Source organism: Paracholeplasma morum (assembly GCF_016907055.1).
GTDB lineage: Bacteria > Bacillota_I > Bacilli_A > Acholeplasmatales > UBA5453 > Paracholeplasma > Paracholeplasma morum.
In genome coordinates this window covers 1-57671 of the sequence record NZ_JAFBBG010000002.1, presented here as the reverse complement: position 1 = coordinate 57671, position 57671 = coordinate 1, and the positions used below count along the sequence as shown (strand labels likewise).

The window sequence follows — 57671 nt, the reverse complement described above, 5'->3', positions numbered from 1 at the left end:
GACTTGTTCAGTAATCTATGGGGTAAAGAACGAAGAATTACCGCAGATGGTATCGAACAGATATACTTCACAGACTTTGAGTCGAAGAAAGAAGCTAGAGAAAATGGTGAAGTCATCAATGAACTCATCAATGAAGAGGGCATTGTACTTCTAAAAAATGAAGGACAATCCTTACCGTTACCAGCTGGCTCCAAACTAAGTGTATTTGGGAAAAACTCAGTAGATGTTGTCTATGGAGGTTCAGGGTCTGCTCAAGGCTCTGGGGAATATACTAAGACCCTTTTTGAAAGCTTAGAAAGTGCAGGATTTCTATATAATCCCACCCTTAAGAGTTTTTATGAAAGTAGTGATTCAGGTAGCGGAAGACCATCGAATCCTAAAATGGAAAATGATGGAACAATCTCACTTTCAACCGGTGAAACCCCTTGGAATAGCTATTCAAGTGATGTAAAGGCATCTTTTGAGTCATACAACGATGCTGCAATCATTTTCTTATCTCGAATTGGTGGTGAAGGATGGGACCTTCCAAGAACCATGGTTAATAAAGATGGTAACTTGGTATCAGGTGCTAGAAGCGAAACTGATCACTATTTACAACTAGATCAAAACGAAACAGACTTAATCCATGAAGTAGCAAACATTTTTGATAAAGTCATTATCGTAATCAATAGTAGTGCAACCATCGAAACAGGATTCTTAGATGATCCAACTCATTATGCGTATCATGCAAACATAGATTCAGCATTATGGATAGGGGCGCCTGGGGATACAGGAATAATGGCTCTAGGTAGAATACTAAAAGGGGAAGTCAATCCTTCTGGAAGAACTGTGGATACCTATGTTAGAAACTACAAAAACGATCCTACATGGCAAAACTTCGGTAACTATCTTGAAAAAAATGGTCAAAACTATACATCCATTACAGATAAAATCTCAAACTATGCCTATGCATTCGTAGACTATGAAGAAGGCATTTATGTTGGATATAGATATTACGAAACACGCGGTTACACTGATGGAGAAGCTTGGTATGATCAACAAGTAGTATACCCATTTGGATATGGGTTAAGTTATACAACTTTTGATCAAGAGTTGACGAATAAAACTCAACTTGATGGCACAAGTATTTCTAAAGACAAAAAGATTACTGTATCAGTAAAAGTCACCAATACCGGAACTCAAGCTGGTAAAGAAGCTGTCCAAATATATGTAACAGCCCCTTATACTGAAGGCGGTATAGAAAAATCACACGTGGTTTTAGCAGGATTTGCGAAAACCAAAACGATCTTACCTAACCAAAGCCAGACAGTCTCAATCACACTTACCCCTTATGATTTTGCTTCATATGATCATAAAGATTTAAACGCCAATGGCTTTAAGGGATATGAACTAGAATCTGGGGAATACGAAATTCGTCTAGGAAGAAATGCTCATGAGTTCTATGATTCATTTAGTATGAATGTGGCTAGCCCAGGCATTAGATTTGATAAAGATCAAACCACAGATAATGAAGTACAAAATAGATTTGAAGACGCAGATGACGAATTAACTGTTGTATTATCTCGTTCTGATTGGGAAAATACTTTCCCTTCTCCAAGAACTGCGATTGAAAAAGTAATTAGTGCTGCGACAAATGAAAAGATTAATTCAACAGCTACAAATAACCCAAATACTTATTCTGAGTTCCCAATCATTGGTGAATCAGGAGAAGTTGGGCTTAGAAGTATGATTGGTAAGAGTTATTCAGATCCATTATGGGAAGACATCTTAAACCAAATTACAGCTCAAGAATTGATTGACTTATTTAACAAAGGTGCTTTCCAAACGATTGACGTATTAAGCATTGGTAAGCCAAGAACAACAGATGCAGACGGACCAAGTGGTTTCGTAAACTTTATGTCTAACCCATTAACTGGTTCAGTTTATGGTGCATCACATTATGCCTCAGAACCTATCATGGCAGCAACCTTTAATAGAGACCTATTATTTAAACTAGGAGAAGCCGTTGGCGATGAAGCATTAATTGGTGATGAACGTGGTGATGGTGCCCCTTATTCAGGTTGGTACGCACCAGGTATGAACTTACACCGTTCACAATTTGGCGGACGTGTTGGTGAGTATTACAGTGAAGATCCATTCTTAAGTGGTATGTTAGGCGCCAGTCAAATTCAAGGTGTCATGAGTAAAGGTGTATACACAATGGTTAAACACTTTGCTGTAAATGAACAAGAAACATCAAGATCTGGTGTAACAACATGGTTAGATGAACAAACATTAAGAGAACTATACTTAAAACCATTTGAATATGCTGTTAAAGTTGGTAAAACAACTGGTATGATGTCTTCATTCAATAGAATCGGTACAGTATGGGCCGGTGGAGATTACCGCTTGTTGACAGAAGTATTAAGAGATGAATGGGGCTTTAGAGGCACCGTAATTAGTGACTTTAATACTGGCGGACATATGGATTCAAAACAAATGGCTTATGCTGGTGGTGACTTGAACCTCCAAAACTTCGGACAAGAATGGAATGCGAGAAAGTCGAATGCTACCGATATGACTATCCTTAGAATCGCAGCAAAAAACGTATTATATACAGTAGCAAATTCTAATGCAATGAATGCGGAAGTTAAATCATATAGATTGCCAATCTGGGTCGAAATCATGTATGGTATCGATGCCGTTGTGGCAGTGTCATTTGCAACATGGGGTGTTTTTGCAATTAGAAAGTCATTGAAGGTTACTAAGCAAGCATAGGCTTATAAAGTAACAAAGTCTTAAGGAGGAAACTATGAAAAATGAAAAAATAATCAGCCAATTATCACTCGAACAAAAGGCAAAGCTGTTAGCAGGAAAAGACTTTTGGCAAACTGTAAACATTGATGAATTAGGAATCCCTAGTATCTTTCTGGCAGACGGTCCAAATGGATTACGAAAGCAGAAAGCAGCTGCAGACCATCTAGGTCTAAACGAATCCATAAAGTCAACATGTTTTCCTACTTCTGCAACCATAGCAAATTCATGGAATCCTTTAATTGTAGAAACATTTTCTTCAATGCTTGGCGTTGAAGCTGTGGCTGAACGTGTCAGCGTGGTCTTAGGGCCAGGCGTCAACATTAAAAGAAACCCTCTAGCGGGGAGAAATTTTGAATACTATAGTGAAGACCCATACTTAGCAGGAAAAATAAGTGCAGCGTTTATTAGGGGTGTTCAAAGTAACGGCATTGCGACAACCGTAAAACACTTTGCAGCAAACAACCAAGAATACAGAAGAATGTCTTCAGATTCTGTGGTTGACGAACGAGCATTGAGAGAACTATATTTAACGCCTTTTGAGATATCCGTCAAAGAAGGACAATCAAAGGCAATCATGGCCTCATACAATCTAGTCAATGGTGTTTATGCCAATGAAAATTCACACTTATTAAATGACATTCTTAGAAAAGAATGGGGATTTGATGGGGTAATCGTTTCAGACTGGGGCGGACTAAACGACAAAGTCGCATCGATAAAAGCAACAGCAGAGTTGGAGATGCCAACATCGGGTGGTCAAACAACCCTAGAACTGATTGAAGCAGTAAAGGATGGTAAAGTATCTCAAGAAGAACTTGACCAGGCTGTAGACCGCGTCTTAACGCTTGTGTTTGATACGCATAAAGCTTTTGAGAATAAACCTGTTACTTTTAACAAAGAACTACACCATAGTATTGCCCAAAAAGCAGCAGAAGAATCGATTGTACTCTTGAAAAATGAAGAGAACATCTTACCGATTAAACCTAAAGACAAAGTGGCCATAATAGGTGATTTTGCTAAAGAACAAAGATTTCAAGGGGCTGGATCAAGTGGTGTTAACCCTACACAAGTAGACACAATACTAGACAGCATATCAGATAATGATTTCAATTATGTTGGGTTTTCAAAAGGCTTTCACAGATATGGAAGAAAAAGTAAAAGATTACTAAACCAAGCTAAAAAACTGGCTATAAAAGCAGATGTTGTATTACTATTCTTAGGATTAGACGAATACTCTGAAACCGAAGGCCTAGACAGAAAGACGTTAATGCTACCTCAAAATCAACTGACACTATTAGAACATTTACATGAGGTTAATAAAAATATCGTGGTTGTACTGTCCTGTGGTTCAGTGATTGATACATCATTCGATAGACTTGCTAAAGGATTATTACATACTTATCTACCCGGACAAGCTGGGGCAAAAGCAACCCTTAATATCTTAACTGGTAAAGTATCACCAAGTGGAAAACTGTCAGAAACTTACCCTGTAAGTTACGAACAAGTTCCTTCATCACCTTACTTTCCAGGCAAACAAAATACAGTTGAATACCGTGAAAGTATTTTTGTTGGCTACCGATATTTTGACAAAGCTAGAATTTCAGTCAAATATCCATTTGGACATGGTCTGACCTACTCGAAATTCAATCTTTCGGAGTTGGTGGTTGATGATCATAAGGTAAGTTTCAAAATTAAAAACATTGGAAATTGCGAAGCTCAAGAAGTTGCACAGTTATATATTGGAAAGTCTAACACAAAGATTCTTCGCCCAACAAAAGAGTTGAAAGGCTTCATCAAAGTTGCATTAAAACCAAATGAGGAAAGAGAAGTTTCTATCCCATTTGACGAGTACTCATTTAGATTTTACAACGCCAAGTCAAAACAATTTGAAGTTGAACCAGGCGACTATGAAATTTATATTGGAACTTCCAGTGAAGACATCAGCTTGAAACGCAAGATCATTCAAAAAGGTAACATGACAACATTACCTTACACCTTAGATGAATTGAAAGCTTATAAGGAAATGAACATTTTGAATATACCAAACAAAGAGTTTAAAACCTTATTAGGAAGAGATATTCCAAAGGCAGAGTTTGTTTTCTACAAAAAAAAGAGAATGGTAGTTGACTATAATACAACTGTACAACAACTCAAGTATTCAAGAGGTTGGTCAGGAAGATTCTTTGCATTTGGTGTAAGATTCGGTCATGGATTCTTGCGCTTAATCGGTCAGAAGAAAACGGCCAATATGATGCAAATGGCATTGTATCATAATCCAATGAGAAATATCTCACGATTAACAGGTGGGATGATCACTTGGAAACAACTAGATGGTTTGATATTAATGTTCAACGGCCATTTTTTTAAGGGCGTTAAGCAGTTTATTAAAGGAAGAAACAAAAAACAGAAAAAAGAAGGTAGATCCTAATGGGAAAAGAATCAAAAAGTAAGTTGTCTAAATTTGGACAACGCATCAAAAATATTTGGACTTCATTTAAAGAAAAGCATCCTAGTATTGCACAATTCCTAGTATTCTTCATGCTTAGTAATGGTGTAACAGTTCTGCAATTGGTTTTAATGCCAGTATTTAAAGAAATCTTACAACAGACTAATCTAATTTCTACTAGTTTTAGAATTTGGCAAGTAGGTAAAAACTTCGATGGTTCTCCTTATTATATATTCGACTACGCACCTGGCTTGTTAGCTGCTGGTGGTGGCGGGGGATTGGCATATTTCCTTTCAGTCCAAATCACTATTGGGATTGCACAAGTTATCAATTTCTTTGCACAAAGAAACATTACATTTAAATCCAATACCAATCCATGGATTGCAGCTATGTGGTACTTCATTGCTTACTTAGTAATCACAATTGCAGCAGCAGCCCTACAAGGATTGTACAAAGCACCAATCTATGAACTACTCATTACTACATGGGGATGGAATGCAACAGGTGAAGTGATTGCAGATGTCATCACGATGATTATCAACTCTGCAATATCATTCTGGGTATTCTTTCCAATATTTAAAGTTATCTTTAAACAAAGAAAAGAAACGGTTTAGAAAAACAGAGGAATTTTATGAAGCTTATTACATTTGTCGTACCATCCTATAACTCACAGGATTATTTACATACTGCCGTTGAGTCCTTACTGGTCATAAAAGACGACTGTGAAATCATTATTGTTAATGATGGTTCGACTGACAAAACACTTGAAATAGCCACTATGTATGAAAAGTATTATCCAAACACTGTTAAAGTGATCGATAAACCTAATGGTGGCCATGGATCTGGCGTAAATGCTGGATTAAAAAATGCAACAGGACTATATTTTAAGGTGGTGGATTCAGATGACTGGTTAGATAAGTCATCCCTCCTAAAGTTTGTAGAACAACTCAAAATCCACCACCATAACCAAATAAATATAGATTTATACATTACCAATTTCGTCTATGAACATGTTGAGGATAACACTCAATTTGTCAGAGACTACAGCGAAAACTTCAAAGAAAATGTTGTTTTCAATTGGGATAAGTTGAAAAAGAAATTCAAATACTCTAAAACACTGTTAATGCACGCATTGGTGTTTAGAACAGCCCTTTTAAGAGAGATTGGGCTCGAATTACCGGAACATACTTTCTATGTAGATAATATAGTGGCTTATTTGCCATTACCTTTTGTGAAAAATGTATTCTACATGAATATTCCGCTTTATAGATATTTTATTGGGAGAGCTGACCAATCGGTTACATTAAATAACATATCCAGACGTTATAAACAACAAATCAGAGTTTATGAAGTCATTTATTCTGCCTATTCGTACAGTCAAATTAGTAAATTACCAAAAGGACTACGAAGTTATTTCAAACATTACTTATCATCCATCATGATTATTACGCAAATGTTTACGATATCAGGTAAAGAAAAAGAAAGAAAACAAGACTTGAAACAACTCTGGAAAAAAATTAAGAAAGATGATTTAAGACTATATAGGTTCCTCAGATATCGTTCAAACAATACTCTTGTCAACTTTTTACCTTGGCGAATTAGACGATTTGTAATGATAAAAGGGTACTTGTATTTAGCAAAGAAAGTCAAATTAGGATAACAGATTCTATGAATCTGTTTTTCCGTTTATAGGGGAGGCATAAGGATGTTATATGATTATCTAATTGTTGGAGCCGGTCTTTATGGGTCCATTGTTGCATATGAAGCAGCAAAAAGAGGAAAAAAAGTATTGGTGATTGAGAAAAGATCACACATTGCAGGAAATATATATACAGAAAAACAAGAAGGCATAAATGTCCATAAATATGGTGCACATATTTTCCACACTTCTAATAAAGAGGTATGGGAATATATGAATCAGTTTTCCACATTCAAACCCTTCATTAATTCGCCATTAGCGGTCTATAAAGATAAGGTATATAATTTACCTTTCAACATGAATACCTTTTACCAATTATGGGGGACAAAAACACCCGATGAAGCCAAAGCTATGATCAACTCTCAAATTAAACAATACCACAAACAGGATCCTGCTAATTTAGAAGAACAAGCGATCAACTTGGTTGGTATTGAGATTTATGAAACCTTAATCAAAGGGTATACAGAAAAACAATGGGGAAGACCTTGTACTTCATTACCTGCATTCATCATCAAAAGATTACCAGTGAGATTTACCTATGACAATAACTATTTCAATGATCTTTACCAAGGTATTCCTGAAGGGGGATACACAACCATCATTGAGAAAATGTTGGAAAATGTTGAGGTTAAACTCTCAACAGATTATTATGAGAATCGAGCCTATTTCGACTCGATTGCAAAAAAAGTGGTTTACACAGGTCCAATCGACCAGTTCTTTGATTATGCTTTAGGGGTGCTAGGTTATCGTTCACTAAGGTTTGAGACAGAAACTCTTGATAGTGAAAACTACCAAGGCAATGCTGTTATTAACTATACCGATGTGTCAGTGCCTTATACAAGAATTATTGAACATAAACACTTTGATTCTGCAAAATCGAATAAGACGATAATTACCAAAGAATATCCAGAAAACTGGGAACTTAGTAAAGAAGCATTTTATCCGATTAACGATGAGATAAATAACGGAATATTAGCCTCTTATAATGAACTTAAGAAGCATTATCCGAACCATTATTTTGGAGGCAGATTAGCAGATTATAAGTACTATGACATGCATATTGTTGTTGAAAATGCTTTAAAATTCGTTAAAGATGAGTTTGATTAATACCAACAAATTATTAAGCAAGTTAAGAATATAACCACACATTCAATAATAATGAATACCACTTTAGCTAGCCAAAATGGTATTTTTTATTGTGTCTTTGACTTGAGGGGTACATTAATAAGGTTTAGTAAGGGGGACTTGTTCACCTATTCTTACGAAAATATAGTATAATGAAATTAGTGAAAAAGGAGTGACTTATATGAACCAAATTAAGTGTCCCCACTGTGGAAAAGAGTTTACGATTGACGAGTCTAGCTACTTAGATATTGTTAAACAAATCAAAGACAAAGAATATCAAAAAGATCTACATGAACGACTTGAAGCGTTGAAAATCGCATCAGAAAAAGACATTGAACTTGCGAAAAACAAGGTTAAGTCAGAATTGAGTGAAACGTTATCTCGTAAGGAAATGGAACTATCTAATCTCAAGCAAAAACTTGAATTGGTTGATAATGAGAAAAAGATGGCGGTTATGTCTGCAGAGTCTTCTTTAAAAGAAAAGCTTTCCAATCAAGAGAAAACCATTTTAGAACTTAAGGCTTTGTTAGAAAATCAAGCCAAGACTAAAGAGTTAGAAGCTCAAGCATTGTTATATTCGAAAGAACAAGAACTGATTAATCTCAAAAACAAAATCGAACTTGAACAAAAACAAGCAGAACTTGAGAAAAACTCACTTAGATTAAGCTATGATGAGAAACTCAAACAAAAAGATGAAACGATTGCTTTTTATAAAGATTTTAAAGCCAAACAATCCACTAAGATGATTGGTGAATCCCTTGAACAACACTGTGAGAATGAGTTTAATCGCTTAAGATCACTTGCATTTCCTAAGGCAACCTTTGGCAAAGACAACGATGCCCAATCAGGCTCTAAAGGGGATTATATTTACCGTGAGTACGATGATGAAGGCATTGAAATTATCTCTATTATGTTTGAGATGAAAAACGAAGCCGATGAAACTGCAACCAAGAAGAAAAACGAACACTTCTTAAAAGAACTTGATAAAGATAGAACCGAAAAGAAATGTGAGTATGCTGTATTGGTATCCCTACTAGAAGGGGATTCTGACTTATATAATAACGGCATTGTTGATATGTCACATTTATACGCTAAAATGTATGTGATTAGACCACAGTTCTTCATCCCGATTATTACATTACTTAGAAATGCATCGATGAATGCGTTGAAATATAAACAAGAAGCGGCTTTGATGAGAAAACAAAACATTGATATCACTACCTTTGAAGAAGACTTAGATAAATTCAAAGAAGCATTCTCTAGAAACTACGAACTCGCAAGTAGAAAATTCAGTGATGCGATAAAAGGTATTGATAATACAATCAGCCAACTTCAAAAGACCAAAGAAGCCTTGTTATCTAGTGAAAATAACTTAAGACTAGCAAATGATAAGGCAGAAAATCTAACCGTTAAAAAACTCGTTAGAAACAACCCTACAATGAAAGAAAAGTTTGATGCTTTGAAAGATGAATAACATGTATACTAAAGAACTCAACCTACTTAAAGAAGTCTTACCCAAACTCTATCAAGATACGCTCAAACAAACCAAAGACATCAAGTTTAAAGGTCCAGAAGATATGGTCACATCTTCTGACCTATATATTGAATCAAATCTCATAAAAGCAATTCTTGAGGTATTCCCAAAAGATACCTTTTTAAGTGAAGAATTTCATAGTAAAGCAGAACTTAAGAATCGAACCTGGATTATTGATCCGATTGATGGAACCAGCAATTATGGGGTATCTTTAAATCTGTTTGTGATGCAAGTGGCCCTTTATGATCGGGATGATATTGCACTGAGCGTTATCTACTACCCTAGTGAAGAAAAGTTATACTATGCGATTAAAGGTCAGGGCGCTTACTTAAATGACAAAAGGTATTATGTAGATAGTCTTTTTGAAAGACAAAATGATATGTTATCGATGGTTGGTTACACAATTAGAAGTACGGAAAAGAAGTATTATACGATTCTACTAAATCATGCGATTGATAAACACTTTAAACTGCGAATGTTAGGTAGTATTGGGTTAGAACTAATGTATGTATCAACAGGTGTATTTACGGTTTTCTATTCGAATATCAAGAATCTTTGGGATTTAGCACCAGGCGTATTACTTGCTAAAGAAGCTCAAGCCTTTTTGTTTAATGAAAAAGGATTAGAGTATCAACTTGGAGATTCTCATTTGTTTATAACTAAGACTAATAAATTAAAAAACGAAATACTCGAAGTCATTAGCAAATAAGCCACTTTTTAGTGGCTTTTATCATCTTTACGTTTAGATGTATTAAGGGTAAAATACTAGTAAGGAATCATGTCGGAAAATAAAGAATTGAGGGAGAACTCATGAGAAATAACAGAGTAACGACAGAAGAGATTAGACGCTTTATGGAGTTGGCTTTTTTAAAAGTTGGCTTAGATGAAGAAGATTCAAAAGTTTGTGCAGATGTAATTGTCGAAAGCGACATCAGAGGCATTCCGTCTCATGGGATTAACCGGTTTAAACCTTTTTATATTGATCGAATTATCAACCACATTCAAAGTCCTGAAACTAAAATAGAAGTTTTAAGAGATACACCAACCACAGCCGTATTAGATGGCCATAACGGAATGGGGATGGTTGTTTCAAAAAGAGCCATGGAAATGGCCATCACCAAAGCGAAGCAATTAGGCATAGGAATGGTTACAGTTAGAAATTCTACCCATTATGGTATTGCAGGTTATTACGCCACTATGGCTACCAAAGAAGGCCTTATAGGGATTACTGGCACTAACGCTAGACCAGCGATAGCGCCTACGTTTGGTGTTTCAAATATGTTGGGGACAAATCCACTTACGTTTGGCATGCCTTCTGACGAACCATTTCCTTTTGTTTTAGACTGTGCAACCTCGGTCATTCAAAGAGGAAGAATTGAATATTATGCAAAAAATCATAAAAATACCCCAGAAGGATTAGTCATTGATAGAGAGGGTAATAGCCTTACAGATAGTGAGAAAATCCTTGAAATGCTTGTAAAGAATGAAGCGGCTCTCGCGCCACTTGGTGGCATAGGTGAAGAACATGCCGGATATAAAGGTTATGGGTACGCGACCGTAGTAGAAATACTATCTAGTGCCCTACAAAGTGGCGCATTCTTACATATGCTTTCAGGCATTACTGAAGAGGGGAAACCAAAACCAATCCCTGTTGGACATTTCTTTATTGCGATTAACCCAGAGTTCTTCATGGGATTAGACGCATTTAAGACTACAACAGGCAATATACTTAGATCTCTAAGAGATTCTACACTCGCAAAAAATCAAACGCGAATTTATACTGCTGGAGAAAAAGAGTACCTAGCTTCACAAACAGTACTCAAAGAAGGTATTTTAGTAACAGATGCTATAAAAAAAGATTTGTTTGAAGTGAGAGATAAATTAAACATCGACTTTAGGTTTGGATTTGAAAATGAGGAATAAAAGATATATTTGGATTTTCTTAGGTCTGTTATGTAACTTAATCATATTCGGACATTCAATGATGAATGCATCTACCTCAAGTACGGAAAGTAACTTCATTGTTGATTTTCTGAGTAAGGTTTTAGGTGTCATTAATATCCATATTGATAAGGGGACTTTGAGTTTTCTAGTAAGAAAAACAGCGCATTTTAGTATATTTGCGATCTCAGCAACTATCTGGTTTCAGATGTATAAAACACTAAAAATGAAACCGTTTACATACTTTTCGATCATTCATGGATTAATTACGGCAATTACAGACGAAACCATTCAAGGATTTAGTGTTGGAAGGTCAAAAGAATTACGAGATGTCATCATTGACGTGTATGGGGTTTTCGTTGGTTGTTTGGCTATTTTGCTCATAGATTATCGTAGAGGAGAAGATACGCATTAAAATAATGAGTGTCAAACCCTAAAGTTTGATTTTTATAATTTTTCAATAATAAAGATAATTGAATTGATAATTGTTCGGAAATGCAAAATCAATTTAAAACCCTAGTGAAACGTTTTATCGTGTGATATACTATAATTGTAATAACTGTTGACATATTATATTGATGTGATAAAATCATTGAGGTATTTCTGAATGTCGAGGTGTAATAATGAACAGAATAATTAGTTTTTTTGGTGGAATCACTATACTATCGCCTTTGGGGGGATATGTATCCTATAAAGCATTGGAAAATCATATTTTAACAATAGCATTTGTGTTTATATTTTTTTTGAGTTTAGCAATCACAATTAGTTGGTTATATAACAAATATCAAAGTCCTAAATGCGATACATGCAATAACCCACTACACTTGGTAAGTAAAACTTCCATAGCTCAAGAAGAAATAATCAAACGAGGAACGTTTATTTTTACCCACACATACCAATATCACTATCATTGTGAACATTGTAAAAAAGACATAGACATTATTAAGAAAAAATAAGCATTGCCGAAATCGGCAATGCTTTTATTATGCAGCAGCGTTTTTTTGTATTTCTTTAGCATTTATCGATAGATTCGCCCCTAAAGCAATGATAGTTACAAGTTCCTCTTGCTCGTTTGTATAGACTTTTGAAAAACTAAAGCCTGGGCTTAAATGCGTTTTTATCGTAAAACTACCTAGTGTTTGATCATCAAAACGAGTGGAATCTTTTATGTAATAAGTATCATCCATCTTTTCGATTAAAAGCGTTCCTTTTGTAGAAAAAGTGACGTTATTCTTTTTTGAACTATATTTATAACTGTATCGTAATTCATTGTTTTGATAAACATCAAACCCGAAGATGGTATTCTTGACTTTGTATACCGCGTATTCAGATAAACTAAAGTAGCTCTTGGAAGGTTTAATAGAAATAACTCTTCTTGGTTCACTGTAAAATAGCTGATAATGTCTAAATCTTCTTTCGATGAAATTCGTTATCACAATGGAACCTATGGATTCGTTCTCAGATGTAAACTTAATGAGATCTGAAGCAGTAGTGTCTTGATAGATTTTGTAATGAGGCTCATTAAGTACCTTCATGATTCGTCTGAACCTAGCACTAAAATAACGAAAATCAACAGCTAGTCTGTTAACATCGGTCGCATTGGATGCAAGTGGCAACAGATCATGAGTTCTTTCTTTTAAATCGTTCTTTGTTAATGAATTGGTTAATTCAAGATCAATAGAAACAAGGTAATTCTTTAGTCTATTAATGAATCTTTTAGTTACAAACATACGCTTTTCTCCTTTAAGACTAGTGCTTATGTGTCAAGGTTTTATCTGGATATAAAACTTGAGTGATAGCACAAATTGCGGTTGCAGCTTCACCTAATGCTGTAGAAATCATCTTACGCTTACCTGGATAGGTAACGCCATTACCAACTGCATAGATGTTATCTAAGCTAGTTTGCATATCACTTTTGACAGTGATCAATTTGTTTTGATAAGATAATCCCCAATCCTCAAAAGTGTTTTTAGAGGCTTGCGAACCGTAAAAGACGAATAAGGCGTCTAGCTTAATCTCTTTTTGTTCTTTGGTTTCTGTGTTTTCAATCACTAAGTACTCGACTTTATCATACCCGATTACATCGGTTGGGACATATGGGGTTAATACAGTACCGGTTTCTTTAATTTTAATGACGTTACGTTCATGAGCTCTAAACTCATTACGTCTATGAATGAGCGTGACGCTATTAGCAACTTCGTTTAGGGTAAGTGCCCAGTCAACGCTTGAATCACCGCCACCAAGAACCACTAAGTCTTGATTCTTAAAATCACTAACAGATTTGACATTATAGTAGATGTTTGTCTTTCCTAACGCATTTTCTAAATCTAGTAATCTAGGTTCAAATACGCCGCCTCCGTTAGCAAGCAATATGGTTTTTGTTTTATAAGTAGTTTTAGTTGTTTTGAGTATGTAACCACCTTCGATACGTTCAATAGAAATGGCTTTTTCATTTAAGTATAAAGGAATTTCATTTTCATATTGTCGGTATTGATTGAATAAGTTCTCAATCAATTCCCCAGCACTAATCTTCGTATACCCTGGCATATCATAGACCATTTTTTCTTTGTATAAGTTTAAAGTGCCACCATACTCATAGGCGGATTCTAATATACAAGCTTTTAAGTTATGCATGCCGGCTAATGTGGCGGCATATAGGCCAGCAGGACCTGAACCAATGATGATTGTATCTAACATTTTTATACCTCAATTTGGATTCTTTACACTTAAATTATATACACACACGCATGCATTTTATATCTTTAATCCTATGATAACGTTATCATTGGTAGATGGTATAAGGTTAAAACGTTTTCATTATGATATCAGATGCAATCGGTTAAAAATATCGATATAATGTGTTTGTAATTAACGATCAGTTAAATTTAATAGGAGGATTATTACCGATGAATAATTGGAATGGTTTTAAAGGAGACTCATGGACTGGGTCTGTAAATGTGCGCGATTTTATCGTTGATAACTATGAAGAATACCTAGGGGATGAATCATTTTTAGTTGGACCTACGGAAGCTTCTACAAAGTTAAATGATTTATTTATTGACTTATTACGTCAAGAAAAAGAAAATGGTGGGGTTCTAGAATGCGATACTGATGTGGTTGCATCAATCACTTCACATGGACCTGGTTATCTTGATAAGAGTTTAGAAAAAATTGTTGGGTTGCAAACAGATAAACCACTTAAAAGAGGATTCCATCCATATGGTGGTATTCAAGTAGCAGTTAAAGCTGCTGAAGCTTATGGATATCATGTTAGTGATGATCTACAACATGTATTCACTCACTATAGAAAGACTCATAACCAAGGGGTATTCGATGTTTATAACAAAGAAATCAGAGCGGTTAGAAGTTCAGGAGTTGTAACAGGCTTACCTGATGCTTATGGTAGAGGAAGAATCATTGGTGACTATAGAAGAGTAGCTTTATATGGTATTGACTTCTTAGTTGAAGAAAAAATCAAAGAAAAAGACTCTTATCATTATCCAATGACTGAGAAGACTATTCGTGCTATTGAAGAAACCACGGAACAAATCAATTCACTATTACGTTTGAAAGAACTTGCTGCAGCTTATGGTTTTGACATTTCTAAACCAGCTACAACTGCTCAAGAAGCGATCCAATGGTTATACTTTGGATACCTAGGCGCTGTTAAAGAACAAAACGGTGCGGCAATGTCTTTAGGTAGAACAGCTACTTTCTTAGACATTTATATCGAAAGAGACATCAAGAACGGTTTAATTACTGAAGAAGAAGCTCAAGAATTAGTTGACCACTTTATTTTAAAACTAAGAATGGTTCGTTTTGCAAGAACACCAGAATATAATGAATTATTTACAGGAGACCCAACATGGGTTACTGAAGTATTAGCAGGTATGTGTAATGATGGAAGAAGCTTTGTCACAAAGACTTCATACAGATACTTACAAACCCTTTATAACCTAGGGACATCTGCTGAACCAAACCTAACCATCCTTTGGAGTGAAAGATTACCAGAAAACTTTAAACGTTTTGCTGCTAAGGTTTCAATTGACACATCTTCAATTCAATATGAAAATGATGAAGTAATGAGACCAGAACACACAGATGACTATGCAATCGCATGTTGTGTATCTCCAATGGCTATTGGTAAAGAAATGCAATTCTTCGGTGCAAGAGCTAACGTTGCTAAAGCATTACTATACTCATTAAACGGTGGTAAAGACGAAATTTCAGGCAAACAAGTCGGACCTAAAAAAGACGTCGTTAAAGCTGAAGTATTAGATTTTGATACAGTAATGAAAAACTATGATGAAACCTTAGAATGGTTAGCTGAAGTTTATGTTAATACACTAAATATCATCCACTATATGCATGATAAATATGCTTATGAAGCATTCGAAATGGCTTTACACGATAAAGAAGTTGTAAGAAACTTTGCAACCGGTATGGCTGGTTTATCTGTAGTAGCTGACTCATTATCTGCAATCAAGTATGCGAAAGTTAAACCAGTTTACGATAACGAAACAGGTTTAATCGTTGATTTTGAAACTGAAGGTGAATTCCCATGCTATGGTAATAACGACGACAGAGTTGACTCAATCGCTGTTGATCTAGTTAACCGTTTCATGGCTAAGATTAGAAAACACCACACTTACCGTGATTCAGTACCTACAATGAGCGTTCTAACCATTACTTCTAACGTAGTATATGGTAAGAAGACAGGTAATACACCTGATGGTAGAAGAAAAGGTACACCATTTGCACCAGGCGCTAACCCAATGCACGGCAGAGACACTTCAGGGGCACTAAAATCCTTACTAAGTGTTGCTAAGATTCCATGTGAATCTTGTCAAGATGGTATTTCAAATACATTCACCATCGTGCCTCAAGCCTTAGGTAAAGAGGACACATTAATGTTTGAAAACGCAATGTGTTCAGATATTAAATCAGAAAACCTAGTTTCAATTCTTGATGGGTATTTCACAAGCGGCGGGTACCATTTAAACGTAAACGTCTTACTTAGAGAAAAACTAATCGAAGCAATGAACAATCCACACCTATACCCTAACTTAACCATTAGAGTATCTGGATATGCTGTAAACTTCAGCTTGCTAACTCAAGAACAAAAACTAGATGTTATCGCAAGAACATTCCATGAATCCATCTAAGATTTTAAACGTGCATTCCATTGAAACAATGGGTGCGTTTGATGGACCAGGTATTCGCTATATTGTATTCTTACAAGGGTGTCCTTTTAGATGTCAATATTGCCATAACCGTGATACTTGGGATACAAAAATGAATTTACCAAAAACGCCCGAAGCGATTTTGGAAGATTACATGAAGTATAAATCCTTTTACAAACAAGGTGGCATCACCGTCTCTGGCGGTGAACCACTCTTGCAGGTGGAAGCTTTAATAGAACTCTTCAAGCTCTTTAAATCAAACGGCATTCATACATGCATTGATACATCCGGTGCTTCCTTCAACCCGCAACAGACTGAAAAAATGGATGAACTCATGCAGTATACAGATTTAGTCCTTTTAGACATTAAACACATCGATGATGAGGGACATAAAGTGTTAGTTGGCGCATCTAATAAAAACGTACTAGCTTTTGCAAACTATTTGAATAATATCAATAAAGACGTATATATTAGACATGTATTAATTCCTGGAATAACCGGCGAAGAAGAATATCTAAAACGTCTAAGGGTCTTTTTAGATACCTTATCAAACGTCAAACAAATAGATATTTTACCTTACCATAAAAAAGGAATTATGAAATGGGAAGCACTCAAATACGACTATCCCTTAAAAGATGTGGAAGAACCATCCAAAGATCTTATCTATACCGCTCATGATATCTTAAAGACTTGTTACGAGTATAAAAAATAGAGGCATAGTTTATCTATACCTTACTAACAACCATTCTGGACAAAAACAGAGTGGTTTTTTATACTCTTAAGCAATTGATTATAATTAGATAATCATTAGATGTATTATATATTGATGAGCAGGTTGGCGATTTGTCCTATTTTTCTATTGATAAAAACAAAAAAATTATTAGTGAATTAATCAAGTTAATTCATAATTATTTCATTTATGTATATGTCCGAAATTGTAGAGACTATTGTGATATAATAACTATGCTAAAAAAGGGTGTCATTTATGGTGCGTTACGAGCAGTATAAAAAAATCTTAATTTACATTGAGAAAAACCTAACGGGTAAGTTTTACTATGGCGAGATGGAGAAGAAACTAAACTATTCCATTAGACATATTAGAAGACTCTTTTCTTATTACAATGTAAAACCAATTAACAGATATATTTCTGAACGCAAAATGGCCAATATCCTTTATAGCGTACAAATGCTTAATGAGTCTATTCATGATGCCATTCATAAATATGGGTTTCAAAGCTATGATTCATTCTCAAGAGCATTTAAAAGTTTTTATGGAAAGACCCCTGCTAGACATAATCATGAGTTTAAAGTTGTGATTAGAAAAATAGCAGGCGAACTAACTGTTCCAGTTATTTCTACCGATTTCTACTTAAATGAGGAACTTGAGTCTTTAAGCTTAAAAGATGTATATTGGGGAAGTGATGATATATTAGTTACTTCGTTTCTTCTTAACTTCAACAATGAATCTAAAAGCCTTATCGAATCACTATTAGAAATGGAATCTGGTGCTGATTATTTACAAACAATTAACTTAAATAACCAAGCATTCGATGAAACATCGATTAAAACTCTAATTCATAAAATCATTACGAGCCCAAGCTGCGAACAATCAAACAAACACATTCTATTCATGCCATATATTAAAGAACACAAAGATACGATTGACTTATTTATGAAAGTTATCAGGGATAATGGTGATATCGCAATCCAGTTTGATGATAAAGTAATGGTTTCAAATAATGCGTATGAAAGACTCTTTTATTCGCTGATTAAATATCTAAATTCGACTAAGAGTTTGGGTATTAATCATGATGGTATTGCAGATTATATGAGAAATGGCTACAACCTAATCACCTATAATGAAGGATCTGCATCCGAATTACCAACACTTTTACTACAAACTCTGAAACATATTTCTTTGAAAGAGGATTACGAGAATAAAACCCATATCTTATTAGTTCAAACGAGAACTGACTCGGAACTGGACTCCATAATCGACGCACTTCAGTTAGATAGAAAGACCAATAATTCCAAACTAGAACTTGGATTTATCATTGATGAGAAACAAGACAAAGATGTCAAAATCATTTTGATTCAAATTTAACTTAGTTATAAATATAGGTAGCAAACTATCTATATCTATATACCCCCCACACAGAGGAATGTCTGAAAAGACATTTCTTTATTTTTTACCCCCATAGAAAATTTCTAATGGCTTATTTGGTATGTTATAATTAAAATAAGTAGAGATGAAAGGGGCCATTATAATGAAAGATGACGTAACCATTTCAAACGAAGCAATCAAACTTCAAATTAAAGAGATCGCCAAGAAAATAGATATCTTGGATTCAGAAATCGAGCCATATGGAAAGTATATTGCTAAGATCAGTAACTCTGTGTATAACAGACTTATAGACAAACCTAACGGGAAACTTATACTTGTTACAGCAATTACACCAACCCCATTTGGTGAGGGTAAGACAACCATGACTGTTGGATTGGTAGATGCTTTATCAAGAGTAGGAAAACGCGTAATTGGGGCATTAAGAGAGCCTTCACTTGGTCCTGTTTTAGGGATGAAGGGTGGCGCCACTGGTGGTGGGTATGCCCAAGTATTACCTAAAGAAAAAATCAATCTCCATTTTACCGGGGACATCCATGCGATATCAGCGGCTCATAATTTTTTATCTGCAGCCATTGATAATACATTGCACTACGGCAACCCATTAGACTTGGATATCAACCGTATTGTTTGGCCAAGAACACTGGACATGAATGACCGTTCAATAAGAGACATCAAAACAAACACAAGAGAAGATCACTTTATCATCACAGCAGCCAGTGAAATCATGGCTATTTTGTGTTTAGCAAAAGACCTTAAAGACTTACGTGAAAGACTTGGTAGTATTCTAATTGGCTACAACCTAGAGGGTGAAGAAGTTTTAGCAAGCAGCTTAAACATTACGGACTCACTAGTAATCTTATTACAGGATGCTATGAAACCAAACCTGGTTCAGACTTTGGAGCACAACCCAGTATTAATTCATGGTGGACCATTCGCCAACATCGCCCATGGCTGTAACTCTATTGTTGCAACCAAGACGGCATTAAAACTTGCCGACTATGTAATTACTGAGGCTGGATTTGGAGCTGATTTAGGGGCAGAAAAGTTCATGGATATTAAGACTCGTGTTTTAGGCGAAACCCCTGATGCCGTCGTTTTAGTAGCAACCTTAAGGGCACTTAAATACCATGGACAAGATGGAACCATTTCCGAATTAGATTCGTTAAAGATTGGTCTATCCAATCTAGAAAAGCATATCCAGAATGTTAAGAAGTTTAACATCCCATATGTGATTGCACTTAATAAATTTGAGTCGGATACAATGGATGAGTTAACCTTTATCCAAAACTGGGCAAAAGAGAATAACCATCCAATTAGCTTAGCTGAAGTATTCTTAAAAGGGTCTTTGGGTGGTATTGACTTGGCGAATAAAGTGGTTGAATTATCTAAGACTAAACAGACCTTGGTAAGAATGTATGAACTAGAAGATAGCCTATTTGATAAGGTAAAAAAGGTTTCTACCAATGTCTATGGTGCATCCGATGTCATCTATTCTGACAAGGCTAAAGAGAAATTAGAAGCTTTAAGCAAATCCTATAATCACTATTCAATTTGCATAGCGAAGACGCCGCTATCATTCTCAAACGATCCTAAGAAAAAAGGAATTCCACATAAGTTTGACCTAAAGATTGATGACGTTAGAATATCGCGTGGGGCTGGGTTTATCGTCTTATTAACAAAGGGAATTATTACAATGCCAGGGCTACCTCTTGAACCAAATGCAAGTAAGATGTTTATTGATGATAATGGCATCATCAGTGGGAAACTATAGGAGGTATCTAATGATTATTGATGGAAAACAAACAGCAAAGAATAATGAATTGCTTCTAAAAGAGAAGGTAGATTCACTTTATAATAAGTATGGTCGTGTGCCTTCTTTAACGGTTATTTTGGTAGGTGAAGAACCGGCCTCTATGGCCTATGTTACTTCAAAGAAAAAAGCTTGTGAACGTGTTGGCATAAAGGCCTCTATCGAAAGACTGGATAGTAGTATCTCTGAAGATGAACTTATAAAAATCATTAGTGGATTAAATAATGATGATTCGATTGATGGGATTCTTGTTCAATTACCACTACCAAAACATATGAATGAAACGGTTATATTAAACACAGTTAGTCCAAACAAAGACGTTGATGGACTTCATACAATTAACGCAGGTAAACTTTTTTCTAAACAACCAGGTATAAGACCAGCAACCCCTTTAGGGATTATGATGTTATTAGAGACGTATCAAATCCCAATTGAAGGAAAACACGCAGTCATTGTTGGTAGGTCTAATCTGGTAGGTATGCCTATAGGAAAACTTCTTTTAGATCAAAACGCCAGTGTTACTTTTGTACACAGCAAGACTAAAAATATGAAAGAACTAACCTTACAGGCAGACATCCTTGTTGTAGCAATCGGGAAAGCCAATTACATAGATGACTCTTATGTGAAAGAAGGGGCTGTCGTAATTGATGTAGGTATCAACCGTGTTCTAGGTAAACTGGTAGGGGATGTTGACTTTAATAAAGTGGCCGATAAAGCATCTTACATTACACCTGTTCCGGGCGGAGTTGGTCCAATGACAATATCAGCATTACTCTTCAATGTTATTAAACAGTACGAGGCTAAATATGATCGATAGATATCAAAGGAAACCTTTTAAGGCGTTATTTAGTTTAGAGTCAAGGTATGAAGCATTCCTTGAAGTCGAAAAAAAAGCCAGTGAAGCCTGGTACAAAAAAGGACTTATTACTAAAGAAGAGTTAGACGATATTTTAGAAGTTACATTTGATTTAAACGAGATCAATGAACTAGAAAAAGAGACTAAACATGATGTTATCGCATTCACGAGAAATCTATCAAACCGGTTGAATAGTGATGCGAAGAAATGGATTCATTACGGATTGACTTCTACCGATGTTGTAGATACGGCAAATGGCCTTATTATCAAAAAAGCCAATGAAATACTAGAGAAGGATATTCATGAGTTCATGGCTGTTTTAAAAGAAAAAGCATTTCAATATCGCTCAACCATTTGCATGGGAAGAACTCATGGAATTCATGCTGATATTACAGTCTTTGGCTTAAAGTATACTTTATGGTACGATGAGTTTAAAAGACATTTAGATAGGTTTCATATGGCAAGAAAACAAGTAGAAGTGGGTAAGATTAGTGGGGCTGTGGGAAACTATGCGAATGTAGATCCGTTTATTGAGTCGGATGTATGTGCATCGCTTGGACTAGCTCCAAGTGATATCTCTACACAAGTCCTGCAAAGAGAATCAATTGCATTTTATATCACAACACTCGCCCTTATCGGAACCACCTTAGAAAAAATCGCACTTGAGATTAGACATTTATCGAGAACTGAAGTGGGAGAGACTAAAGAAGGATTCTCTAAGAATCAAAAAGGCTCTTCGGCAATGCCACATAAAAAGAATCCAATTAGTAGTGAAAACATCACCGGATGCGCAAGACTGCTTCGTGGATATATATCTCCAGTATTTGAAGACATCAGTCTATGGCATGAAAGAGATATATCTCATTCAAGCGTTGAACGAGTTGTTTTAGAAGATTCTACATCATTACTTGACTACATGCTAACTAGATTTAAAGAAGTTATCTCAAACCTTTATGTGGATGATGGAAGGATGCTAGAAAACATTCAAATGACTTACGGGGCAATCTATGCCCAAAGAATTATGAATAAACTCATTGATAAGTATGGTTATACTCGTGAAGACGCGTATGACTTTATTCAAAAAGTTTCAATCCAAGCCATTGAGTCTAAGACGCCTATCGAAATACTCTTGTTAGAAGAAGGGATGTATAGACCTATTCATCCTTTAACTCAGAAGGATATTAAGGACTCCATGAGCCATGATTACTACTTAAAACATGTAGATCAAATATATCATAAAGTATTTAGATAAATTTCACCATGCGTATCTTTTGACTTCAAACTCTTATATTAATATAATGAGTGTGAAGAGGTGGAATAATTATGAATAATGTTTTAGTTGTATATTGGACTGCTACAGGCAACACGCAAGCTATGGCTTTAAAGATTGCTGAAGGCGCAAAAGCAGATTTAAAAGAAATTAGTGAGATTGCACCAGAAGATGCACTTAAATACGAAAAAATCGCATTTGGATGTCCTGCAATGGGAGATACATTCGAAGAGGCTGAAGAATTCTTAGAATGGTACTTACAAGTTGAACCAGGTCTAGAAGGCAAGAAGATTGCAATCTTTGGATCATTCGGTTGGGGCTCAGGCGAATGGATGGAAGACTGGACTGATAGAGTTGGTCAAACATCAGCTATTCTATTTGAAGAAGCATTAATGGCAAACGAAGCACCAAGTTCAGATGACGAAGACGCATGTCTTGCATTTGGCGAAAGATTTGCTCAATTCTAGTCAAAAATAAAAGCACAATATCGTGCTTTTTTTTCTTGCTTTTAGCAAAGACAACTTCTTTTTTTCTGTAAGCGTTTTAGTTATTTACAACTTTTATTTGACTGTTATAATGGTTGTGTATTCAATAGTATCGTATAATCGGCCTAATATGGTGGCCAAGTTTCTACCGAGAGACCTAATTTCTCGACTACGATATGAAAACCCATTTTCATTTTGTTTTCATATGTAGAAACGCCACCTTTGTCAAAAAAGGTGGCTTTTTCGATTAATGACGTTGAATACGACAAATGAAAAGGAGAAAGAAATGGAAAAACTGTTTGGTTTAAAAGCGAATAATACTACCATTAGCAAAGAAATCATTGCCGGATTAACGACATTCTTCGCGATGGTATACATTATTTTTGTCAATCCATCGACTTTAGAGTCTACTGGAATGCCATGGGGTGCAGTATTTTTAGCAACCATTTTCGCAGCAGCAATCGGAACATTAGTCATGGGATTGTTTGCCAATGTGCCATATGCACAAGCACCTGGAATGGGGCTAAATGCATTTTTTGCACATGTCGTTGTTGGCGGTGTTGGATACGGTTTAGGGTTTTCATGGCAAGAAGCATTAGGGCTTGTTTTCATCTGTGGATTGTTCAATGTTTTGATCACAGTTACAAGCATTCGTAAGCATATTATTATTGCAATTCCTAAGAGTTTACAAAATGCAATTTCTGGCGGAATTGGACTATTTATTGCTTACGTTGGTTTATTGAATGTTAATATTATCAAGTTCAATGTCGTGCCTGAACTTGCAAGTTTTACTGAAGGTCCAGCGATTCTTGCGATGATTGGTTTGGTATTTATGATCGTCCTTTTACTTGCAAAAGTTAAGGGCGCAATCTTGATTGGAATTATGGCTGCAACCATCATTGGTATTCCTATGGGGGTTACAAATATTAGTAGTATCAGTTTCGATATAATCGCACCATTTAGGGATTTACCTGTCACATTCGGTGCAGCATTTGGTGGCATTGGAAGTCTATTTAGTGATGTTTCCAAACTACCGTTAGCCCTCTTGGCTATCTTCGCATTTAGCTTAACAGATACATTTGATACAATTGGTACTTTCATCGGTACAGGGAGAAAAACAGGTATATTCACAGACAACGATATGGCTGCTATGGAAAACAGCCAAGGGTTTAAGACTAAGATGGAGAAGGCCTTATTTGCAGATGCGATTGCAACCTCTTTAGGCGCTGTCATTGGGACTTCAAATACAACCACTTATGTAGAAAGCGCAGCTGGTATTGAAGCTGGTGGAAAGACAGGTTTAACTGCAGTTGTAGTAGGAGTATTATTCTTACTTACGATATTCATTTCACCTATTGTAGGTCTCGTGCCTGCAGCAGCAACCTCTCCAGCCTTAATCGTCGTTGGGATCATGATGGCCTCTAGTTTCCAAGACATTCAATGGCATGAGTTAGAAGAAGCAATTCCATCCTTCTTCACAATCATCGTTATGGCATTAGCCTATAACATTTCATATGGTATTGGTTTTGGGTTTATTACATACGTCATTGTGAAACTTTCCTCAAGAAAACAAAATGAAATTCATCCAATTCTTTGGGGATCAGCCTTTGTGTTTTTAGCTTATTTCATCATAATGGCATTTTACAACGCTGGCATGCTGTAAAATATGAACATTTATTCATATTAAAAGCGATATTTTATATATATTTATCGAACACCTAATCTTTTGGGTGTTTTTTTTTGAATAAAGTGATAAAATATCTATTGACAAGGAGGGCGTTTATGAATATTTGGCACGATATAGATGAAAAACGAATTTCTAAAGAACGCTTTGTTGCATGTATCGAAATATCAAAAGGCAGTAAGAAAAAATACGAACTGGATAAAGAAACTGGCATGATCATACTAGACAGAGTCCTTTATACATCTGCCCATTACCCAGCAAACTATGGATTTATTCCTAGGACGTATGCCGGAGATGATGACCCGTTAGATGTATTGGTGTTATGTCAAGAAGATATAGAACCGCTAAGTTTAGTGAACTGTTATCCAATTGGTGTTATTAAGATGATTGACTCAGACCAAGTCGATGAGAAGATTATCGCAATCGCTATTGGTGATCCATCACTGACTCAGTATAAAGACATCTCAGAGCTACCTGGACATTTATTAAATGAAATGGGCCATTTCTTTGAGATTTATAAGTCTCTTGAAGGTAAAAAAACATACATTTTAGATATAGGCGACAAAAAAGTTGCTGAAGAAATTATCAGTGATTCAATGAAAAGATATAACGAAATTTTTAAAAAATAGAAGAGGATAATATGGGAAGAGCGTTTGAAGTAAGAAAAGTCGCTATGGCCAAAACGGCTGCGGCAAAAAGTAAAGTGTATTCAAAGTATGGTAAAGAAATCTACATGGCTGCGAAAGCTGGTGTACCTGACCCTGAAATGAACCCAACTTTAAAGCGTATCATTGAAAAAGCTAAAAAAGATCAAGTTTCTGCAGACGTTATTTCTAGAGCCATCGATAAAGCTAAAGGTGGATCAGATGATAACTATTCTAGCGCACGTTATGAAGGGTTCGGACCTGGGACTTCACAACTCGTGGTTGAATGTCTAACCGATAACGTTAATAGAACCATTTCAGAAGTTAGAACATGTTTCAATAAGACCGGTGGAAAACTAGGATCTGTATTACATATGTTTGAACAAAAAGCGGTATTCACATTCCAAGGGTTAACTGAGGATGAAATGTTAATGATTCTTATTGAAGCTGGCGTAGATGTTAAAGACTATGAAGTAGATGAAGAATTCATTACAGTTTATGGTGAACCAAGCCAATATAACGAAATCAGAACAGCACTTAAAGATGCTAAACCTGAATTAGAGTTTGAAGAAGACGAAGTTGCTTGGCTACCACTTGCTACATCTAGCTTGACTGAAGCGAAAGAAATCGAACAATTCGAAAGATTAATCGCGATGTTAGAAGAACTAGATGATGTTCAGGAAGTATACCACAACATTAAATCAGAGTAATTATTCAAGGCTGTCTTAACGGACAACCTTCTTTTTTTTCATATGTCAACTAAACCGCTGTCGATAGACTAGAAAAAGTATAAAATAAGGTGCTTTTTTAGGTTAATGTTCGACTTTATGTAGATAATTTGACAAACCTAATATATAATATTAAGAGGTGATAATGTGAAAGAAATTATGGATTCCATTCAAGTATCGAAAACGTTAAAACGAATTTCACATGAAATTATTGAAAGACATATTACTTTAGATAATGTCGTTTTGGTAGGTATTAAGTCTAAAGGACTACCAGTCGCAAAAGAGATATCTAGTTATATTGAACTGTTTTCATCTAAAGTGCTACCGGTTTATGAAATTGATATTTCTGCTTATCGAGATGATTTAAAAATGCCATCTAACCAAAAGTTGGAAGCAGACTTCAAAGGACTCACCGTCATTTTAGTAGATGATGTCTTATACACAGGTAGAAGTGCAAGGGCAGCGATGGATGCAATTCTAGATATTGGTAGAGCATCTAAGATTGAATTGGCAGTACTCATCGACAGAGGTCATCGAGAACTTCCAATAAGAGCAGATTATGTTGGAAAAAACCTACCGACTTCAAAAGATGAAAAAATTTATTATGATGTATCTGATAACAGGGTATTTATCACTTTAAAAAACTAGAGTTATTAAAGGGTAAGTATGTTATAATTGTCATGCAAAAAGAGGGATTAAATGAAAAAAATCACAGACGATTTAGTACTTGAACAAATTAAGTTGGAAGGGATTAGACAGGAAGCTCACATTGAACTAATCGCATCAGAAAACTTTGTGTCTGAAGCGATTCTTCATTTACAGGGTTCTGTTTTAACCAATAAGTATGCCGAAGGGTATCCTGGCAAAAGGTATTATTCTGGTTGCGAACATGTGGATGTGATTGAGTCATTAGCCATTGAACGTGTGAAGAAATTGTTTAATGCAAATTATGCAAACGTTCAACCGCATTCAGGGTCACAAGCAAACATGGCAGCCATTAGGGCTTTAATCAATCCAGGGGATAAAATTCTTGGAATGAGTCTATCAGATGGTGGACACTTAACACACGGTTATAAGTTATCTTTCTCTGGCATGGATTACATAGGTGTAACATATGGTGTGAATAAAGACACTGAAATGATCGACTATGAAGATGTATTAAGAATTGCAAAAGTAGAAAAACCACAATTAATCATTGCTGGGGCAAGTGCCTACTCTAGAATCATTGATTTCAAGAAGTTTAGAGAAATCGCAGATGAAGTTGGAGCAAAACTGTTGGTGGATATGGCTCACATCGCTGGGTTAATCGCCGCAGGCTTACATCCTAATCCAATGCCATATGCTCATGTAGTTACATCCACTACCCATAAGACTTTAAGAGGTCCAAGAGGTGGAATCATCCTAACCAATGATGATTCTCTAGCTAAAGCCATTGATAAACAAGTATTCCCTGGCATTCAAGGCGGCCCACTTATGCATGTGATTGCAGCTAAAGCTACTGCATTTTATGAAGCCCTTGATGAGTCATTTATTGACTATCAAAGTCAAGTCATTAAAAATGCACAGGCTTTGTCAGAACGATTATCTAAATTGGGGTACAGAATTGTATCTGGTGGAACAGATAATCACTTATTGTTGGTAGATATAAAAGGATCAATTGGATTATCTGGAAAGAAAGCAGCTGATATTTTAACAAATGTTAATATCACCTGCAATAAAAATAACATTCCATTTGACCCAGAAAAACCAATGGTTACTTCAGGTATTCGTTTAGGGACACCTGCTGTTACAACCAGAGGCTTAAAAGAATCAAAAATGGTAATGATCGCGGATTTAATCGATGAAGCATTAAGACATTACGATGATGAAACGGTTTTAAATGAAGTTAGAAATAAGGTCATAACATTGATGAGTCATTTTCCGATTTATCAATTTGAATCATATATAAGGGGTGAAGTAAAATGATTGAGAAAACAAGATACATTCCCGATGGGAAGAAAGAAAGAAAAAATCAACCAGTCATTCATTACCTAGAAGCGGAATACTTATATTTCCCTACAACAGACTTAAGATGCCCAGCCGGGGAATCTTGTGTAGTAGATGGACAATATGTTAAAGTTGGCGAGCTAATCGGTACAAGACAAGGTGGATTCTTCGAACAACCAATTCATTCCACTGTCAGTGGATACATTGTAGGTTCAGAGAAAAAAGTGCATTCATCGGGTCAAACTGTTGACTGCGTAATCGTTCAAAACGATAAGAAGTATGTGTTATACGAAAACTGTGTTTCAAGAACTGAAGAAGAAATCGATGCACTTACTAAAGAAGACTACATCAAAATCATTAAAGATTCTGGGTTGTCAGGGTTAGGTGGATCAGGTTTCCCAACTTACATCAAACTTGAAACTAAGCACCCAATTCATACAGTTGTTGGTAACGGTGTTGAATGTGAACCACATTTAATTTCCGACTACAAACTAATCCTTGAACGTGCTAACCGTATTGTTGAAGGGTTAACGTATGCAATGCGTGCAACCGGCGCGAAGAAAGGGATTATTGCTGTTAAGAAGAAATATCCTGAACTTTATGAAGTATTAGAAAACGCGCGTCAAAGTTTCACACATTTTGATATCGAAATCAAACGTGTGGGTAACCACTACCCAGCTGGATGGGAATTAGACACCATCAAATCAGCTACTGGTATTAAAGTTCCTCAAGGTAAATTACCTGCTGAATACGGTGTTACTGTGTTCAACGTTGCCACACTATACGGCTTCTATAGAGCTGTTAAAAGAAGAATGCCAATCACTGAAAGATTCTTTTCAATTAGCGGAGATGGCATCAAATCACCAAAGAATTTCCAAGTTAGAATTGGAACCCCTGTTCGTGACTTAATCGCTTTAGCTGGCGGTTACACAGAAACAGATAAGAATAAAGTGTTAATTTGTGGTGGGCCAATGATGGGTAATGCACTTCAAAGTGATGACATCGTTGTGACTAAAACTGCAACCTCACTAATTATCTTAGATGAAGAGGTTATTCCAACAGAACCTTGTATTCACTGTGCATCTTGCGTGTACTCTTGTCCAGTTGATTTACAACCAGTTCAAATTATGAATGCTTATAAGGAAAGAGACAAAGATGCAATCAATGCACTTGGTGTCAACAAATGTATTGAATGTGGTTTATGCTCATTTACATGTCCTTCTAAGATTCATTTAACAGAAACGATGCGCCAAGCTAAGCGCTTCATAAAGAAATAGGTGATGATATGAATTATGCAAAACAAACAAGTCCATATATTCGTAAAGAAACCAGCGTAAAACGTATGATGTTTGATGTACTAATCGCCTTATTACCATTGGTAGTCTTCGCAGTTTACCGTTTTGGTATGGACGCATTAGTAAGAATCATTTTATCAGCCGTAATCTTCGTTGGCGTTGATGTGGTCGCAGCCCTACTAAAGGTCAAAGTACACCCTTCAGTAAAAGATAAAAAAGAACGTTTTAAATTGAGATGGAAAACATTAACCATTAATCATGTGTCAGCGCCACTTGTATCAAGTGTGATTTTCGCAATGATTATTCCATCAACGCTTCCAATCTATGTATTAATCGTTGGTGCTTTATTTGGTAGTATTATTGCTAAAGCATTCTTTGGTGGATTGGGATCTAACATCTTTAATCCAGCAGCAGTTGCAAGAGTAGTAATTGGATTATCATTTGTTACTGCATTCAATTATGTAGGAATCGATGTAACTTCAAGTGCTACACCACTAGCTGCAGTCAATGATTCATTAGCAAGTATTCCTGCCATGTTAGAATCTTACTCATTAAAAGACCTATTCTTAGGAAACATTCCTGGTTCAATGGGTGAAATCAGTTCAATTCTAATTATTCTTGGCGGATTATATATGTTCATCCGTAAAGCAGCAGACTTTAGAGTTACCGTATCCATGATCTTAAGCTTCACTGTCATTATGTTTGTTGCTACATTAACAGTTAAACCAATTGTTGATAATGGTCAAATCATTGAAACAGTGTTATACCAAGTGTTATCTGGTGGGTTATTATTCGGTGCCGTGTTCATGGTTACTGACCCTGTTACTTCTCCGGTTACAAAACCTGGCAGATGGATATACGGTTTAGTAGTTGGTGCAATTGTTGCAGCCATTCGTTTATTTGGTGCATTACCAGAAGGGGTTGTATTCGCGATTCTTCTAGGTAACATTTTCGTACCATTAATCGATTACTATAAATGGAGTAAAAACAAGTATTCATGGAAGTTCATCCTTGGATATGTCGTTTCATTATCTGTAGTTAGTCTTATTGTACTTCTAGCATTAGGAGGTATTAAATAATGAAAATATTTAAAACCGCAATGGTTCTTACATTAATTGGGTTAGCCTGTGGATTATTAATTGGATTCTCTAATCATATTACAGCACCAATTATCGCAGAAAACAAACGCAAAGCAGAGTTAAAAGCCTATAGTGAAGTATTCCCTGGCTTAACTGAAGCTTCTAAAGTAGAAGGTGTTTCATTCGTTGGGACAACTTATGAAGTATTAGAAGTTAATAAAGGTGAAGAAGTAGTCGGATTCCTAATTAAAGGAAAATCCACAAACTCTTATAGTGAAGGTAATTTCATCGACATCTTACTTGGATTTGATTTGAAGGGCAATATCGTTGGGGTAGAATTCTTAGAATTATCTCAAACTGCTAACTTAATTCAAGTAGTTAAAGATAACTCAGAATACTATAAAAACAAAAACATTAGCGCAATCGACTTTGGTATTCTTCTAACAGAAGGTAAAACAACATACGATGCTAAATCAGGTGCATCTTATGGTTCAACTACCATGAGAAAGATCATTCATGACGCAATCAAAACTTATGAAACCCTTGAAATCGGTGATAAGTATGGCGACATGTTTGGTTCAGGCGCTGTAGCAACTGCAGATTCAACTTTCCAAGCAACCGAAAATGTTACTAAGAAAGAAGCAGTTAAGATTAATGATGCAGTAGTTGGTTATGCTTACACAGTAACCTCTAAGAGAAGTTCGAGTGATGTTAATGGATTCTATTATGGAACCGTTGAATGGAACTTAACACTTTTAGTTGGTCTAGATACAGAAGGCAAAATTAAAGGCATCGTTATCGAAGACTCAGATCATACTAAAGGATTCATTAATGACCATTTAGCATACTTTAAAGTACTAGAAGGTAAAGAACTTGCAACATTTGATACAGTTGAAAATACTGTAACAGGTGCAACATTCTCTAAAAAACATATTGAAGATTTATTACAAGCATTGAAAGGGGTACTAGCATGAGTCGCGAAAATAGAAACATACTCATTAATCTTGGTGTAGCAATCGTGCTTAGCCTACTATTCTTACTTGTGTTTAGAACGTTTAACCCTTCACCTGAAAAAATCTTATTCAGCGATGGAGATTCTTACAAGTCAGTTAACTTCACAAAATATACTTATGTAACAGATAAGATTGAAGTTAAGAAAGATGGTAAAGTGATTGGATACATCTATGAAGCCAGTGGTAAGAATGATTACTCAAACGACAAAAACGTTGAAGTGATTATTGGGATTTCAAAATCAGGAAGAATTACTGGTATTGAAGTTAAGAGCCTTCCGCAATCTGATTTCGTATTAAAAGATTTATACAATAACATTCAAAGTTTTAAAGGTAAACTTATTGACAACATAGATTTAGCTGAACTGAATTCCGATGTTAGAGTACCAAAATATGACATTAATTCTGGTGCAACTGTAGGATCTAGTTTAGTTAGAAAAATGCTTAGAGAAGCGATTTTCATCCATAAAGGATTAGAACCGGTATCCAGAACTTCTTATGAAGTAATCTATGGTGATGGTGCTACAACAGAAGTCGATTCATCATTCGTAGGAAATGCGAATGTTACTAAGAAAGAAGCAGTTAAAATCAATGACGTTGTAGTAGGTTATGCATACACAGTTACTTCAAAGAGAAGCTCAAGTGACGTAGCAGGTTTCTACTACGGAACCGTTGAATGGAATTTAACGCTTCTAGTTGGTTTAGACACTGAAGGTAAGATCAAAGGTATCTCAATTGAAGACTCTGAGCATACTAAAGGATTCATTAATGACCACCTTGCTTATTTCGAAACCCTAGTTGATCAACCGATTGCGTCTTATGATACTGTGGAAAACACTGTAACAGGTGCTACATTCTCTAAGAAACATATCGATGATTTATTACAAGCCTTGAAGGGGGTGTTGGCATAATGAACGACACAATCAAGCTAAATAAAAAAGATATTTTCATGACAGGCGTCATTAAAGAAAACGCCATATTCAAAGTGATGTTAGGTATGTGTCCTGCACTTGCTGTAACAAGCTCATTCGAAAGTGCTTTAGGTATGGGAATCATGGTTATCATTATTCTTGCGCTATCTAACTTAGTAATCTCAGCTTTAAGAAAACTAATTCCTAATGATGTTCGTATTCCAGCTTACATCGTTATTATTGCAACACTTGTTACTGCATTACACATGTTCGTACAAGCTTTTGCAGGTGCTTTATCGGATTCATTAGGTGTATTTATTCCACTGATCGCCGTTAACTGTATCGTTTTAGGACGTGCAGAATCATTTGCATCCAAAAATGGCGTCGTTGATTCTATCATTGACGGTGTTGGTTCGGCTACAGGGTTTGCCCTTGCGATTTCTTTAATTGGTTTAATTAGAGAAATCATTGGTAAAGGCGCTATTTCACTAGGCGTATTATTACCATTACCTTTTGAAACAACCCTTAGATTATTCTCAGAAGACTATGCGATTAGTGTGTTTGTTTCGCCTCCAGGAGCATTCTTAGTGATTGGTATTTTATTAGCCATTTTCGCTGCTGTTGGAAATGCTAAACCTAAAAAGAAAGTGGTGGCTAAAAAATGACATTAGAAGTATTTTTCATATCGCTAATCTCAGCGATGTTAGTCAATAACATTATCGTTATTAAGTTCTTAGGGATTTGCTCATTCTTGGGTGTATCTAAGAAAATGAGTAACGTATGGGGTATGAGCGCAGCCGTTCTGTTCGTTATGATGATGTCTACGGCAATCACTTATCCTTTATATGAATTTGTTTTAGAACCAATGGGCATTGGTTATACTGCTACAATTGCTTTCATCTTAGTTATTGCAGCGGTTGTTCAATTGGTTGAAATGATTCTTAAGAAATATGTTGAAAGCTTATACCGTGGATTAGGGGTTTATTTACCACTTATTACAACCAACTGTGCTGTATTAGGGGTAGCTCAAACAAACCTAACTGAAGCTCAAGGGTTCCTAGATGCTTTAACCATTACACTTGGTACTGCATTAGGATATACACTTGTTATCGTTGCTTTCTCTGCAATCCGTATCCGCTTGGATTCTGCAAACGTTCCTAAAGCCTTTAAAGGCATGCCAATTGCATTAGTCGTTGCCGGCTTAATGTCATTAGCATTCCTTGGTTTACAAGGGTTAGTATAATGGAGTTTCTCGGTTTAGGAGTCCTATTTGTAATCATGGCATTCTTCTTTGTAATAGCGATTTTGAATAAAAAAACGCCAGTACCTGAAAGTTGCCAACATGCTTACATGGAAGCTCAAAATTGTGAAACGTGTGCCGTTAGCGGAGGATGCTCGTTTAAAGAAGCTTTAGACATGATGAAGGAGATTAAGAAATGATTGAATCTACACTTATATTAGGAGCACTTGGATTATTTCTTGGTTTTGGACTTGCTTTTGCAGCAAAATATCTAGAAGTTAAAGAAGACGAAAGAATTACAACAGTTGAAAAAATGTTACCAAACTACAACTGTGGTGCCTGCGGGACCCCAGGTTGTCACGCATTTGCTGTTGAAATCGTTTCTGGTAGAGCTGGAAACATCTCAAGATGTAAGCCAGGTAAACCAGATAAACACTACAACCCAATTCTTCAATATCTAAAAGACAATCCAAATCCAGATGGAACCCCAGTAAATATTAAGCTATAAAGACTTTAAAGGACTTTTTCGAAAGTCCTTTTTCATTGCGGGTTATTGTGTTATAATAGTCGAAGAAAAAGGATGTCATTTACACATGAAAAAACTAATAATATTGGCCATACTTTTTGGCCTTTTCACACAATTCAATCCAGAAATCAATGCGGCTACTGATCCTTATACGATATATTTTCCAGAAGACCTGGAAAGTCCTATCTATTTATATACAGACATATCGATTAAAATTGCTGAGGGGTATACTTTGGAAGATAAAAATGCCATTGAAACCATTCTTAAACGATTTGATCACTTGGCTAATAACTTTATTGGCCCAAGACCAACCCACCAAGATCCGATTTATCATCAAAACAACTTAGTATCCATCAATGAAAAAGCAGGGATTGAACCAGTTGTTGTAGATGAACTGCTATTTAACATGATTAAAGATGCACTAGAATTATCAAAAGAAACCAATGGGTATTTCAACCCAGTATTGGGTGGTGTCATTGATACATGGAAAGAAGTTATTCTCTCAAATGAGTATGTTTATAGTGAGATACCAGAATCGGTATTCAACGAAACAATTACTAAAATAAACACTTATAAAAATCATATTGATCCAAATAAAGTCATCTTAAACGAGACGCTTAAATCTGTTTATCTAGAAGATAGCTTAATGAAACTTGACCTTGGGGCATATGCTAAAGGCTATGCTGCAAAAGAGATTGAAACTTACATTAAGAGCAAAGGGTATAAACATTATTTAATCAACTTAGGTAGTTCAACCCTTTCGGTTGGGACAGCCTTAACCGATGAAGGCAAAGAAAGAGCCTTTGAAATTGGGTTAGTGAATCCACTGGAAGTATATGGCGATGAAGCGGGTGTGTTATCTGTTAAGAATACAAGTATTTCTTCATCTGGTAACTATATTCAGTATGCAACCTATCAAGGAAGAAAATATCATCATATCATTTCTCCATTTGATTTAGTTCCTATGGATTACTATAACGCCATTACCCTAGTAGGGGATGATGCTGCTTTATTGGATGGACTATCCACAGCATTATTCAATATGCCACTCGAAGAAGCAAAAGCACTTTTAGATACCTATGACTACAAAGCTGTGTTCTTTTTAAACGATGGGTCGATTGTTAACCACAACTTGACTAAATCAGAATTTAGAACAGTAGGAACTAAAGGAAACGTATCCACACTTTACTTAATCTTAGGTGGGGTAATTGTAGTAGGTGGCGGCGTACTTGTTTTGTTATCCGTTTTAGATAAGAAAAAAGGAGCTAAAAAAGGCCATGAAGAAGAAAAAGAATGATCGTATCCTTATTGGGATTTTACTGATTGTCTTTGGTGGATACTTACTAGCAACCTCAATCTTAGATAAAACCGGAGACATCGCTTATGTTAAGGTAAGAAACACGGTCTTATTCTCAGTGGATTTAAGAGATGGGAGCTTTACACCTAGAAAGAACGAACAAGTTATTATGCTTGAGGAACTTCCAAGAGTAGAAAAAGATGGCATTTATGTAAATGACATCAAACTGGATACTCTAGAGATAAATAAAGGGATTGCAGTATATGAGAACCAATACTATATTATGGGGCATTTAGGGATTGTCGTTATCGAATATAAAGATTCTAAAGTCAGGGTTAAAGAAGAGTTTTCACCCTATAACATTTGTAGTAGACAAGGGTTCTCCGATAAGAATCCTATCATTTGTCTACCTAACTATGTGACCATTGAATTTAATCAATCAGAAACGGATGTGATTATCTAATGTCCGTTAAAAAACTTACATTATTAGCCATCCTAACTGGGGTTGCTTCCATCATCAATATATTAGAATCCTACGTTCAAATCATCCCTGGCATTCCATTTAAAATAGGATTTTCTAATATTGTTACACTAATCATTATTTATAAGTATGGCGCAAAAGAAGCAGTCATCACGGTCTTACTAAGAATTGTTGTTACAGCATTATATAGCCCTGGAACGTTTAACTATGCCACATTTTCCTTGAGTTTCTCAGGGGCAGTGTTCTCTTTAATTGTCTTAAGCATATTGGTTAAACTCGATTTCTTTGGGATTACAGCGAATTCAACCTTATCGAGTTTATTTCACGTCATTGGGCAATTAGTTGCTGCATCGTTCTTGTTTACGGATGTAGTGGCGTATTATGCCCCACTTATGCTCTTTATTTCTATCCCTGCTGGTATCTTTACAGGCATATTAGCGAATCGCTTCTTGGATAGGACAAAAGACATTTTCATTGATAAAAAGTTCTAAAATAAAAGATATCAAAAATGTTTGTGTATTTAAAATATCTATGATATAATACCTACGCAAACTTACTATGGACATTAAGTCTATGGCGGAAGGAGAATGAATATGAAAGAAAAAATTCATCCAAAATACCAAGTCGCTAAAGTTCACTGTGTAACTTGTGGTAATGAATTTGAAGTCGGATCAGTTTCTAAAGAAATTAGAGTTGATACTTGTTCAAATTGCCACCCATTCTATACAGGACAAGATACATTTACACAAGCTGCAGGCCGTGTGGAACGTTTCAACAAGCGCTATGGTGTTAACAAAGAGAAATAATCACTCATAAGAAATCAAATGCGAGCAATCGCATTTTTTCTTTATATATTGATTTACCATAGGATTATGAATTTCTTACTTTTTGTATTAAAATAATAAGTGGAACTATAGGAGTTTACTAATGAAAAAATCACTATATAGAATCATCTTACTTGGCGTAATTGTATTTTCTCTATTTACAAATACAACTAATATCAAAGCTAATGATAAACCGGATGCGGTTTATTTTGGCTCACACCTTTGTTTAAACTGTCAAGCCGTTGAACAAAGTGGTGTATTCGATCAACTTGCAGAAGAAGGGTATACCGTCTTAAAGTACATGAGTGAAGATGATTTTAATTTATTTGAAGAAATGTTTTCACGATATGCAAGGACATATAACGTACCTAAGAATAAGAACTTGGTGCCTATTTTATATGTAGGTGACACCTATTATGCTGGTGAATCTGACATAATTAATGCAATCCAATCGAATCAAGCTCAAATGATCATGGATGAAAATGAGCTATTGGATCCAGTGGAACTCTTCTATGGAGACATTACCTTTAAAGACTTTATGATGTTGTTAGGATCTACTTTGATTCTAGGGATTCTTGATGCATTTAACCCTTGTGCACTGGCCATGTTACTAATGTTCTTGTCATTTTTAACTGACAAGAAGAATTCTAAGACGATATTAGCCATTTGCATTTCATACATATCAGCAATCTTTGTGACATACTTTATCCTTGGAAGATTCTTATCTTCTGCACTAGGTATGTTACTACCTTATATGAAGATATTCTATGTGGTATTAATACTCTTAGCCTTATTCATTGCCGTACTTAACTTTTTGGATTTCCTATCAGCAAGAAATCAAAAATACAATCAAATCAAGAATCAATTACCAAGACGATTCTTTGTGATTACAAAAAAGATAATGGGGTCTTTCGCACAAAAAGTGGAAGATAATAACCCTATCGTATATGTTTTAGGATTCTTAATTGGGGTATTTGTCGCAATCATTGAATTCCCATGTAGCGGACAAGCATTTGTTGCCTGGACGGCGATTGTCGTCGACAGAACCTCGATGTTTGTATTCTTTAACGTATTGTTACTAATTTATGTGTTATTCTTTGTTTCACCATTGGTTGTCATTACCATTATCAGTTTAAGAACGAAGAATGTAGGGTCTATTTCTAACTTTGTAAGAACAAGACTAGACATCATTAAATTAATAAATGCAATTGTCTTCTTAGGGGTTGCCATATATTACATCTATAGAGTCTTTATTGGAGGCCTTATATGAAAATCAAAAAAATCACCATACTCGATGCATCAGGTAAGAAAGTCTATAAAGGTGGATTGGTTGGCCTAAAATACGATAAAGAGGCAGTTAAACGTGTATGCATTGAAACCTTTAACGATGAAAACCCATGCATCATCCATGAGTCATATGCGTTATCTGTTTTAGCTGATCAGGTAGAATTAATCTTACTGAACCTAAATCGCAATAAGATTTTGATAACAAATGAATTATTAAGTAGTTTGCCAGATGTAGATTTAACTCTTTATTTAGGATTTACAATAGAACTTGAGGTGAAGTAATGCTTTATTTAGATAATGCTGCAACCACAAAGATTGATGACAGTGTATTTGAGGCGATGTTACCCTATTTGAAAGACTCATATGGGAATCCTTCTTCGATGCATAAAAAGGGCATTGAAGCCAAAAAAGCGATTAATGATGCAAGAAAGTCAATTGCTAAACACTTAAACTGTAGTCATGATTCTTTGGTATTTACCCAAAGTGGAACGATGGCAATCAATTTAGCCATTAAGGGACTTTCCATGATGAATCAGAATAAAACAGAGATCATCACCACAAAGATTGACCATAAAGCAACCATAAGCACGTGTAAGTATTTAGAAACACAAGGGTTTAAGGTTACCTATTTAGATGTGAATCGAGAAGGGTATATTAATTTAGAGGATTTAAGAAAAGCGATCACGACTAAAACGCTATTAGTCTCAATTATATGGGCAAATAACGAGATTGGTGTCATCCAAAATGTGAGTGAAATTCTTAAGGTTACGAAAGAAAAAGGCGTATATCTTCATTTAGATGCGGTTCAAATGTTGCCACACTACTCAATTGATTTAGAATCTCTACCAGTAGACTTAATGAGTTTTTCTGCACATAAACTATTTGGGCCTAAGGGCATTGGGTTACTATATCATCGTCCTGGAATGGCGTTAAGTCCACTGATCCATGGGGCTACACAAGAATTCGGACTTAATGCAGGAACAGAAAATGTTTCTGGGATTATTGGGTTTTCCAAAGCGGTAGAAAATGCTTATACCTATTATCATAAGAAACAAGAAGCGTTAAAAGAGAAAACAGACTTACTAGAAAAGAAGCTTCTTGAAACATTCCCTTGTTATATTAATGGACCAAAGTCCAATAGACTTCCTGGATTATTGTCTGTTTCATTTAAGGATCAAAAAGGGCATGAACTTGCTTATGAACTATCCAAGAAGGGCATATACGTCTCAACAGGGAGTGCGTGCAATGAATCCAGTATAGAATTATCCCATGTGATAAAAGCGATTACGGATGATACGCCTGGGGTTATTCGTTTCTCATTAGCATACGACCTTACTAATGAAGATATAGATTATATCATTCAGTCACTAAAGGACCTATTAGAATAAAGCACAGTTTGTGCTTTTTTTCTTCTATTCTATTCGTTTTCTACTCGACTGAACACTTATGGGAAATTTTTGATGATTTACTTATTATAGCCATTTAATATATGATAAAAATCGTTCTCATGATAAAATATTTATAGGAGGGATAAGATGAAAAAAGTAATTATTGTCGGTGCTGGCACTGCTGGATTAGCATCAGGGATTCGTCTGTTAAAAGATGGTTTTGATGTTGAAATTTATGAGAAAAATGAAAAACCTGGCGGAAGAATGTTTCGTATTGAAGAAAAAGGGTTTCAATTTGATGTCGGTCCTACGATTGTTATGATGCCAGAGCTCTATAGAGAAGTCTTTGAGTATTCAGGTGCGAATCCGAATGACTATTTAGACATGTCCTTATTAAACCCATTTAATACAATTTATTATCCAGATGGAACTAAACTAGAGATATCAAGTGAATTACCTTCCTTAATTAGACAACTTGAACAGTTTGGTCCCGCAGAAACCAAAGGCTACTTAGACTATTTATCCAGTGTTTATGAACGTTATCAACGTGTAAAAAATCACTTCTTAGACAAATCATACAGAAGCGCTTGGGGATTTTTTAATCCCAAGTCGTTATATCAAGCCTATAAACTAAAGACATTAAATAGTGCATACACCTCGATTTCTAGGTTTGTCAAAGATGAAAAACTAAGACAAGCTTTATCATTTCAAACGTTATATATTGGCGTATCTCCTTATTCTGGACCTTCAATTTATACCATCATTCCGATGATTGAACTTCTTTATGGCGTTTGGTATATCAAAGGTGGTATGTATCAAATGACGAAAGCCTTAGAACGTAGATTTTTGGAAATGGGTGGAGTGATTAATTATAACTCACCAGTTGAAGAGATTTTATTGGTTGGAAATAAGACTGCAGGTGTTTTGGTCAATGGAAAACCTAGATATGGTGAGATTGTATTATGTAATGCAGACTTCCCATACGCGATGAAAAACCTCATCAAAGATGAGTCAAAAAAAGGCAAGTATAAGACAAGCAAAATCGATACGATGAAGTATTCTACCTCATCCTTTATTCTGTATTTAGGACTTAATAAGAAATACAAAACCAATGTTCACTCCATTAGATTTGCAGAAGATTTCAAGAGAAATATCGACGAACTTGATAATGGGACTTTACCGATGGATCCATCGTTTTACATGTATAGTCCATCTCAAATTGATCCAACGATTGCCCCTAATGGAAAGGAACTTATTTACGTCTTAGTGCCAGTGCCTAATATGCAGAAAGGCAAAAGCGAATGGACAACCGATGAGGTTGAAACGTATAAGAACTTGGTATTGAATAAGATTGAAAAAATCAAAGGATTTGAAGACGTTAAGGACCATATTGAAGTACTAAAAACATTTACACCAAAAACATTCAACTATAAATTCAACTTAGAGTATTCAGCAACTTTCGGACTAAAACCAATACTTACTCAAAGTGTATATTTTAGACCACAAAATAAGTTCAAAACGATTGATAACCTTTATTTTGCAGGCAGTTCAAATCACCCTGGTGCAGGCGTTCCAATTGTACTGGCCAGTGCACAACTTGCATGTAAAGAGATTTTAAAGGACCATAAACCAAATGAATAACATCCTTAGTCTATTAGAAAATAATGCGTCAATCCGGATTATCCTAGGTGTCGTTTTATTTGTGGTTATATACTTTCTTATAAGACCATTAATCGATGATTTTAGATGTAAGAGATCGATTCAAAAGAACTCAAAAACATTTTATAAAGCTTTTTCTCAACTAAAGGAAAAGAAGAAACGAAAAGCCATTTATGCAGTTTATACTTTTTGTAGGATTGCCGATGATTTAGTAGATGAACATAGAGATCTAGAAGGCATCCATAGACTCGAAAGAGAACTGGAACTCTATATCATTAAAGACATTAGGAAATCTTATATGTGGCGAAGTCTATATCGCCACACAAAGCCATTTTACGACAAGTTTGATTATAAGCCTTTTAAGGATATGATTAAAGGTCAGAAGATGGATTTAGACTTTAGAGGCTATGAAACAACAGAGGATTTACTTATGTATTGTTACCACGTAGCGTCTACAGTAGGATTGATGTTAACACCGATCTTAGCATATGAAAATCAAGATTCACTGAAAGACTTCTCAATCAACCTTGGGTATGCGATGCAAATCACTAATATCTTAAGAGATATCGGGGAAGATTATAAAAAAGGCAGAGTCTATATTCCGAGAAAAGCCATGGAAGAAGCAAACTACTCCCTAAGTGATTTAATCAGTGGTAGAATAAATAAAGAATTTATTAGTATGTTTGAAAAACTGGCACTCATTGCTGAGACAAACTTCGATAATGCTTTAAAAGATTGTGTGTTATTTCCGATGGATGCGAGAGTACCACTCTCACTTGCCATCCTCCTTTATAAAGAAATCATTAACGTAATTAGAGAAAACGACTACGATGTATTCACCAAAAGAGCCATAACGAGTAGTGAAAGAAAAAAAGAGATCATCGAATCATTTTTAAAGACGATATAAGTTATGGAGGCTATATGAATCTATTGGGATTAGGATTATCATATGTATTAGTGTTTCTTGTTATAGGGTTATCTACACTATTACAGAAGAAGGGGTTACTAGCTGATGAGGGCGCAAGAAAATTCATCCATATAGGCGTGTCCAATTGGTGGATATTAGCCATGTTTACGTTTGATTTATGGTATATTGCCGTGATTGCGCCAATAACATTTGTACTGTTAAACTATTATTCTTACAAGACTAACCTAATTAAATCCATGGAACGTAGTGGTAAGGGTAATTTAGGCACTGTTTATTTCCCGATTTCGTTGGTGATTTTAGTACTAATAGGATTTGGGCTAAAAAGCGATTTGGCCAGATTCGATATTCCAATATTAGTATTAGTAGGCGCAGTAGGGATTCTAACACTAGGTTATGGCGATGGGCTTGCTGCTGTAATCGGTAAGAAGTATGGCAAATACAAAATCGTCAATGACAAATCCATTTTAGGATCTCTTTCGATGTTGGTAGTCACTTTTGTAGTGGTTACTTTTATCTCACTCATTCATTTGAACTTACCAATGTCATTATTAGTAGGATTAACGATTGCTGTTATTGCAACCGCAGTTGAGTTATTTACACCTAAAGGTTTAGATAACCTAACCGTTCCATTAGTTTCAAGTCTGATGTATTATTTATTGTTATTATTTTGATCTTGGATCACAAGGGGTGTATTTATGTTTGAAGCAGTGATAATAGGTATTATTATCAGTTTGGTTGTAGCGTTTTTAGCTTATTTAAAAAAGTCACTCACAATAGATGGTTTGATTACAGCTACAATCTTAGGTGCTGTTATCTACGCATTTGGTGGGTTTGTTGTTTGGATTGCGTTAATTATGTTCTTTGTTTCATCCAGTATCATCACGAAAATACATGAACGTAATAACAAGGATTCTAAAGGCAGAAATGCCCTTCAAGTGATTGCAAATAGTTTAATCACTTCTATGTTTTCAATCATTTTCTACATCACCAAAAATGATATGTTTATGATCGCTTCAGTCATATCTGTAGCAGCATCTAATGCAGATACCTGGGCAAGTGAAATAGGAATACTATCTAAAGGTAAGACTTATTCGATCATTACATTTAAAGTAGTTGAAAAAGGAATATCTGGCGCAGTTTCTAGACTAGGTACTCTAGCATCATTTGTTGGTGCACTGTTTATTGGATTGGTGTTCTTTACCTTCTACGGAATCACAAATGAAATATCTGTGATATTGCTATTTTACGCGCTTATCATTACGTTGGGTGGATTTGTAGGATGTCTGGTAGACAGTTATTTAGGGGCACTCGTTCAAGCTAAGTATAGAGGGATTCAATCAGGAATTATTACAGAGAAACCATTTCTAGAAGGTGAGAAAGTTGTTCTTTCAAGTGGGATTTCTTGGATTACGAATGATGCTGTTAACTTTTTGAGTGGGTTATCTTCAACGCTTGTGTCTATGCTTGTGATGGTCTTATAGCTAATTATTGAGCCGTTTTTATTTTCATTTACTTTCATAAGAATTAGGGGTTGAAAGATTGGTTCAAATCCGTATACTAGATTGTAGGGAGTGATACTATGCATCAACCAATATATGGTGGCTGGATTGAAGTTGTATGCGGACCAATGTTCGCTGGTAAGACAGAAGAAATAATTAGACGTATACGTCGTTTAGAGTATGCGAAGAAGAATGTTTTAGTTTTTAAACCAAGCATTGATAACAGATACTCTGAATCAGAAATAGTATCACACAACAAAACAAAAGCTAAATCGATTAACATCACTAAAGCTAGAGAGATATTAAACTATATTGGTGACTCTGTTGACGCAGTAGTCATTGATGAAGCTCAATTTATGGACAATGACATTATCCAAGTGGCTGAGCAACTCGCTAATCAAAACATTAGAGTGATTGTTGGCGGTCTGGATAGAGACTTTAGGGGTGAACCATTCGGACCAATGCCACAACTACTGGCATTAGCTGAGTTCGTGACTAAATTAACGGCGATTTGTGTTGTATCTGGACAACCTGCTACAAGAACACAGCGCTTAATTAATGGAAAACCTGCATCTTACAATGACCCAATCGTCTTAGTAGGGGCCAGTGAATCCTATGAACCTAGAAGTCGCGAATACCATGAAGTGAGAGACTTACCTAAGAAATTATGAGTAAATCTCACGAGTATTACATGTCACTTGCATTAAAAGAAGCACAAAAAGCTTATCTTCAGGATGAAGTCCCGATCGGCTGTGTGATTGTTTTAGATGACAAAGTGATTGCTAAAGGGTATAATCAAAGAGTCAAAAAAGAAAGAACCTTTGCACATGCAGAAATGATTGCAATAGAAAAGGCGAACAAGAAGCTCGGATCATGGAGACTAGAAGATACAGCGATTTATGTGACTTTAGAACCTTGTCCAATGTGTGCTGGCGCAATCATTCAATCTAGAATCCAAAACCTCTATTTTGGGGCTTATGATCCTAAGGGTGGCGTTGGTGGTTCGAAAATAAATTTGTTTGACATCAAATTTAATCACCAAGTTAATGTATTTGGTGGTATACTAGAAAAAGAATCGTCGGATTTATTAAAATCCTTCTTCAAAAAATTAAGAGATAAATGAGTATCCCTATGAGGCACCATCATTCAATGCTATCGTGTGAACCTGGTCAGGTCTTGATCGAAGCAGCCATAAGCATTGGTAGGATGTGGGTGATGGTGCCTGATAGGGATACCTTTTTTTTATTTTATTTGAAAACTTTGACAGTCATTGTTCTCTAATCGAATATCAATTGATCAATTTCTTAACGCTTATACTAGAAGGTGTAAATTGCGATAATGTTAGCTTTATTTTCTGTTCATGTTTTCAAATTGATAAAAACGAAAAAACCGGGGTAGAAAATACTTTTATTACGGTTTCATTAGTGGTACAATAAAAATACTTGACTGTAAAGAAACCCTTTACACAAAATCGATAGAAAAAGAGGAAAGCAAATGAAGTTATTTAGAGTGTTTGTATTGTTACTCTTTGTTTTCGCTTTGTATGCGTGCAATGGCGAAAATATCAATGTAACACACGAACAAGTATTTTCCAAGTTATCTTTGACTTATGCTGAAGGCGAGTCTAAAGAAGGCGTCACAAAAGACATTGAATTAACTGTGTCTGAATTTGTAGGGCAAGGTGTAAAACTAGAATGGGAGTCTAGCAATACAGCCTTTGCAAAAATTGAAAGTAATTTAGTTAAAATCACGCAACCAACAGATGAAAATGTGTCTGTGACAATTAAAGCAAAAGTTACTATTGGGGAAAAAGTTTTAGATAAAGACTTTACTTTTACTATACTTAAAAAAGTAGACATCATTGTTGAAGATAAAGTAGCGCCAGTAATTACTGGGGCTAAAGATTTAACGGTATCCGTAGACGCGACAGTTGATCTATTAGAGGGTGTTTCTGCTTTAGATGATGTAGACGGATCTGTAGTTGTTACAGTAGATGATTCAAAACTAGACCTATCCAAAGCTGGTGTTTATGAAGTCACATATAGTGCAGTAGACTCTAGCAAAAATGAAGCAACCATAAAAGTATTTGTTACTGTAGAAGCTGTAGTGGTTGAAGATGAAATCGCACCAGTAATTAAAGGTGCTAAGAACTTAACCGTAAGCGTTGGTGCTACAGTTAATCTATTGGCTGGGATTACAGCTTTAGATGATGTAGACGGATCTGTAGTTGTTACAGTAGATGATTCAAAACTAGACTTATCCAAAGCTGGTGTTTATGAAGTCACATATAGTGCAGTAGACTCTAGCAAAAATGAAGCAACCATAAAAGTATTTGTTACTGTAGAAGCTGTAGTGGTTGAAGATGAAAACGCACCAGTAATTAAAGGTGCTAAGAACTTAACTGTAAGCGTTGGTGCTACAGTTAATCTATTGGCTGGGATTACAGCTTTAGATGATGTAGACGGATCTGTAGTTGTTACAGTAGATGATTCAAAACTAGACTTATCCAAAGCTGGTGTTTATGAAGTCACATATAGTGCAGTAGACTCTAGCGATAACTTATCCACTGTAAGAATTCTTGTTACAGTGGAAGAAACTTATTCAGCGGATCAATTTACAGAAAACTTTAGTACAATTCCATCAACTGGATCCAGTTATAAGTATGGTGTATTTGTAGGTGTTAATAACTCAGCATGGAGCTTTGAATATATGAGAAGCGACCAAGCATTAGACGGATTAGCCCTTACATTTGGTGCAGATAAAACAGCTAAACTTGAAGGGATTATTCAAGGCGGCGTTACAGAAATCACACTTCAAATGAAACATGCATTCTCAGGAGGTGATTTCCGTGAAGTTTCAGTTTATGTTAACAATGAACTGGTTAAAATCATCGGTGTCGATTCAAGTTCTGTGGATTATGTAATAGATGGTTTAAATGTGACTGGAGAGTTCGTATTTGAACTTAGAAACACAGGAGGATTCCGTGTTACTGTAGATAACATCACATTCAAGTCTAAAGCATTAACAGAAGAAGGCATTGCAATTCAAAAAGATATTAAAGAGTTCGTTTTCCCTTCATTAATTATGGAAGAAAGCCAAATCGAATTCTTAAGTGTTGGATCTAATGGATCAGAAATTACTTATGATTATGCACTAGAATCAGATCCAAATAATTTATTGATTGATCTTTCTACAGGGCTAATCTCAATGCCAACAAACGGACAAGTAAAAGTAGCATTATTAGTTACCTTCACTAACAAGACAGAATCTAAATCGATTATTGTTGAAGTAACACTTGGAGAAGGCGATCCAATCACTGTTAGCCAAGCGGTTAATGCTGCAGGTGCTGTTAAATTCAGTGGTATCCTTTCGGCTTTCGTAGTTGAAGGGTCAAAGATTAGAGCTTTCTTACAAGACCAATCCAAAGGTATTGAAGTTGAATTGCCGCTTTCTGAGTTATCTAACTTAGAAATCGGCTATAGCTATTTAATTAAAGGTAGTGTGGCGAATGCCCTTGTTAGTAATGTCTCTTCTATTGAGAAGAAAACACTTGGACAAGTAACTACAAAACCAGCTACTGTAGAGTCACTATCTACACAATTATCACAATTAGTCACCTTTAATGGTATTGTATATAAAGATTTTGAATCAGGCGATTTGTCTGTTGTGGTTAATGATGGAATCATTGTGTCATTCAATCAACTTGATGTAAATCCATTTGATGGCTATATGCTTGGTGATTCAGTCACTCTTAAAGGTATTGTCGTTAAGGTTGAAGGGACTTACAAAGTATTAGTCACTGATGAAGCTAAAGCCATTAACAATGGTTTTGATAAAGTACTATTTGAAGAAACCGTATTAGAAGGGTTAAAACTTGCGGACTATATTGAAACACAAATTAGCTTAAACCTTTTAAGTGTTGATCCTATATTTGGTTTAGCAATTGTTTGGACATCAAGCAATCAAGCTGTAATGAATAACTCTGGTGTACTTGTCGAACAAGACGAACCAATCTCAATTGTATTAAGCTATTCAATCTATGATGGGTCAGATGTAATTTATTCAGGGACGATTGATGTTCATGTCACAACAGGTATTATTCTTTCTGCATACTATTCGGATGCACAAGGATTAACTGGGGTAACGTTAGTGGAAACTCTAACAAGCATCATCTCTCGTAACTATAAAGGCATCGGGTATTCATCAACGAACGCTGTATTAGAGATTTCAGATAAACATCCTAGTGGATCTGGTTACTTAGGGATTTATGACCACGTATCGATTACTGGTTATAATAAAGAACACGTATGGCCACAATCATCATTCTCTAAAGCGTCTCCATATGTATCAGACATGCACCACTTAAGAATCTCTAATAGTAAGACTAATAGTACAAGAAGTAACTACTATTTCAACTTACCAATTAAGACTACAACCGCTTGGGAAGTAGGATCTAACAGATTCTTCCCAGGAGATTTAGACAAAGGTGATATTGCGAGAATGCTTATGTATATGGCGGTAAGATATCGTAATGATGGGTTCAAACTGATTGTTGCACAATCTGGCAGAACCTCTGACTTACCTGCTAGAACCATGGGTAACTTGGCTGTCTTATTAGGCTGGCATTTAGAAGATCCAGTAGATGCATTTGAAATTAACCGTAATAATGTAATTTACGGTACACAAAAGAACCGTAACCCATTCATTGATCATCCTGAATTATTCGAAGAAGTCTTTGATGTGTTTATGGCTGAAGACAAAAAACGTTTAGCAAGAGAATCACATAAAGTTGAGCGTATATCACTTGAAGTAGATTTAACACTCGAATTTGAAATGATAGCAGTATTACCACAACTTATCATCGAGAATAGAGAGTTTATCAACTAAGCCACCTAAAACGATTTATGCTAAAAACCCCATAATTTTTGGGGTTTTTATTGGCTTTAATGTCATCGCTTTTTCGAAATATGGTATAATACCATTTGGAGGATGTATACTATGAAATTACAATATGGCATTTATAAACAATTAAATAACCCTAAAGAGGTACAAACAACAGATAATAAAACGGTAGAAATCCATTCTATGAACGAAACAAGCTATTTAGCTAAGTTTGCAGGAAAAGGACAATTTGCAGTTTGGACAAGTGATTCAAAGAACTTCAAATTACTCATTGAAGATGGGTACTACAACGCAATGAAGGAACTATATGGCAAACGTGCTAACTTAGTTTGGATTAAGTTCTATGAAAAAGCAGATAAAATCCGTTTTGGCTTAATGTATAAAATGGTTTTCCCATTAATCGGGGTAGCGATGTTGTTGGCGGTGTTATTTTCAACACTTAAAGCACTTCAACCTTATCAAACCTACGGATTAATTGGGATTTTAGCGATTGTTTTAATAACGAACATGGCTCAAACTTCGATTATGAGAAAGAAGATTGAACAAGTCAGAAGCGAATCAATCAAAGACATCAAGATGATTGTTGGTGAAAATAAGTTTAAAGAACTTTTAGAAAACCAACAAAAGTATTATGATTCTTATTTCAAGTTTGAAGAAGTAAAAGAAGAGGCGACTACTGAAGAAAAACCTTCAGATGAAAATAAATAAGCGAGGAAATTATGGAACATTTAGATCAACTTAGTATCAATTCGTTACGTTTTTTAGGTGTTGATGCGATTAATAAAGCAAATTCAGGACACCCAGGGATTGTATTAGGCGCTGCCCCAATGGCACATGTACTTTACACACGTTTTTTGAAGGCATTTCCTAAGAAATCCAATTGGTTTAACAGAGATAGATTTATCCTTAGTGCAGGACACGGCTCCATGTTGCTATATGGATTAAATCATTTGTCAGGGTATCAATTATCAATCGAAGACTTAAAGCACTTCAGACAAATTGGTAAAACACCAGGGCACCCAGAATATGGTCACACAGATGGCGTTGAAACGACCTCAGGTCCACTTGGACAAGGGATTTCTAATGGCGTTGGTATGGCGATAGCTGAAACGCATTTAGCAGCAAAATTCAATAAAGAAGGCTATGAAGTCGTTGACCACTTTACTTATGTATTATGTGGCGATGGCGACTTACAAGAAGGGGTGGCTTTAGAAGCATTATCTCTAGCTGGACATTTAGGATTAGGCAAATTAATCGTTTTATTTGACTCAAACGACATTCAATTAGATGGAAAAACTGATTTAGCATTCTCAGACGATCATAAGAAAAAGTTCGAATCTATGAACTGGCATTATCAAAAGGTTTCAGACGGCAATGACCTAATGGCCATCAATAAAGCCATTAAGAAAGCACAAAAAGAAACCGATAAACCAAGTGTGATTGAAGTTAAAACAATCATTGGTTATGGCACGTCTTTAGCAGGAACATCCAATGTTCACGGTTCTCCAATTGGTGAAGAAAAAGCAAACGAGTTAAGAAAAAACCTTAACTGGTCTTATGCACCATTTGAAGTGCCACAAGAAGTTTATGGCTTCTATAAGACAAAAGTTTATAACAGAGGCTCACGTGCTTACAAGAAATGGATTAACATGATTTCTGATTACCAAGAAGCTTATCCACAAGAAGCACAACAACTAAAAGCATTTATCCAAGAACAAGATTCATTAGAACTTAAAGACTTGCCAACCTTTGAAGTAGGCTCTATGGTAGCTACAAGAAGCGCATCAGGTAAAGTGTTAGATGGCTTGTCTAAGAAATATCCAAACATTATTGGTGGATCTGCCGACTTAACAGCTTCAACTAAAGCAAAAGGCGCAGATGGACACTACAGCAAGACTAACCGTTTAGGTAGAAACATTAACTTCGGTGTTAGAGAACATGCTATGGGCGCTATCACTAATGGTATTGTTTTACATGGAGGTTTAAAAGCATTCTCTGGCGCATTCTTTGTGTTCTCAGACTATATGAAACCTTCAATTCGTTTAGCAGCACTTATGCAAATTCCATCGATTTTCGTATTCTCACATGATACGATTGCCGTTGGTGAAGATGGACCTACCCATGAACCAATTGAACAATTGGCAGGCTTAAGAGTCATTCCAGGTTTAAACGTTATTAGACCAGCGGATGCTAACGAAACTAAAGCTGCATGGTTATGGGCAGTTAAACAACATAAAACGCCAACAGCGATTATCCTAACGCGTCAAAATGTTCCAACTTTACCATGTGTACCTTTCGAAACATTTGAAAAGGGCGCATTCGTAGTAAGTAAAGAACACGAAAGACTAGATGGTATCTTACTAGCTGCAGGTAGCGAAGTGAGTTTAGCAATCGAAGCTCAAAAAGTACTTAAGGACTTAGGAAAAGACGTTAGAGTTGTTTCAATGCCAAGCCATTACTTATTTGAAAAACAAGATAAAGCCTACCAAGAATCCATCTTACCTTCAAACGTTAAGACATTGGCAATTGAAATGGGATCCAGTCAATCTTGGTATAAATACACTAAACATGTATTCGGTATTGATAGATATGGTCTATCTGCACCACTAGAAGTTGTTATTAAAGCCTTTGGATTCACAAAGGAAAAAGTAGCAGAAACATTTGTAAAATTGTAAAAGGCGAGCAATCGCCTTTCTTTTACTTTGTAATTAGGTTGTAATGAACCTAACTTATTGGTAGAATTATTAATCGGGAAGTGATATTATGTATGATTTAATCGTAGTAGGGGGAGGCCATGCTGGCATTGAAGCAGCACTCGCCGGGGCAAGAATGGGTATTAATACCTTATTAGTTACCGGTAAATTAGATAGAGTCGGCGCAATGAGTTGTAATCCATCTATTGGTGGACCTGCAAAAGGCATTGTTGTTCGTGAAATTGATGCATTAGGTGGGCAAATGGCTAGAAGTGCCGATAAAGGGCAAATTCAAATGAAGATGCTTAATTTGTCAAAAGGTCCAGCAGTATGGGCATTAAGAGCACAAATTGACAAACTTGAATACCCAAAAATCATGTTAGACGTATTACAAAATACGCCTAATTTAACATTGCTTGAAGCCTTAGTAGATGAACTGATCATTGAAGAAGGTAAAGCCAAAGGGATTAAACTAGAAAATGGAGAGCAAATAAGCTCCAAAACAGTCGTCATTACCACAGGAACCTATTTACATAGTCGTATCTTAATTGGTCATGTCGCAACCACTTCCGGACCAGATAATCAACCAACAACCTTTGGGATTAGCGGACAACTTAAACGTTTAGGGTTTGAAATTGTCAGACTAAAGACAGGTACACCACCTCGTATCTTAAAATCTTCAATTAACTATGATGTTACAACCCCTCAATATGCAGATGATAAATTCCAAACCTTTTCATTTGATCCAGAAATTAAAGAAATGGGTCATCAAGAACCATGTTTCTTAACACATACCAACTTAAACACACATGGAATTATTACCCTAAATCTAGATGCAAGTGCAATGTATGGTGGGATTGTTGAAGGGGTAGGACCTAGATACTGTCCATCGATTGAAGATAAAGTGGTTCGTTTTTCTGATAAAGAACGTCACCAAATCTTCTTAGAACCAGAATCGATGGCATTGGATGAGATTTACGTTCAAGGGTTATCAACCAGTATGCCAAGAGACGTTCAAGAACGTATCGTTCACTCAGTCAAAGGACTAGAAAATGCAATTATAACTAAATATGCTTACGCCATTGAGTATGATGCAATCAACCCTACTCAACTCTTTCAATCCTTAGAAACCAGATTAGTTGAAAACTTATTTTGTGCTGGACAAATTAACGGAACCTCCGGGTATGAAGAAGCCGCAGGACAAGGAATAATGGCAGGGATTAACGCTGTCTTGAAAGTACGTGGTGAAAAACCATTTATCTTAAAACGTAATGAAGCCTATATTGGTGTCTTAATTGATGACTTAATCACAAAAGGCACAAAAGAACCTTATCGTTTATTAACATCAAGAGCAGAACATAGATTATTACTAAGACATGACAATGCAGACATCAGACTACGTGAATATGGGTATCAATTAGGATTACTTGATCAAGAACGTTATGATAAGTTCTTAGCGAAGAAACAAGACATTGAAACCTTAAAAGAAACGTTAAAAACCGTATATATCAATCCAACTGAAGAAAACAATCAATTGATTAGAAGTACCGGTTCAGCAAAACTTAATGACAGAACCACACTTTATGAACTATTAAAACGCCCACAAATTCGTTATAATATGATTAATGAGTTCTATCCAAACACTTATAGTGAAGCGGTATTAGAACAAGTAGAGATTCAGATCAAATACTCAGGATACATCGATAAAGCTCAAAAAGAAGCAGAAAAGATGATTAGAGTGGATGATAAACCAATTCCAACAGATATTAACTACGACTTAATTAGAAACCTAGCAATTGAAGCTAGAGATAAACTGAAGAAAATTAGACCAATGACACTTGGCCAAGCATCCCGAATCAGTGGTGTTAACCCAAGTGACATCTCAATTTTATTAGTTTATCTAGAATCCTTGAGGTAATATGAACATATTTTCATCACTGGGTATCACTCCAACGGATAGCCAATTAGAAAAACTAGATCAGTATTATGCCTTTTTAACAGAGAAGAATGCTGTTATGAATTTGACTGCAATCACAGATTTAGAAGGCGTTTACTACAAACATTTCTACGATTCTTTAAGTCTATCCAAAGGGATTGACTTATCTAAAGTAGATACTATGCTTGATATTGGATCAGGCGCTGGTTTTCCGGGGATTGTTATAAAGATCTTTTATCCAAATGTAAAACTAACCATCGTTGATTCGCTTAACAAACGCATCACGTTTCTCGGGGAACTGCTTAATCACTTAGGCATTAATGATGTTGAATTGGTTGCGGATAGAGCCGAAAACTTTGTATTACAAAGAAGAAACCATTATGATCTAGTAACGGCTAGGGCAGTAGCGCCCATTAATATATTAGATGAACTTGCGTTACCGTTTGTGAAAACAGGCGGGTATCTTGTCGCAATGAAGGCATCTAATCTAGAAGAAGAACTTAACCTTGCGAAACGTGGAATTGGCATCCTAGGTGGGAAAGTAGAAGAAATCATCTCTTTTTTACTTCCAAATGGGTATGGTGAAAGACACTTATTGAAAGTAAAAAAGATTAAAGAAAACAATCATTATCCAAGGGCATTTAAAGATATTAAGAAAAAACCATTATAGGAGGTCCTTATGGGCAAAGTCATTTCCGTAGCCAATCAAAAAGGTGGAGTAGGAAAAACAACAACCAGTGTCAATTTAGCAGCTTCTCTTGCATATTACGGTAAGAAAGTCTTGTTGATTGATTTTGATGCACAAGGATCTGCAACTACGAGTTTAGGGATAAACAGAAGTAAGCTGACAGGGAATTTGTATGACGCATTAATGGGCATCAAAACCATAAAAGAAGTGATTATTCCCATTCAAGTAGCCGACAAAAAAACACTAGATTTAGTACCAGCTACCATAGATTTAGCTGGAATCGATATGAAGTTATTAGAACAAAACGACCACACATTTGTATTGGATAGCATTGTTGCCAAAGTCAAAGCTCAATACGATTATGTTTTAATCGATTGTGCACCGGCATTAGGCATTTCAACCCTAAATGCGCTTTATGCATCTGATTCTGTTTTAATTCCAATCCAGTGTCAATTCTTAGCCATAGATGGGTTAACTCAACTTCTAAATACCATTCGAGTGGTACAAAAGAATTTGAAAGTTAATAAGCGCGAGTTAACAATCGAAGGCGTATTATTAACCATGTTAGACAAAAGAACCAAAGCGGGTTGGGCAATTGTTAATGAAGTCAAGGAATACTTCCAAGAAGGCGTATTCAAAACCTTTATTACCAGTAATGTTGCTGCACAAGTTGCTCCAACATATGGCGTACCGATATTAACCTATGCACCGAAATCCAGTGCTGCAGTACTATATAAATCTTTAGCGAAGGAGTTAATCGAGAACAATGAAAACAAATAGTAAAGTTCTAGGCCGTGGCCTAAAGGATTTGTTGTTAGAAAACACCATTGATGATGTATTAGAAGGTGAAAAAATCGTTGAAATCGCGATTGAAGAGATCACCGCTAACCCATATCAGCCAAGACGTGTGTTTGATCCAGAAAAAATCAATGATTTAGCACAATCTATCGCTGAACATGGGATTTTCCAACCAATTATCGTTAAAGCTGTAAAAGATGGCTACATGATTGTTAGTGGTGAAAGACGTTATCGTGCAGCTAAACAAGTAGGGTTAAAGACCGTACCTTCAATTATTCGTTCATATGATCCAGGTAAAGTCGCTGAGATTTCTTTAGTAGAAAACCTTCAAAGAGAAAACCTATCTCCAATTGAGGAAGCTGAAGCTTATGCCAATATCATGAGAACAATGGAAATCACTCAAAAGTCTCTTTCTGAAAAGATTGGCAAATCCAGAAGCTATGTCACTAACATCTTAGGGTTATTAAACTTACCAGAAGAAGTCCAAACAATGTTACTTAATAACGAGTTATCGATGGCTCATGCAAGAGTGCTTTCAAAATTGGATGACTCATTAAGAATAAAACAACTTGCCAGAAAGATCATCGAACAAGATTTATCTGTAAGACAAATCGAGGCACTTGCACAAAAAGAAGAGAAGACAAACAAACAAAAACGTGAGCCTAAAGCCAAAGTGTATGTCACATACGAACAAACTTTAAAAGATAAGCTCGGTATGAAGACAACAGTCACTGATAAAAAATTAGTGATCAATTACAAGTCTTTAAAAGAATTAGAAGAGCTTGTTGAGAAATTATCTAAATGATGACTTATAAACTCAAGGATTTGATTACGACTAAAAAACCCCATGTTTGTGGCTCAAATACATGGGAAGTCGTGCGTATTGGCGCGGACATAAAAATAAAATGCACGGGTTGCGCGCGTGAGGTAATGATTCCTAAGTACGAACTCGATAAGAAAATTAAGAAATAGAAATCGCGGAAAAACAAAACTTACAAAAAAGTGAGAATAGGTGTTGCATTTTTAATCTATCTAGGTTAGAATAATAAAGCAACCGAACAAACGGGGGGGTAGCGAAGAGGCTAAACGCGGCAGACTGTAAATCTGCTCCCTAAGGGTTCGGCGGTTCGAAACCGTCCCCCCCCACCACTTTTTACATCAGTTAATTCGGGTTTATAAAAGTTTAATTAAACTCTTGACAACCCTGTTTTATGATGTTAAAATATAACAGCACGAATTAAGGTGCATGTTGCAAAATAGGTCTTTGAAAACTGAATAATGATGAGGAAATTTATTACAAACAAAATAAAACGGATCTGGATGAAAAGACAGATAACAAATAAGAGCTAATTCTTACAATTCAAATATTTTTTGGAGAGTTTGATCCTGGCTCAGGATGAACGCTGGCGGCGTGCCTAATACATGCAAGTCGAACGCATTACTTCGGTAGTGAGTGGCGAACGGGTGAGTAACACGTAGGTAACTTACCTCTAAGACGAGGATAACGACTGGAAACGGTCGCTAAAACTGGATAGGATCATTTGAGGCATCTCGAATGATTTAAAGGGGCTTTCAAGCCACACTTAGAGAAAGGCCTGCGGCGCATTAGCTAGTTGGTGGGGTAGAGGCCTACCAAGGCGATGATGCGTAGCCGGACTGAGAGGTCGAACGGCCACATTGGGACTGAGACACGGCCCAAACTCCTACGGGAGGCAGCAGTAGGGAATTTTCGGCAATGGGGGAAACCCTGACCGAGCAACGCCGCGTGAATGAAGACGTATTTCGGTATGTAAAGTTCTTTTATTAAGGAAGAATGTCACGGATAGGAAATGATCTGTGAGTGACGGTACTTAATGAATAAGCCCCGGCTAACTATGTGCCAGCAGCCGCGGTAATACATAGGGGGCAAGCGTTATCCGGAATTATTGGGCGTAAAGGGTGCGTAGGCGGTCTATTAAGTTTAAGGTATAAGTGCAAGGCTCAACCTTGTGAGGCTTTAGAAACTGGTAGGCTAGAGATAGATAGAGGCAAGTGGAATTCCATGTGTAGCGGTAAAATGCGTAAATATATGGAGGAACACCAGTGGCGAAGGCGGCTTGCTGGGTCTATACTGACGCTGAGGCACGAAAGCGTGGGGAGCAAACAGGATTAGATACCCTGGTAGTCCACGCCGTAAACGATGAGTACTAAGTGTTGGGGGAACCCAGTGCTGTAGTTAACATATTAAGTACTCCGCCTGAGTAGTACGTACGCAAGTATGAAACTCAAAGGAATTGACGGGACCCCGCACAAGCGGTGGATCATGTTGTTTAATTCGAAGATACACGAAAAACCTTACCAGGTCTTGACATACTCTGCAAAGCTATAGAGATATAGTGGAGGTTAACAGATGTACAGGTGGTGCATGGTTGTCGTCAGCTCGTGTCGTGAGATGTTGGGTTAAGTCCCGCAACGAGCGCAACCCTTATTGCTAGTTACCATCATTAAGTTGGGGACTCTAGCGAGACTGCCAGTGATAAACTGGAGGAAGGTGGGGATGACGTCAAATCATCATGCCCCTTATGACCTGGGCTACAAACGTGATACAATGGCTGGAACAAAGAGAAGCGAAGCAGTGATGTGGAGCCAAACTCATAAAAACAGTCTCAGTTCGAATTGGAGTCTGCAACTCGACTCCATGAAGTCGGAATCGCTAGTAATCGCGAATCAGCATGTCGCGGTGAATACGTTCTCGGGGTTTGTACACACCGCCCGTCAAACCACGAAAGTTGATAATACCCAACGCCGGTGGCCTAACCGTAAGGAGGGAGCCGTCTAAGGTAGGATCAATGATTGGGGTTAAGTCGTAACAAGGTATCCCTACGGGAACGTGGGGATGGATCACCTCCTTTCTAAGGAAAACATGACTTAAGAAGTCGAGC

General features: G+C 36.1%; 53 protein-coding genes, 1 tRNA gene, 1 rRNA gene, 1 other RNA gene and 1 riboswitch (1 of these 57 running past the window's edge). Of the genes, 54 read left to right on the top strand and 2 right to left on the bottom strand.

Annotation, left to right across the window (positions count from 1 at the left end):
• The 10 genes from JN09_RS01640 to JN09_RS01595 form a co-directional block, all read left to right on the top strand.
• Window positions 1–2757: the 3' portion of a beta-glucosidase gene (locus tag JN09_RS01640; protein WP_204432049.1), read on the top strand. Its footprint begins 117 nt before the window's first position; only the last 2757 of its 2874 coding nucleotides appear in the window; the start codon falls outside the window, past its left edge; it ends in the stop codon at window positions 2755–2757.
• Between the two features lie 34 nt (window positions 2758–2791).
• Entirely contained in the window at window positions 2792–5221 is a 2430-nt protein-coding gene (locus tag JN09_RS01635) for a glycoside hydrolase family 3 C-terminal domain-containing protein (protein WP_204432048.1), read from the top strand.
• A complete protein-coding gene (locus tag JN09_RS01630) occupies window positions 5221–5853 on the top strand; it encodes a hypothetical protein (protein ID WP_204432047.1) in 633 nt (210 codons plus the stop codon). Before JN09_RS01635 ends, JN09_RS01630 begins: the two co-directional genes overlap by 1 nt.
• Window positions 5854–5870: 17 nt before the next feature.
• Window positions 5871–6899 (top strand): glycosyltransferase family 2 protein, encoded by a 1029-nt coding sequence (locus JN09_RS01625; RefSeq protein ID WP_204432046.1) that lies wholly within the window; start codon window positions 5871–5873, stop codon window positions 6897–6899.
• A gap of 45 nt (window positions 6900–6944) precedes the next feature.
• A complete protein-coding gene (gene glf / locus JN09_RS01620; RefSeq protein WP_204432045.1) occupies window positions 6945–8045 on the top strand; it encodes a UDP-galactopyranose mutase in 1101 nt (366 codons plus the stop codon).
• 199 nt (window positions 8046–8244) lie between these two features.
• Window positions 8245–9537 carry a DUF2130 domain-containing protein gene (locus JN09_RS01615; RefSeq protein ID WP_204432044.1) on the top strand — a complete coding sequence of 431 codons (1293 nt, stop codon included), beginning with the start codon at window positions 8245–8247 and terminating at the stop codon, window positions 9535–9537.
• A complete protein-coding gene (locus JN09_RS01610; protein ID WP_204432043.1) occupies window positions 9530–10306 on the top strand; it encodes an inositol monophosphatase family protein in 777 nt (258 codons plus the stop codon). Before JN09_RS01615 ends, JN09_RS01610 begins: the two co-directional genes overlap by 8 nt.
• A 101-nt stretch (window positions 10307–10407) precedes the next feature.
• The gene (locus JN09_RS01605) at window positions 10408–11520 is read left to right on the top strand and encodes an Ldh family oxidoreductase (protein WP_204432042.1); all 1113 of its coding nucleotides are present in this window, start codon (window positions 10408–10410) and stop codon (window positions 11518–11520) included.
• Window positions 11510–11953 carry a VanZ family protein gene (locus tag JN09_RS01600; protein WP_204432041.1) on the top strand — a complete coding sequence of 148 codons (444 nt, stop codon included), beginning with the start codon at window positions 11510–11512 and terminating at the stop codon, window positions 11951–11953. Before JN09_RS01605 ends, JN09_RS01600 begins: the two co-directional genes overlap by 11 nt.
• A gap of 208 nt (window positions 11954–12161) precedes the next feature.
• Complete coding sequence (locus tag JN09_RS01595; RefSeq protein ID WP_204432040.1) at window positions 12162–12494, top strand: hypothetical protein; 333 nt, start codon at window positions 12162–12164, stop codon at window positions 12492–12494.
• Window positions 12495–12521: 27 nt separating this feature from the next.
• Here JN09_RS01595 and JN09_RS01590 read toward each other — a convergent pair whose 3' ends face one another.
• Entirely contained in the window at window positions 12522–13268 is a 747-nt protein-coding gene (locus JN09_RS01590; RefSeq protein WP_204432039.1) for a hypothetical protein, read from the bottom strand.
• A gap of 19 nt (window positions 13269–13287) precedes the next feature.
• Window positions 13288–14235, bottom strand: coding sequence for an NAD(P)/FAD-dependent oxidoreductase (locus tag JN09_RS01585; protein ID WP_204432038.1), 948 nt, complete (start codon window positions 14233–14235; stop codon window positions 13288–13290).
• 209 nt (window positions 14236–14444) lie between these two features.
• On the opposite strand from JN09_RS01585, the gene pflB reads away from it, so the two are divergent.
• The 44 genes from pflB (at window position 14445) to JN09_RS01365 (ending at window position 57641) form a co-directional block, all read left to right on the top strand.
• Complete coding sequence (gene pflB, locus JN09_RS01580; protein WP_204432037.1) at window positions 14445–16703, top strand: formate C-acetyltransferase; 2259 nt, start codon at window positions 14445–14447, stop codon at window positions 16701–16703.
• Window positions 16690–17433 (top strand): pyruvate formate-lyase-activating protein, encoded by a 744-nt coding sequence (pflA, locus tag JN09_RS01575; RefSeq protein WP_204432036.1) that lies wholly within the window; start codon window positions 16690–16692, stop codon window positions 17431–17433. The genes pflB and pflA overlap by 14 nt, the downstream gene beginning before the upstream one ends.
• A gap of 273 nt (window positions 17434–17706) precedes the next feature.
• The gene (locus tag JN09_RS01570) at window positions 17707–18825 is read left to right on the top strand and encodes a helix-turn-helix domain-containing protein (RefSeq protein WP_204432035.1); all 1119 of its coding nucleotides are present in this window, start codon (window positions 17707–17709) and stop codon (window positions 18823–18825) included.
• 163 nt (window positions 18826–18988) lie between these two features.
• A complete protein-coding gene (locus JN09_RS01565) occupies window positions 18989–20617 on the top strand; it encodes a formate--tetrahydrofolate ligase (RefSeq protein ID WP_204432034.1) in 1629 nt (542 codons plus the stop codon).
• 10 nt (window positions 20618–20627) lie between these two features.
• Window positions 20628–21473, top strand: coding sequence for a bifunctional methylenetetrahydrofolate dehydrogenase/methenyltetrahydrofolate cyclohydrolase FolD (folD, locus tag JN09_RS01560; protein WP_204432033.1), 846 nt, complete (start codon window positions 20628–20630; stop codon window positions 21471–21473).
• Window positions 21463–22764 (top strand): adenylosuccinate lyase, encoded by a 1302-nt coding sequence (gene purB / locus JN09_RS01555; protein WP_204432032.1) that lies wholly within the window; start codon window positions 21463–21465, stop codon window positions 22762–22764. Before folD ends, purB begins: the two co-directional genes overlap by 11 nt.
• A gap of 71 nt (window positions 22765–22835) precedes the next feature.
• Complete coding sequence (locus JN09_RS01550; RefSeq protein WP_204432031.1) at window positions 22836–23249, top strand: flavodoxin domain-containing protein; 414 nt, start codon at window positions 22836–22838, stop codon at window positions 23247–23249.
• Between the two features lie 110 nt (window positions 23250–23359).
• A riboswitch (purine riboswitch) is annotated at window positions 23360–23459 on the top strand.
• A 94-nt stretch (window positions 23460–23553) separates the two neighbouring features.
• Window positions 23554–24930: an NCS2 family permease gene (locus JN09_RS01545; protein WP_204432030.1), complete on the top strand. Its 1377-nt coding sequence runs from the start codon at window positions 23554–23556 to the stop codon at window positions 24928–24930.
• 119 nt (window positions 24931–25049) lie between these two features.
• On the top strand, window positions 25050–25580 hold the full coding sequence (locus JN09_RS01540) for an inorganic diphosphatase (RefSeq protein WP_204432029.1): 531 nt from the start codon (window positions 25050–25052) through the stop codon (window positions 25578–25580).
• 11 nt (window positions 25581–25591) lie between these two features.
• A complete protein-coding gene (locus tag JN09_RS01535; protein WP_204432028.1) occupies window positions 25592–26305 on the top strand; it encodes a YebC/PmpR family DNA-binding transcriptional regulator in 714 nt (237 codons plus the stop codon).
• A gap of 165 nt (window positions 26306–26470) precedes the next feature.
• Window positions 26471–26971 carry a bifunctional pyr operon transcriptional regulator/uracil phosphoribosyltransferase PyrR gene (gene pyrR / locus JN09_RS01530; protein ID WP_308699514.1) on the top strand — a complete coding sequence of 167 codons (501 nt, stop codon included), beginning with the start codon at window positions 26471–26473 and terminating at the stop codon, window positions 26969–26971.
• Window positions 26972–27022: 51 nt separating this feature from the next.
• Window positions 27023–28288 (top strand): serine hydroxymethyltransferase, encoded by a 1266-nt coding sequence (glyA, locus tag JN09_RS01525; protein WP_204432027.1) that lies wholly within the window; start codon window positions 27023–27025, stop codon window positions 28286–28288.
• Window positions 28285–29586, top strand: a complete 1302-nt coding sequence (locus JN09_RS01520) for an RnfC family protein (RefSeq protein WP_204432026.1) — start codon at window positions 28285–28287, stop codon at window positions 29584–29586. Before glyA ends, JN09_RS01520 begins: the two co-directional genes overlap by 4 nt.
• A gap of 8 nt (window positions 29587–29594) precedes the next feature.
• Window positions 29595–30683: an RnfABCDGE type electron transport complex subunit D gene (locus JN09_RS01515; protein ID WP_204432025.1), complete on the top strand. Its 1089-nt coding sequence runs from the start codon at window positions 29595–29597 to the stop codon at window positions 30681–30683.
• Window positions 30683–31657 carry an RnfABCDGE type electron transport complex subunit G gene (locus tag JN09_RS01510; protein WP_204432024.1) on the top strand — a complete coding sequence of 325 codons (975 nt, stop codon included), beginning with the start codon at window positions 30683–30685 and terminating at the stop codon, window positions 31655–31657. Before JN09_RS01515 ends, JN09_RS01510 begins: the two co-directional genes overlap by 1 nt.
• A complete protein-coding gene (locus JN09_RS01505; RefSeq protein ID WP_204432023.1) occupies window positions 31654–32604 on the top strand; it encodes an FMN-binding protein in 951 nt (316 codons plus the stop codon). Before JN09_RS01510 ends, JN09_RS01505 begins: the two co-directional genes overlap by 4 nt.
• A complete protein-coding gene (gene rsxE, locus JN09_RS01500; protein WP_204432022.1) occupies window positions 32604–33269 on the top strand; it encodes an electron transport complex subunit RsxE in 666 nt (221 codons plus the stop codon). Before JN09_RS01505 ends, rsxE begins: the two co-directional genes overlap by 1 nt.
• Window positions 33266–33847, top strand: coding sequence for an electron transport complex protein RnfA (locus JN09_RS01495; RefSeq protein ID WP_204432021.1), 582 nt, complete (start codon window positions 33266–33268; stop codon window positions 33845–33847). The genes rsxE and JN09_RS01495 overlap by 4 nt, the downstream gene beginning before the upstream one ends.
• Window positions 33847–34044 carry a hypothetical protein gene (locus tag JN09_RS01490; protein ID WP_204432020.1) on the top strand — a complete coding sequence of 66 codons (198 nt, stop codon included), beginning with the start codon at window positions 33847–33849 and terminating at the stop codon, window positions 34042–34044. Before JN09_RS01495 ends, JN09_RS01490 begins: the two co-directional genes overlap by 1 nt.
• Window positions 34041–34352: a (Fe-S)-binding protein gene (locus JN09_RS01485; RefSeq protein WP_204432019.1), complete on the top strand. Its 312-nt coding sequence runs from the start codon at window positions 34041–34043 to the stop codon at window positions 34350–34352. The genes JN09_RS01490 and JN09_RS01485 overlap by 4 nt, the downstream gene beginning before the upstream one ends.
• Window positions 34353–34437: 85 nt before the next feature.
• A complete protein-coding gene (locus JN09_RS01480; protein ID WP_204432018.1) occupies window positions 34438–35667 on the top strand; it encodes an FAD:protein FMN transferase in 1230 nt (409 codons plus the stop codon).
• On the top strand, window positions 35648–36130 hold the full coding sequence (locus JN09_RS01475) for a NusG domain II-containing protein (protein ID WP_204432017.1): 483 nt from the start codon (window positions 35648–35650) through the stop codon (window positions 36128–36130). The genes JN09_RS01480 and JN09_RS01475 overlap by 20 nt, the downstream gene beginning before the upstream one ends.
• The gene (locus tag JN09_RS01470) at window positions 36130–36639 is read left to right on the top strand and encodes a Gx transporter family protein (RefSeq protein WP_204432016.1); all 510 of its coding nucleotides are present in this window, start codon (window positions 36130–36132) and stop codon (window positions 36637–36639) included. Before JN09_RS01475 ends, JN09_RS01470 begins: the two co-directional genes overlap by 1 nt.
• Before the next feature lie 102 nt (window positions 36640–36741).
• Entirely contained in the window at window positions 36742–36954 is a 213-nt protein-coding gene (gene rpmE / locus JN09_RS01465) for a 50S ribosomal protein L31 (protein ID WP_204432015.1), read from the top strand.
• A 121-nt stretch (window positions 36955–37075) separates the two neighbouring features.
• Complete coding sequence (locus JN09_RS01460; protein WP_204432014.1) at window positions 37076–38242, top strand: cytochrome c biogenesis CcdA family protein; 1167 nt, start codon at window positions 37076–37078, stop codon at window positions 38240–38242.
• On the top strand, window positions 38239–38541 hold the full coding sequence (locus JN09_RS01455) for a hypothetical protein (protein WP_204432013.1): 303 nt from the start codon (window positions 38239–38241) through the stop codon (window positions 38539–38541). The genes JN09_RS01460 and JN09_RS01455 overlap by 4 nt, the downstream gene beginning before the upstream one ends.
• Window positions 38541–39647, top strand: coding sequence for a cysteine desulfurase family protein (locus tag JN09_RS01450; protein WP_204432012.1), 1107 nt, complete (start codon window positions 38541–38543; stop codon window positions 39645–39647). Before JN09_RS01455 ends, JN09_RS01450 begins: the two co-directional genes overlap by 1 nt.
• 147 nt (window positions 39648–39794) lie before the next feature.
• Window positions 39795–41288, top strand: a complete 1494-nt coding sequence (locus tag JN09_RS01445; RefSeq protein WP_204432011.1) for a phytoene desaturase family protein — start codon at window positions 39795–39797, stop codon at window positions 41286–41288.
• A complete protein-coding gene (locus JN09_RS01440; RefSeq protein ID WP_204432010.1) occupies window positions 41281–42213 on the top strand; it encodes a phytoene/squalene synthase family protein in 933 nt (310 codons plus the stop codon). Before JN09_RS01445 ends, JN09_RS01440 begins: the two co-directional genes overlap by 8 nt.
• A gap of 14 nt (window positions 42214–42227) precedes the next feature.
• The gene (locus JN09_RS01435) at window positions 42228–42905 is read left to right on the top strand and encodes a diacylglycerol/polyprenol kinase family protein (protein ID WP_204432009.1); all 678 of its coding nucleotides are present in this window, start codon (window positions 42228–42230) and stop codon (window positions 42903–42905) included.
• Between the two features lie 24 nt (window positions 42906–42929).
• Window positions 42930–43715: a DUF92 domain-containing protein gene (locus JN09_RS01430; RefSeq protein ID WP_204432008.1), complete on the top strand. Its 786-nt coding sequence runs from the start codon at window positions 42930–42932 to the stop codon at window positions 43713–43715.
• A gap of 98 nt (window positions 43716–43813) precedes the next feature.
• Complete coding sequence (locus JN09_RS01425; RefSeq protein WP_204432007.1) at window positions 43814–44404, top strand: thymidine kinase; 591 nt, start codon at window positions 43814–43816, stop codon at window positions 44402–44404.
• A complete protein-coding gene (gene tadA / locus JN09_RS01420) occupies window positions 44401–44856 on the top strand; it encodes a tRNA adenosine(34) deaminase TadA (RefSeq protein WP_204432006.1) in 456 nt (151 codons plus the stop codon). The genes JN09_RS01425 and tadA overlap by 4 nt, the downstream gene beginning before the upstream one ends.
• Window positions 44857–44866: 10 nt before the next feature.
• Window positions 44867–44961, top strand: an RNA gene (gene ffs, locus JN09_RS01415) — signal recognition particle sRNA small type.
• A 266-nt stretch (window positions 44962–45227) separates the two neighbouring features.
• Window positions 45228–48620, top strand: a complete 3393-nt coding sequence (locus tag JN09_RS01410) for an endonuclease (protein WP_204432005.1) — start codon at window positions 45228–45230, stop codon at window positions 48618–48620.
• A gap of 111 nt (window positions 48621–48731) precedes the next feature.
• Window positions 48732–49343, top strand: a complete 612-nt coding sequence (locus JN09_RS01405) for a hypothetical protein (protein ID WP_204432004.1) — start codon at window positions 48732–48734, stop codon at window positions 49341–49343.
• A gap of 11 nt (window positions 49344–49354) precedes the next feature.
• Window positions 49355–51310, top strand: a complete 1956-nt coding sequence (gene tkt / locus JN09_RS01400) for a transketolase (protein ID WP_204432003.1) — start codon at window positions 49355–49357, stop codon at window positions 51308–51310.
• Window positions 51311–51395: 85 nt separating this feature from the next.
• The gene (mnmG, locus tag JN09_RS01395) at window positions 51396–53246 is read left to right on the top strand and encodes a tRNA uridine-5-carboxymethylaminomethyl(34) synthesis enzyme MnmG (RefSeq protein WP_308699516.1); all 1851 of its coding nucleotides are present in this window, start codon (window positions 51396–51398) and stop codon (window positions 53244–53246) included.
• A gap of 1 nt (window position 53247) precedes the next feature.
• Window positions 53248–53934: a 16S rRNA (guanine(527)-N(7))-methyltransferase RsmG gene (gene rsmG, locus JN09_RS01390; RefSeq protein ID WP_204432001.1), complete on the top strand. Its 687-nt coding sequence runs from the start codon at window positions 53248–53250 to the stop codon at window positions 53932–53934.
• Window positions 53935–53943: 9 nt separating this feature from the next.
• Window positions 53944–54732 (top strand): ParA family protein, encoded by a 789-nt coding sequence (locus tag JN09_RS01385; RefSeq protein WP_204432000.1) that lies wholly within the window; start codon window positions 53944–53946, stop codon window positions 54730–54732.
• The gene (locus JN09_RS01380; protein WP_235985152.1) at window positions 54719–55555 is read left to right on the top strand and encodes a ParB/RepB/Spo0J family partition protein; all 837 of its coding nucleotides are present in this window, start codon (window positions 54719–54721) and stop codon (window positions 55553–55555) included. Before JN09_RS01385 ends, JN09_RS01380 begins: the two co-directional genes overlap by 14 nt.
• Entirely contained in the window at window positions 55552–55722 is a 171-nt protein-coding gene (locus JN09_RS01375; RefSeq protein ID WP_308699513.1) for a DUF951 domain-containing protein, read from the top strand. The genes JN09_RS01380 and JN09_RS01375 overlap by 4 nt, the downstream gene beginning before the upstream one ends.
• 92 nt (window positions 55723–55814) lie before the next feature.
• Window positions 55815–55899, top strand: a tRNA-Tyr gene (locus JN09_RS01370).
• A 219-nt stretch (window positions 55900–56118) separates the two neighbouring features.
• Window positions 56119–57641: ribosomal RNA gene (locus JN09_RS01365) — 16S ribosomal RNA — on the top strand.
• The last annotated feature ends 30 nt before the right edge of the window (window positions 57642–57671 follow it).

What these genes read in the sequence shown, in the direction of transcription:
- JN09_RS01505 (WP_204432023.1), top strand. Translation starts at nt 31,654, where the DNA reads ATGAGTCGCGAAAATAGAAACATACTCATTAATCTTGGTGTAGCAATC.
- JN09_RS01570 (WP_204432035.1), top strand. Translation starts at nt 17,707, where the DNA reads ATGGTGCGTTACGAGCAGTATAAAAAAATCTTAATTTACATTGAGAAA.
- tadA (WP_204432006.1), top strand. Translation starts at nt 44,401, where the DNA reads ATGAGTAAATCTCACGAGTATTACATGTCACTTGCATTAAAAGAAGCA.
- JN09_RS01375 (WP_308699513.1), top strand. Translation starts at nt 55,552, where the DNA reads ATGATGACTTATAAACTCAAGGATTTGATTACGACTAAAAAACCCCAT.
- JN09_RS01615 (WP_204432044.1), top strand. Translation starts at nt 8,245, where the DNA reads ATGAACCAAATTAAGTGTCCCCACTGTGGAAAAGAGTTTACGATTGAC.
- JN09_RS01605 (WP_204432042.1), top strand. Translation starts at nt 10,408, where the DNA reads ATGAGAAATAACAGAGTAACGACAGAAGAGATTAGACGCTTTATGGAG.
- JN09_RS01635 (WP_204432048.1), top strand. Translation starts at nt 2,792, where the DNA reads ATGAAAAATGAAAAAATAATCAGCCAATTATCACTCGAACAAAAGGCA.
- JN09_RS01495 (WP_204432021.1), top strand. Translation starts at nt 33,266, where the DNA reads ATGACATTAGAAGTATTTTTCATATCGCTAATCTCAGCGATGTTAGTC.
- JN09_RS01520 (WP_204432026.1), top strand. Translation starts at nt 28,285, where the DNA reads ATGATTGAGAAAACAAGATACATTCCCGATGGGAAGAAAGAAAGAAAA.
- folD (WP_204432033.1), top strand. Translation starts at nt 20,628, where the DNA reads ATGATTATTGATGGAAAACAAACAGCAAAGAATAATGAATTGCTTCTA.
- JN09_RS01600 (WP_204432041.1), top strand. Translation starts at nt 11,510, where the DNA reads ATGAGGAATAAAAGATATATTTGGATTTTCTTAGGTCTGTTATGTAAC.
- JN09_RS01610 (WP_204432043.1), top strand. Translation starts at nt 9,530, where the DNA reads ATGAATAACATGTATACTAAAGAACTCAACCTACTTAAAGAAGTCTTA.
- glf (WP_204432045.1), top strand. Translation starts at nt 6,945, where the DNA reads ATGTTATATGATTATCTAATTGTTGGAGCCGGTCTTTATGGGTCCATT.
- JN09_RS01405 (WP_204432004.1), top strand. Translation starts at nt 48,732, where the DNA reads ATGAAATTACAATATGGCATTTATAAACAATTAAATAACCCTAAAGAG.
- JN09_RS01460 (WP_204432014.1), top strand. Translation starts at nt 37,076, where the DNA reads ATGAAAAAATCACTATATAGAATCATCTTACTTGGCGTAATTGTATTT.
- pflB (WP_204432037.1), top strand. Translation starts at nt 14,445, where the DNA reads ATGAATAATTGGAATGGTTTTAAAGGAGACTCATGGACTGGGTCTGTA.
- JN09_RS01425 (WP_204432007.1), top strand. Translation starts at nt 43,814, where the DNA reads ATGCATCAACCAATATATGGTGGCTGGATTGAAGTTGTATGCGGACCA.
- rsmG (WP_204432001.1), top strand. Translation starts at nt 53,248, where the DNA reads ATGAACATATTTTCATCACTGGGTATCACTCCAACGGATAGCCAATTA.
- JN09_RS01475 (WP_204432017.1), top strand. Translation starts at nt 35,648, where the DNA reads ATGAAGAAGAAAAAGAATGATCGTATCCTTATTGGGATTTTACTGATT.
- JN09_RS01630 (WP_204432047.1), top strand. Translation starts at nt 5,221, where the DNA reads ATGGGAAAAGAATCAAAAAGTAAGTTGTCTAAATTTGGACAACGCATC.
- rsxE (WP_204432022.1), top strand. Translation starts at nt 32,604, where the DNA reads ATGAACGACACAATCAAGCTAAATAAAAAAGATATTTTCATGACAGGC.
- JN09_RS01540 (WP_204432029.1), top strand. Translation starts at nt 25,050, where the DNA reads ATGAATATTTGGCACGATATAGATGAAAAACGAATTTCTAAAGAACGC.
- JN09_RS01385 (WP_204432000.1), top strand. Translation starts at nt 53,944, where the DNA reads ATGGGCAAAGTCATTTCCGTAGCCAATCAAAAAGGTGGAGTAGGAAAA.
- JN09_RS01480 (WP_204432018.1), top strand. Translation starts at nt 34,438, where the DNA reads ATGAAAAAACTAATAATATTGGCCATACTTTTTGGCCTTTTCACACAA.
- JN09_RS01455 (WP_204432013.1), top strand. Translation starts at nt 38,239, where the DNA reads ATGAAAATCAAAAAAATCACCATACTCGATGCATCAGGTAAGAAAGTC.
- JN09_RS01550 (WP_204432031.1), top strand. Translation starts at nt 22,836, where the DNA reads ATGAATAATGTTTTAGTTGTATATTGGACTGCTACAGGCAACACGCAA.
- pflA (WP_204432036.1), top strand. Translation starts at nt 16,690, where the DNA reads ATGAATCCATCTAAGATTTTAAACGTGCATTCCATTGAAACAATGGGT.
- JN09_RS01535 (WP_204432028.1), top strand. Translation starts at nt 25,592, where the DNA reads ATGGGAAGAGCGTTTGAAGTAAGAAAAGTCGCTATGGCCAAAACGGCT.
- JN09_RS01440 (WP_204432010.1), top strand. Translation starts at nt 41,281, where the DNA reads ATGAATAACATCCTTAGTCTATTAGAAAATAATGCGTCAATCCGGATT.
- JN09_RS01595 (WP_204432040.1), top strand. Translation starts at nt 12,162, where the DNA reads ATGAACAGAATAATTAGTTTTTTTGGTGGAATCACTATACTATCGCCT.
- JN09_RS01470 (WP_204432016.1), top strand. Translation starts at nt 36,130, where the DNA reads ATGTCCGTTAAAAAACTTACATTATTAGCCATCCTAACTGGGGTTGCT.
- JN09_RS01625 (WP_204432046.1), top strand. Translation starts at nt 5,871, where the DNA reads ATGAAGCTTATTACATTTGTCGTACCATCCTATAACTCACAGGATTAT.
- JN09_RS01515 (WP_204432025.1), top strand. Translation starts at nt 29,595, where the DNA reads ATGAATTATGCAAAACAAACAAGTCCATATATTCGTAAAGAAACCAGC.
- JN09_RS01490 (WP_204432020.1), top strand. Translation starts at nt 33,847, where the DNA reads ATGGAGTTTCTCGGTTTAGGAGTCCTATTTGTAATCATGGCATTCTTC.
- JN09_RS01435 (WP_204432009.1), top strand. Translation starts at nt 42,228, where the DNA reads ATGAATCTATTGGGATTAGGATTATCATATGTATTAGTGTTTCTTGTT.
- JN09_RS01485 (WP_204432019.1), top strand. Translation starts at nt 34,041, where the DNA reads ATGATTGAATCTACACTTATATTAGGAGCACTTGGATTATTTCTTGGT.
- JN09_RS01410 (WP_204432005.1), top strand. Translation starts at nt 45,228, where the DNA reads ATGAAGTTATTTAGAGTGTTTGTATTGTTACTCTTTGTTTTCGCTTTG.
- JN09_RS01585 (WP_204432038.1), bottom strand. Translation starts at nt 14,235, where the DNA reads ATGTTAGATACAATCATCATTGGTTCAGGTCCTGCTGGCCTATATGCC.
- JN09_RS01590 (WP_204432039.1), bottom strand. Translation starts at nt 13,268, where the DNA reads ATGTTTGTAACTAAAAGATTCATTAATAGACTAAAGAATTACCTTGTT.
- glyA (WP_204432027.1), top strand. Translation starts at nt 27,023, where the DNA reads ATGAAAAAAATCACAGACGATTTAGTACTTGAACAAATTAAGTTGGAA.
- JN09_RS01510 (WP_204432024.1), top strand. Translation starts at nt 30,683, where the DNA reads ATGAAAATATTTAAAACCGCAATGGTTCTTACATTAATTGGGTTAGCC.
- JN09_RS01450 (WP_204432012.1), top strand. Translation starts at nt 38,541, where the DNA reads ATGCTTTATTTAGATAATGCTGCAACCACAAAGATTGATGACAGTGTA.
- tkt (WP_204432003.1), top strand. Translation starts at nt 49,355, where the DNA reads ATGGAACATTTAGATCAACTTAGTATCAATTCGTTACGTTTTTTAGGT.
- JN09_RS01445 (WP_204432011.1), top strand. Translation starts at nt 39,795, where the DNA reads ATGAAAAAAGTAATTATTGTCGGTGCTGGCACTGCTGGATTAGCATCA.
- JN09_RS01565 (WP_204432034.1), top strand. Translation starts at nt 18,989, where the DNA reads ATGAAAGATGACGTAACCATTTCAAACGAAGCAATCAAACTTCAAATT.
- JN09_RS01430 (WP_204432008.1), top strand. Translation starts at nt 42,930, where the DNA reads ATGTTTGAAGCAGTGATAATAGGTATTATTATCAGTTTGGTTGTAGCG.
- JN09_RS01545 (WP_204432030.1), top strand. Translation starts at nt 23,554, where the DNA reads ATGGAAAAACTGTTTGGTTTAAAAGCGAATAATACTACCATTAGCAAA.
- rpmE (WP_204432015.1), top strand. Translation starts at nt 36,742, where the DNA reads ATGAAAGAAAAAATTCATCCAAAATACCAAGTCGCTAAAGTTCACTGT.
- JN09_RS01380 (WP_235985152.1), top strand. Translation starts at nt 54,719, where the DNA reads ATGAAAACAAATAGTAAAGTTCTAGGCCGTGGCCTAAAGGATTTGTTG.
- purB (WP_204432032.1), top strand. Translation starts at nt 21,463, where the DNA reads ATGATCGATAGATATCAAAGGAAACCTTTTAAGGCGTTATTTAGTTTA.